The following is a 57,671-nucleotide window of genomic DNA, read 5'->3' on the forward strand; positions in this document are numbered from 1 at the left end:
GATCAAATGCAATTTAGAAAAACCGGTGCCAGTTAATGCCTTCTATTTAGATAAAAAGCCTATGTCTCCAGAAGTGCCACTTCTACTGGAGACTAAAACTTAAACCGGACAGTAGTGCGCATGCGCGGGCATGACAGGCTTTTTTTTATCAAGTCTAATGGGATTACCGCAGGGTTTCATAGAAAGATGAAGTTAATAACAAGAAGAGCTTATGGCTTTCATAACTTTGAAGATTAAAGAACTCGTGTTAGGGGGCTGTGCTGTTAGGTCTGAGTTCCCCAGTAATTGGGAAAGACCCGGTTAATGATTTGCTTAATAGATTGAATGCGTGATTGTATGGTGTCATTTTAACCATTAAAACACTTGGTTAAAATGGCGTCCCCAAGGGGATTCGAACCCCTGTTACCGCCGTGAAAGGGCAGTGTCCTAGGCCTCTAGACGATGGGGACCTGGAACTTATATTATAACTATACTACTAACAACTACACAACACCAAATAATGGCGTCCCCAAGGGGATTCGAACCCCTGTTACCGCCGTGAAAGGGCAGTGTCCTAGGCCTCTAGACGATGGGGACCCTGAACTATTTTACCATCAACATACCAGGATGTTGATGGTGGAGCTAGGCGGGATCGAACCGCCGACCTCTTGCATGCCATGCAAGCGCTCTCCCAGCTGAGCTATAGCCCCAAAATAAGGTTCGCAGTTTAAAGAGCTACCTCAAAACTGTCAAGCGTTTTTTAGTATTTCTGCATTTTTTAATAAGTACTGCAAATTTAAAACATTTATTTGTTCATTATAATGCATTCTTATCATAATGCATTCTTTTGAATTTAAAAGCGCAAAGAATCGATTAAGATTCACACAGTCAAAATTGAGCTGCTTTGAGACTGAGCTTTTTCTTCAATTTCTTGATGAATGAGTAACCGTTGCGCTAAATGATCCGGAGTAAAAATCTTGTTTCCCAAGTCAATTAGTTGCTCACTGCTAAATGCAACCTCAGTTTTGATTGTAGCTTTTTCATCCCGCATCAGATCCTGTCCAAAAAACTCGTTCCAGGAAACAGTATCTTCATAAACACAAAACATTGGCCCCCAGAAATCTATAACAAATTCAGGATCGGTATGAACTCTAATGTAGGTATGACTGCTATCAGAATATAATGTTTCTACTGACAACTCCAAATCAAATTCCAAAGCCATAAAATAAGCGCCAACTATAGAAAAAATCTCACATGTTCCTGTTCCATAAAGGTACCCTGTCTTCAATAATGCCTCATAATATTGCTCTGGGGATGTTGTCATGGATTGTGGCGGAGTCTCAAATATTGGATAATGCGACACGATCAAGGGGATAGCTTTTAACCCAGTATTTTCAGAATGGGATGTGAAAAAATGATTACGCGTTGCTAATTCCTTTTGTTCGAAATACCTGGTTCGTGCTCTTATGGCAACCTCACTATTACACGCACCAAAAATAAGTACTTCATCAACTTTCAACTTAATCCGTTCAAAAACCTCAGATATAAAATCAAGTTTTTCATTTTTGTTGGAACAAGTTTTTAATAGTGTATTAAGAGAAGGCATAATATATCGAATCAAGTCACTGATTTCATTTATTATTAATGATGTATTGTAGCACGTCATGCCGCTTCAAATGCAACCAGTTTATTAGAGCAACTCAGAATAAAATGTTAAATATTTGCCTGTTTTTTTTGAATGATACATCGCTTTATCGGCATAAGCGATGAGTTTATCAAATCGTGTTGCTTCAGTTGGAAACAAACTGACGCCAATGCTCAGTTTAGGAATAAAAAGCTCTTTCTTAATGATTATTCCACTCTCAAGTTCTTGTTGTACTCTCGTACAATATCCTTCTACATAATCATTTTTAGTGATATCGGACAAAATAACGACAAACTCATCACCACCAATACGTGCAACGGTATCATTACTTCGAGCACATTTTTTTAAGATCTGAGCAACAAAGATTAAAACCGAATCACCAATTAAGTGACCATGCGTATCATTGATCTCTTTAAAATAATCCAAATCAATAAACAACAATGCCACTTGTTTATTTTTAAAACGTACTTCGGTACTGCGACGTTTGTAGTCATTTTGAATAGTATGAAATCGGTCTTCTAATAAAGCACGATTGCATAATTTGGTTAATGGATCGTGCAGAGCAAGATTTATTTTCATTTCATTTTCTTGAACAAGAAATGAAATATCAGAAAAGATACCTATGTAAAAAATGTGTTTTTTTGAATTCACTATCTTAGTGATCGTTAAAAGTTCAGGAACTACGGTACCCGACTTACGCCGATTCCAGATCTCCCCCTGCCAACGACCGTATTTGTTTAAAGCGCCCCACATATCCTGATAAAACTGTTTATCATGCCGACCAGAGTGAAACATTCCGGGATTATTTCCTAGTACCTCATGAGCTTCATATCCAGTTATGGAGGTAAAAGCGCGATTAACATAAAGAATCTGCGAACGTTCATTAGTTACAGTTATTCCATTAGTGATTTCTTCAAAAACTCCTTTTAGGCCTTCTTCACCCAACTCTATTAATTCAGGTAAGGAAGAATATTGATGTAATGAAGCAGTCACACAAAATCCTTAGCGTGGAATATTTAGATTAAGTATAACGTACTCCATTTGAAACGAAATACAATTGAATAGAAAATTAACTTCGGCAATAACTTTTTCCTTAAAGTAGCACTATCATTAAAAATAATGAAAGAAGGATTTTCTTAAAAAGGAGTTGGTCCGCATGACTGAAGAAATCACAACTCGCTCCTGGTGGAGTCGAATTAAGGATGCTTTTGTAGGAATTTTGCTTGGAATAGGGCTAATTATTGGCGCTATCGTGCTTATTTTCTGGAATGAGCGACATAGTTTACACACAGCCCAATCCCTGGAACAAGCTAATAAAATCCTCATTTCAGTACCTGAAGCACCGATTAACAGTCAAAATAATATGAAAGTAGTCTATTTAAGTGGTTTAGCAACGACCCAGGATCAATTGAAGGATACATTACTGGATGTAACTGTTAACGCGATCAACCTCAATCGACAAGTAGAGATGTATCAATGGGAAGAAAAAACCGAAACTAAAACTGAATCCCAAATGGGTGGCTCAGAACAACAAACAAAAACCTATTCATATAATAAAATATGGTCAAGTAATCTAATTAACAGCGCGCAATTTAAAAACCCTCAAGGGCATCAAAATCCTGAATCCATGCCCTTCCAATCGTTCAAGAAGTATGCCAAATCTGTTACTTTGGGAGATTTCATCCTACCGGAAGAATTGGTCCACCAGATTAATATAAATGAACCGGTTGATTTAGCCAAGGTCAATAAAGAGTCCCTAAAATCACATTATAATAAACCTGTTCAGCAGCTCAATAACGAATTGTATTTAGGGGAAAATTCTGATAACCCTCAACCGGGTGATATCCGTATCAATCTGACTGCTGTATATCCACAAACGGTCAGTATTATAGCCCAACAAAGCGGAAATACGCTCCAGGCTTATCAAGCTCCTGCGGGTGAATCAGTATTTCTTCTTACAACAGGACAGCACTCATCCGATCAGATGATTGAAGAAGCCCAATCCCAAAATAAAATGATAGCCTGGATTTTGCGTCTGGTAAGTTTCATCATGCTAATCGGTGGCTTTTCCTTGATCCTCAACCCGCTGGTTGTTCTGGCGGATATTCTGCCATTCCTGGGCAGTATCGTTGGTTTTGGTATCGGCTTTATCGCTTTTATCTGTGGATTGAGTCTTTGGATCATCGCAACGGCTATAGCCTGGTTTGCTACCAGGCCATTGGTTTCGGTTGGATTAATTATCGCTCTGCTGGCGATAGGGTATCTGTTGATAAAAGTAAGAAAAAATAAAGTGCATCCACAGAACCTAAAGTAGGTCATCAATTATTTGATTTTTACTTGTTGTTCAGGTTGATCCTCTGGTTTTTCAGCATCCTTTACAGTGCTCTGATGTTTGGCTTTGAAATCCTGACTTTTCCCAGCAGTGCTTTGTACTGAACTGGCCAATGACTTTATCTCACTCGAAGCCGCACTCACAACGTTTGCTGAACGGGTTTTATTAAAGAAAAACCAATCACCTGTCTTAGCCAGATTAATAGTATTGGCAATCAAAAATAATCCGGTTACATGCAGTATTGTGTTCGCAATGATTTTCATTGCTTTACGCATAGTGCCTCTATCAATATTCAGAGCTTTATCAGCAAACTCTTTTTCTGCGTTATTAACACCCACCAGAAACGATTTTTTATCGTCATCGGTTGGTTTGGGGTTACTCAAATAATCGAAGCTTTTAGTAAAGAGTTCCTTTCTATAATCCTGTGAATGATGGTGTATCAATTGAGATTTTTCGGAGCGCTGATACCCCTCCCCTCTAGTAACATGGGATAAATACTCAATGACATCATGAGTCTTATTAACAATTTGAGTGAATTTTTTTCCTGCGTCACTATCCTGACGCACTAAATTGATCTGTTCTCTTTTTTGATCATCAGTCAACGTATCGACTTTATAAATAGCTACAACAGCACTTGCTTGCTCATCTGATAATTGTGCATCAGGTTCATTTAACAACCCCTTTGCGAATTGCTGAATCATTTCCAAATACACAGGATCTTTGGGAACAGTTGCCAAATCAAGACCAAAAACCTTTTGAGAAAACTCTTTGGGTGTAAAATAATTATCAGCTCGGCGATAATACTCTTTCAAATCTTCGAGTCTATAATGTCTGGATACGTTTGAATAGCCGGCTTTATGGAATTGATTGCATATGTGTGTATCAACAATTGAACTTGAGAACCACTCCAGATGAGATTGATGGGGTACTATAAAAGTAGTGGATTGGGTGGTTGCAGGAAATTTTGCCACCATTTGTTGGAAAAAAGTATTATGAACAACTCCATTTTCCAAATTATGGGAGGCCAAAAAAGTAGTAGCGGAGCGAATATTCTTACACTTGGTCAAATCATGATTTTTAGAATAAAGAGAGCCTGGCACAAATTCAGCAATTTGTCCTGGAACCGGCTGATTGGCAATAATGTCCATCGGTATATTCAGATCATCGAGTTTTTTTGCCGCAGCAAAGGTCGTGACAGCACCTCGACTAAATCCTTGTAAGCCAATATCGGTAATTTTAGGATTCCTATCGTAAGTTGGGCCTTCTATACGACAAATACCATCCCCAATCAAGGCATTCAATTTGTCGAGATCTATAGTTTGATTTTCTTTATCAAACGCTTGTCTTATTGAGTTCGAGACGATATCCAGATCAGGATTTAGAAACCCGTTACCTACATTCTCATGCTGGCAACCTCGCATGTAGACGCGTATAACATTGGGATCAAATGGAGTAGTCGATTCTACGCCACTCGCGTAGCCATCGCCTGGATCACCAGTTCCAGCAAAACAAAAAACTATTTTAGTCATGATTCATCCTCTGCCCATCAGCGCATGAAATGTTTAATATAACTTCATTTTAGATCATATTTGGTCACTCAAAATTAAGAAAAACTTAATCAATACGTTCTTTACGCATTATTTACACTGTCTAAAATTTAATTTTGCTCTGGTTTTCCTTGACTTAACTGACTGCTGGTGCAAATTCAGCACATAAACTGTCCTTTGTTGGTATCACATAGGACTAAGGTATTAACAAAAGTTACAGGAAGGATTACTATTCATAAAATGAGTTTGCATCAGGATTTCATCAGGTAAGTATGAATAATATTAAACGCGGTATCAGTAATTTGATTTTCATGGGAAGATGGTTGCAACTTCCCCTATATTTTGGCCTTATTCTTATATTAGCTGCTTATGTTTATCGGTTTATAGGCGAGCTATTTGAATTAATTATTCATCTAAATGGTTTTGATGACACTCAAATCATGCTGGGTGTCCTGGATTTGATAGATGTAGTAATGATAGCAAACCTCCTGATTATGGTGGTTATGGGAGGATATGAAACCTTTGTATCACATCTGCAACTCGACTCTCATCCTGATCAACCCGAATGGCTGGATCATCTCGATGCTGGAGCAATGAAAATTAAATTAGCCCTGTCTCTGATAGGTATCTCATCCATTCATTTATTACGGACATTTATTGATCCGACCAAACTTGGTAATTTTTCAGTAATGTGGCAAGTGCTAATCCATATTACCTTAATCATTTCTGCTTTAGCTATTGCCTATACCAATCGATTGTTAAACCAATCAAAAGTAACAGAGTCTTAAGCGACTTAATCCGGCTCCTTGAGTTCACAAGATGTTTTGATTCACGCAAAAAATCAATGAAATCAAGGAGTAATTAAAAAGAATCATTCGACTAAATAAAACAATGACTGCCTTAAATTTATCCGATAGAATCAAAAGTATTAACCAGTCCAGGATTTGACTGCGATTCCACGTGGTCACTATATAATATAAGGATAGCGAATATGACAGACACTCCGGTTAGTAATGATAAAAACGTTGATCTAGAATTGGATTCTACTCTTAATGCCGCCCCGTCCAATAATGAAGCCGAAATCATTAATTCATCTGATGACACGATACGCGATACCCAGGAATCTCATTCAAAAATAGAAGACATTTTTGAGCAATCATCTGCCATCATAGATGTTGAAAAAATAAACAAATCGCTAAAGGAGTTGGAAAAAAATCATACCAATGTTGCCGAAATTAAAAACCTGATTAATTCAATAATCGATAATATGGCAAAAAATCAAAGCATGCTGACACGAGCAGCGCTTATCTGGGGAAAAGTGCCTCTCTGGCAAAAAATTGGCTTGGGTACTGTTCTGATCGCTCCGACTCTGATTTTAGGTATTGCACTACAAATCTATATGCTTATCACTATCAGCGCCTTGACCCTTATTGCGTTTATACCAAGCAGTATTATTTTAGATAATCATTACCAGCGTGATGAACAAATTACCGATCTTTTGAAAGACAGCATGAAAGGTTTGGCTGACTCTTTGGTCAATGTCATCGAGACCATAGATCACCTGGGTCTTCAATTAGCCGGTGAAATAGGGAAATTGCAAAAGGAAAATGAACGACTAAGCCTGGCCATTACTGATTTATCAGCCAAGGTCGCAGATCTGAGGAGTCAAGCGGAGAAACTCAAGGTAACAGAACAAGAACTAAGAGCCATACAACAGAGCCTGGAGCAAACCGATCAGGAGCTCAAGCTCAGCCTAGAGGAAAAAACCAGGAGGCATGAGGAAATTAAAACAGAATTAGCAGAAGTGGCTCAGGCTTTTGAAAAGAATCAACAGGAGTTAAGTCAAAAAACATTGGAGTTAAAACAAGTACAGCTTGAAATGGGGCAACAATTGCAAAATATTAATACAGTTGCTTTATCCTTACAAAGAGTCGTTGAAACTTATGCCGATCAATCAATAAAAAGCGAAGAAGAAAGGCAGCTCTTTCAATCCAAATTAAATGAGTTTGTAACGAACAGAGAAAAAAGTTTTGAAGATGTAACGCAACGAATTGAGAACAGGAATCATGAATTACTTCTCGCCCAGGAACAATTTGCTCACATCCATCAACAATATCAAGATCTATTAAAAAGACAAGGGAATGAAATAAAACGTATAGAGCAAGCAATTCCAGCACAAAAATCTTCTCAACCAGCGTCATCAAAACCAAAACATGACGGGGCTGAAGAAACAGATATAAAACACGCTACTCATATTAGCAAATTTGGACTGCATGGAGGGCAGAGAAAGCATCGTCGATCTCATCACCAACATAAAGACCCCGCTTCAGTAGCAGACACAGCAGTAGGTAATGGGCGATAGTGCCTCCGCCATGGATCCCGAGGTCATAGCCGCGGGAATTTGGTTGAGATGGGAGATAATGCTGCACTTTGCTTTTCTGAGGCCTGGCTCCCAAAATCCAGGTTAACAATACGAGAACATTTGATGAACTCGGTCTCAACATCAATCAATTACCCTAGTTAAATAAACATGTACCGAATTCCCGCGGCAAAGACCGCGGGATCCATTTTTAGAGCAGCGACTCCTCGGTTAATGCCAAGGGAATTTGATTTGGGGGCTAATGGTACACTTCGGTTTTCGGTTGATTTGATCGCGGATTCCAGAGATTAAAACTGAGCTTATATTTCGAAGATGTCTATATGATTCAGAGACAAGCCAAGGCATGAAGGAGGGAGGACCAATTATCAATACAATCAAAATAATCGATAAAGACTATTCCAGAAAGGTTGACTCACACAGTAATTTTGCTTTGCATGCTCATGATGAATCTGATGTTCTTTTTTGTAATGATTTAAAATCACAGATCGATCGCTATCCACATGATGGATCATATGATGAATGGTAATATACCAAAAATAGCCAAAAGCTATTCCTCCTACAAATGCACAACCTAATTGATATCCTAATAAATACAAAAAGATTAAATGAAAAATGAATAACAAAATTGCAGTCACATAGGGAGGAGAAGAAACATAGGCTTGAGGAAATTTATGATGAATTAAATGCATCCTCTTAATGCTCTTAAGTCGTCCGTGGTATATGAATCGATGAAATCCATATTCAAGCACTCCCCCATAAACTAAAAATCCGATAAAAAAACTTAAGAATACAAAGAAATCAAATTGCGAATACTCATATATGTAAAAAGCATCAGCAAACCAAACTAATGGCAACAGAAAAAAATCCCCGTAGTAGTTAAACAGATCCTGCTTGCTAACTTCCATTTGCTCACTGTTTAAATTATTCATTTGAGTGATAACCTATGCAGTTACCTTTTAGACGTCATTAACCAAAGTATAGGCTGAATTGAAACACAAATCATTCATTTGAAAAGTTTTTTATATCAAAACCGAATTCAGCATATAGAGTTATCCAATTTTATTTAGAACATGTCGACTTGACTTCTCTTAATAAAAAGATAGGGGTTTTTCATTCAAGAAGGGAATGCTAGACTGAATTTATCAAGACATGAACCAACTAAGAAACAAGAACACTTATATGAACAAAAGACTCAGTCCTTTAGGTTTATTATGGATATCCTTTACCAGTATTATCGGTTCCGGATGGTTGTTCGGTACCTTATACTCCGCACAGTTTGCTGGGCCTGCTGCGATTTTTGCTTGGCCAATTGCAGGTTTTTTACTGCTAATTCTTTCTTTATCCTATGCTGAAATTGGTACCATGTTCCCTCAGTCTGATGCACTTGCGAGCCTTCCCCTTTATACTCACGGAAGATTAACCAGCGTCATGATAAGTGGTCTGGGATGGATTTCCCTTGCCATAATTCCTGTTATCGAAACACAAGGATTAGTCCAATATGCCAGCAATTACATACCTGGCCTGGTTATTCCCTTTGGCACTCATTACCACAATACACCCGTTGGATCCCTGATTAATATCGTGTTGTTACTGTGTTTCGTTTTCTTTAATTATTTTGGTCTTAACGTATTTGCCCGCATAAATGCAGGCTTTACATTCTGGAAACTATTCATCCCCTCTATTACTATAATAGCGTTGGTCTATACAAACTATCACGCTGAAAATTTTACTCAATATGGAGGGTTCATGCCCTATGGTTGGGAAGGTGTGATGGCAGCAATGTCAAGTGGTGGGGTTCTCTTCTCTCTTTTAGGGTTTCGACAAATCATTATTATGATGGGAGAAATAGATCAACCTGGAAAGTACGTTCCGCTGGTTATTTTCGCATCCATCGTGCTAACCACCTTACTTTATACTGGTTTACAGTGGGCATTTATTGGCAGTTTGGATGGACAGACTCTTACCCAGGGTTGGGGAAAGCTATCTTTTGTTGGCGATGCAGGACCTTTCGCAGCTTTGGTAACTCTTGCAGGATTAACATGGCTAAGTGTTTTACTTTATTTTGATGCGTTTTTATCACCATTTTCAACCGGGCTAGTATACAGCACCACCGCAGCACATATGCTAGCCAGCATGGGAACTACCGGGGCAGCGCCCTCGATTACTTCCAAAATCAATAAGTACCAGGTTCCCTGGGTAAGCCTGATTATCAATTTCCTCCTCGCAGCCGTCATGTCTTTTTTACTGCATGGCTGGCAGGAAATCTCTGCTTTTCTAGTAGCAGTACTCATGATTAGTTACGCTGTTGGTCCTATCAGTCTGGTTTGTTTACGTCAACAATTACCGTCTTACCCAAGGCCCTTTCGCCTTAGATTCAGTGGATTAATTGGAATAGCCGGTTTTTATATTTGTACTGTTGGAGTGTATTGGTCTGGTGTGGGCAGTATTCAAAAACTATTGGCACTAACCTCCCTTTGTTTGTTTTTTTATCTTTTTTATTCACGCGTTTTAAAAAAATCAACACATGAACTGGATTTTCGCCACGCAATCTGGCTTTTGCTTTATCTCGTGGGTTTAGGGCTGTTTTCACATTATGGAAATTATGGAGGCACGCATCAAATCCCCATATATTGGGATTTATTATATCTTCTGATTTTTAGTATGGGTGTTTTTTGCCTTTGTTTTATATCAAGAAAGCCCAATACTCATACATTGATGATGATTTCCACCAAAAACCAACCAGAACGCGTTGACAGTTTGGATGTCGACAGCACACCTCATCTGTAACTGAGTCTCGGCCTGGAGGCTTAGGATGCTGAATTGGAATATTCACTCTTGGCCTCCAGAATTTCTTTCTGCAAATCGGCAATTTTATCGAGATATAGGGTTATCCTGGTCTCCTTATCTCGTAAACATAGTGCTTTTTCTTCAGGCTTCAACCTAAGTAACAATTGAATGTACTCATCAGACACGGACTCTGTTTCAGGCGAATAAGTAGTATGCAACGTTCCTCTTATCACCAGATTGATCAATTGGGGATTGATATGGTTTTGTCCTGACAAAGAATGGTGTACTAATGCTGACCGTGCTTGCCGGGATGCAGACTGTTTCAGCTCCGTCAAAGCTCTTCTCATCATTTTAAGAAAAACAGTCAAACCAATAATTGGATTCAGCGAACCGAGCGAGGTTTTAGCTATCAGTTCCAACGATTTTTGCCTGCACATACTCTCGAGAACATCATCCAGTTTATTAACGAAAGGAGGTAATTCTACTGTTGAGTTCAGACTATCCATTAAATGTGTTCCTGAAAGCAAGCTTTTATTTTTTCCTCCAAGTGGATTAGTCTGGTAAATGGTTTCATCGACTAATGATGGTGTAAAACTACTATGGCAAGCCTGAGTTAAATTGAAATCTCTCCCCTCTTTGAGTACAGTCCGCCCTCTTCCATGCTGCAGACTGGTGTGACCAATTGTTGGGATGATACCTGTTCGATAATAGGCAATTAAAGTATAAAAAAAGAGATCAACCCGACGATTAGCGTGTTCGATAATGCTGTCTCGTGACAAGACCAACAAGGCATTTCGATCATTCTGCCTTTTTTCCAATTCAAAACTGGAATAAGGCAATGCAAGTGCGGCACTGTAATTGTCACTGTAACTGGAGCGCACTCGTTTTCTGTGATAAAACAGTTTATGTTCTTCAGATTTTAACTGGCTAAAACCTTTGGAACCAGGATTTTTAGTGTGATGATTATTTGCATCAAGGGTATTATCGCTCTCTATTTTAATCGTTTCTTTCGTCTTGGGTATGATCGTGGAGGGATGATTTGTCGGTGAGTAATTTAGAGATTTTGCAGGAATAGTTGAAGAATTATCAGGGTTTGTCCTTTTTAAAGCCATTCGACCAATCGTAAATCGTCCCATCATTGCTCTCTCCTTGAATCGCCATTATGTCTCATAAGAGTACTATGAGCATAAGAGTCCTGTATCCTTAAAAAGACTCAATTGCTTCAATCAGGAATTAGCATAAAAGACTTACCAATTCTTGATTATTTTTGGCAAAATGTCTTACTTTATTACAGTACCTATTTATCTTAAAAACTTCAATCATTAATTTTTCTCTATGGTTAAAACTACTGCAGATCCAATCAATGATTGGAAGCAAAGAAAGACAGGCGAATTCAAAAATAAATCAATACTTGTCTCTGGATAGAAGGGCTTTTGTTCATTATTGAAGTACGAAGTTTAATCAAAATGACTATAGCGAAGATCTTTTGAGCAATGCAGCATTGTGCTCAATGGATGTATGGATTCTCGCCCTGTCACAATTAACGTATCGGTTTACTTTAGAGTCTGGATGCAAATTGAGGTTCAACCTCGTCAGTATCTGATGCTTCTTCAGTATCTAAAACCTCTGGAGATTTTGCAGCTTCCCGAGTATGTTGATCCTTGAGTTCTGGATGCGTTTCACTTTTCAGTCGAGCCAGCTCTGACTTGAGCGCACTGACTGTACTCGATTGATTATCAGCAGTAACTTCAGCTGTCAGTGGCTCTAAAGTATCCGGATCGGCTTGCTCATTGAATTCTGAACTGTCATTTTCAGAATTAAGTTGAGCCAGCTCTGGCTCGTGCAAACTGACTGTACTTGATTGATTATCATCAGCAACTTCAGCCGTTAATGGATCTAAAGCATCCAGAGCGCCTTGCTCATTAAGTTCTGAAGTGTCATTTTCAGAATTAAGTTGAGCCAGCTCTGAATGATACAAATCGACTTTATTCGATTTCTTTTCGCCAACAAATTGCCCGGCAATGCCCACTGTAGCTTTTGCCAGGTTATCTATAGCAGTTACTGCTTTAGTTATCAGGAGCGCTGTTTTCGATAAAACGCCTGAATTAACAGCTTGCCCTATAACTCCACTCACTCCAGCCATAAGCATACTGGTGCCCAATAAAAGAGTGGTGATTATTTCAGCCGGAGTTGGAGCAGCCCCAAATCGAATCATATTATAAATCATTGTGCCGACCTTTTTCAGCGCCAATGGTAGGCCAATTGCCATTGATATAGCACTTGCCCCCAGAGCTATAGGGACCATCACCGGAGCCAAGGGTGGGATTAAAGAAAGCGCAGTTGCTCCAATTGCTATAAGTGATGCAGTTAAAGCGATTTTTGATCCAATACGCTCACAATTATTTACAAAGTTGGAATAACTTCTCGATGGTTTATTAGCATATTTAAAATTAAAATCATTCGCTTGATAATAAAAATCCTTGGTTTTTGCCAAATTATCCAGTAATTTCGCTTTACTCTCTTCCTGCAACGAGGACTCTTTGATGGTGCGTTTAAGCTCACTCAACTCATCATTAAATGCTTTCCTTCTTGTTAAAGCCTCCAGCTTCGATGACTCTGTCTGAATGCCTTCTTTTTGCACCAATTCTCTTAATCGTTCAATTTTAGGCGTAATAGAATCCTCCTCGTCGGAAGGAATTTCTACCGTTGATTGATTTAAAAAATGAAGACTGGCTGATTGAGAAAACAGAATTTGACCGAAAAGAATAATACTTTCAAGTTGTTGTTTTTTTAATTCTTTATTTTCAGGGCTTTCATCACTCGATTTAATTTCATCTTTGAGAATATCAATATACCCTTTATGCACTGGATCAAAATCAAAATGAGTTGATGGTGTAGAAATGCGCAAAGGCTCAGCCATGAATTCCGGGCCAAACAGTAGATATTCAGTTTGAGCAAACTCATTGTCTGGCATTAATTGCCTGAGTTGCTCTCTGACTATTTGTGAAATGGACTCATAATCGTCTCTGTATAAGGTAACTCTCATAGAATAGTTCAAAGGCTAAACATCCTTAACTAAAGCATAGCATATGCCTTATCAATATCTAGGATGCACAAGATTAGATGATAAGCGCATCCCCTCTCTCAACGACACTTACTCGGTTTAGAATACTCCATGAAAGTATAAATTTTAGTTAAGTTTTTAATTTTTTAGTCGATACAGTTATAGATAAACTAAACTATAACTAACCCTAGTGGACGATCATTTGAGAGAACTTATGGAATTGTTATTTGGTATATTAATATGTTTCATTATCTATATTTTTTATAAAAATCAGACTGCTACAGGTAAAAAAACATACTCTAAGGAGAATTTAACCGAATTTCAATTCGAAATATTACAAACTCGTCCGTCAGGAAAACCAGCTAAGTGGTATGGTTTTAAAGAAGATATAACCTTTAACAATATTAACATTAGAGATGGTTTAATTTATGTTGGAGAGGTGCTTCTTGATATAGATGAGTATGAGAATGATGCCAGCCTGATAAACCCAAAACTAGGCGTTTTTCCTGCAAAATCTTGGGAGCATGGAGAGTTATTAGGGTATTGGCCACGTTATTCTCAAATACCCGAACAGTGCCGGGGAGCATATCTTAACTGGCTTGTCACAAATCGTTCAGAACCAGAGGCCAATATAGGGTATGTATTTTTATTCTTCTATGGCCTTGAGCGCCGCATATTCATAGATGGTCAAAAATATAAACTTGATGATTTGGAGCGAAATCACATAATTGATGAAGTCAAACGTCTCTTAACAATTTATGGCAAGAATCGCTCTTTCAAAGGCTATGCTAATAATTTCCTAGCAACAGAGTGGATTCTCTATCATAGAGATAAGCCACCCCCAAGTTATATCGATTTCAACGATCGGTATTGCTTGCATGCTTTTCAATTTCTACTTGCGCAATATGTTGCTTCAGGAAAGCCAATTCCAGCAGAGATTGCACTTCAGTGGTTAATTTTACATCCAGATTTCAGTATTAAAACCCCTGCTCGACGTTGCCCCAAAGAATTTCTAACTTTATTTTGCTATAAATATCGAGAAAAATTTGGGGATGGATTAACAATAGCTCCCAACAAAACACGACTAATTTTGGAATATCGCGCAGCTAATCCTTCTTTACGATTGCTCAGATTTGAACAAATAAACCTTCCGAATCCTTTTATTCTAACCACGCCAGCGAAAAGCATATATGAATTAATTGAGGAATGTACAAATGAGTTAGAACAATATAGTAGATTTTTAAGTCGAAAAAACATCAATCCACTCTCGGTTAATGCTTTAGCATTGTTGCCCAATATTGTTATAAGCCAAATTCCCCCCTTAATGCAAATTCAAAACAAACTTATTGATATGAGCAAAGGAAAAATAGAGCTCATTTCTATAAATACAATTTATGAAATTTTTGGAGAAAAAAAACCTGACAAGATGAGCATGAAAGATACTGAGAGCCTAGCTATAGTTCTTGAAGGTTTAGGATTTGGCATAATACCTGATTCTCGATTTTACAATATTAGTTTTAATGAAAGTAGCAAAATCATTATTTTTGCAGGTGGGCACGGACAAGACTTCACTCCTTCGAGGGAATTTCACATAATTGGCACAATCATAAGACTTGGTTCTATTGTAGCCCAAGTTGGTGAAGGGATTTCTTCAAAAGAAGAAAATACCCTGCAAAAAATTATTCGTGAAAATAATCAATTAAGTAGCATTGAGAGAATATCTCTTATGATATTTCTATATTGGTGCCTTAGAACTCCTCAAAATACCGCAGGTCTTCAGAAAAAATTAGAATTTGCCAATACATATGAGAAGCAAGCAATTAGTGGTATTTTAATTTCTGTTGCACTTGCAGATGGCCATATAGAATCTGAAGAAATAAAACAACTTGAAAAATTATATACCACCCTAGGATTAGATAAAAAACTTGTATCTAACGACATACATCAACTAACTACTGCAATTGAGCCAGTTACAGTAGGATTTCGTGAAAAAGAAGTAAATTATCAAATACCCTCTGCTCAAATTAATGAAACACTCCATGATACTTTTTCTTTAAATGAAAATTTAGTCAAAATACGCGAGGAAGAAACAAAACAGGTTAAAGGAATTTTAGAAGAAATTTTTACTGAACGAGAAGATTTGTCTTTTTATCAAGGTCCACCCCCAACCGATGCCATTAAAAATACACCCTTACTATTACTGGATCACAATCATCAGTCACTTTTTAATCAATTAATAGTTAAAGAAAACTGGAATAAAATCGAAGTTCATGATGCCTGCCAAAAACTAGGATTAATGACAGATGGAGCCATGGAAGTTCTTAATGAATGGGCTTTTAACCTCACCAATGCCCCTCTACTTGAAGATGGTGAAGTCATCTATGTTGATATTAATCTTGCTGAGGAGATACTCAATGTACAAAGAAGATAGGCCTTCGCTTCGCCCAAGAGAACGTGATGCCATAATTCAATCCTTACGAGCAGGAGTAACACCTCGCACAGGATTACAGCATATTCAAGTTGGAAGAGCAAAAGAAGTTACTGCTTTAATACAAGATATTGAACGAATTACTCAAGGTGGATCGACTTTTCGTCTTATTATCGGAGAGTTCGGATCGGGTAAAACTTTTTTCCTGCAATTAATCCGCACGATAGCGCTTGAAAAAGGATTAGTTACAATTCACGCAGATCTTTCACCTGATCGAAGATTACACTCTACTGGAGGGCATGCAAGAAATCTATTTGCAGAGTTAATGAGAAATATATCTACACGAACAAAACCAGAAGGTAATGCTCTTAGTAGCGTGGTAGAAAAATTTATTACAGAAGCTCGTAAACAATCGGAACAAACTAATAAGAGTGTAGAACAAATAATAAAAGATCGTTTAGTTCATCTGACAGAGATGGTTGGTGGCTATGATTTCGCAAATGTAATTGCAGCCTACTGGCGTGGATATAACGAAGATAATGAGCAATTGAAATTAGATGCTATTCGCTGGCTACGAGGAGAGTTTACTACAAAGACAGATGCCCGCCTCGCTTTAGGAGTTAGGTCAATTGTAGATGATGCTAACGTTTATGATTATTTGAAACTTATGAGTCTATTTGTAAGACAATCTGGCTATACAGGACTTCTAATTAATATAGATGAAATGGTTAACCTCTATAAGCTAGCTAGTCAAAAAGCTCGACTTTCTAATTACGAACAAATATTACGCATATTGAATGATTGTCTGCAAGGAAGTGCTGAGTATATTGGTTTTTTATTAGGAGGAACACCCGACTTTCTTTATGATCCACGCAAGGGTCTATATAGCTACGAAGCACTACACTCCAGACTAGCTACCAATTCTTTTGCTAATCAAGCTGGTGTAATTGATTACTCAGCAACTTCATTAAACCTGACAAATCTTGCTCCAGAAGAATTGTATATATTATTGCGTAACTTGCGTCATATTTATGCTGGAGAAAACCCTCAAAAATATCTTGTTCCAGATGAAGCTTTATCGGCTTTTTTAGCCCATTGCTCCAAAACTATCGGCGATGCATATTTCAAAACACCACGTAACACAATTAAAGCATTCATAGAGTTATTATCTGTATTAGAACAAAATCCTGAAATTAAATGGGAACAGTTAATTACCCAAGTAACCATTACAAAAGAAAATAATTCAGATATGCCCCACATTGAAATTCAAGATGAAGATGATGGATTAGCTACATTTAATCTATAAGGATTATTATGAGTAATTCCCAAGGGTTTGCTCTATTAGATCAAAAGATACAACAATGGATCTGGAAACAAAATTGGACAGCCCTTCGAGATATTCAGGAACAAGCTATCCCTTTTGTATTAAATAGGAGTTGCGATATTGTCATTAGCGCCAGTACTGCGTCTGGTAAGACAGAAGCTGCTTTTCTCCCCGCATGTTCTCGATTAGTTGAAAACTTGTCACAAGGTATTGGGATCTTGTATATAAGTCCTTTAAAGGCCTTAATTAACGATCAACATCGCCGATTAGAATCACTCGGAGAACTACTTGGTATATCTATAACCTCATGGCATGGTGATGCCCTTGAATCAAAAAAAAATAATTTGCGGAAAAACCCCGAAGGTATTCTTTTAATTACTCCAGAATCACTAGAGTCCCTTGTGCTTCATCATTCTGGTTGGTGCGTAAAAGCATTTTCTAATTTAAATCATATTATTATTGATGAGTTTCATTCTTTCATTGGCACAGAAAGAGGCATACAACTTCTTTCACTGATGCATAGGCTAGAATTTTTATCTCAACGTTTAGTTCCAAGAATCGCACTCAGTGCTACACTCGGAGATATGCAACAAGTTGCAAAGTATTTACGCCCCCAACAAAATTTTCCTTGTAAAATTATTGAATCATCGACATCCAGAGCCGATTTAAAAATTCAATTAAGAGGTTACTTATATCCAGCTTATTTTAAAGAAAATAGCCGGTCTGCATTTGATTTACTTACTGAAGATCTTTATAAAATTCTTCGAGGCAAATCTAACCTGGTTTTTGCTAATAGTCGTGGCCTCACAGAAGAAATTACAGCTAATTTAACTGATCGTTGTAATAAAAATGGTGTTCCTAACGAATTTTTTCCACATCATGGAAATCTCTCCAAAGATATTCGAGAAAATTTGGAAAAAAGGCTGCAAGATGCCCAATTTCCTACCACTGCAATTTGTACTATGACCCTTGAGCTAGGAATTGATATTGGAACTGTAGACTCTATTGCCCAAATTACTGCTCCAAACTCCGTTGCTAGCTTACGTCAACGTCTAGGTAGATCAGGACGAAGAGAAGATCCAGCAGTACTTAGAGTGTTTCTATTAGAAAATGAAATATCAGCCAATACTCATCTAATTGATAAATTAAGGTTAGAAACAATTCAAACAATTTCTATGATTAATTTGTTACTTAAAAAATGGTATGAACCACCCGAGAAGCAACAATACCATTTATCTACTTTGATTCAGCAAACAATATCAGTGATTGGACAATATGGCGGTGTACGTGCAAATCAACTTTGGGCATTACTTTGTAAAAATGGACCATTTCATCTTGTTGACCCCACCACTTATGAAAAGTTACTAAAAGATTTAGGAAAGGAACAGCTTATTTCTCAAACTCAAGAAGGTGAAATTATTTTAGGCTCCAAAGGAGAGCAGCTTATTGAACACTATTCTTTTTATACTGCATTTAACACAACTCAAGAGTACCGATTGGAATGTGATGGAAGAGCGTTAGGGACAATACCACTAGATGATAAGTTGTTTGAGGGACAACTCATCATTTTTGCAGGTAAACGCTGGAAAATACTTGATATAAACGTTGAAAAGAAATTAATTACACTGAAACCATCTCTCGGTGGAAAATCTCCTCTCTTCCATGGAGGTGGACAAATGGTGCATGCCATTGTTAGAGAAGAAATGTATCGAATTTACACGACAAAAGAACTGCCAGTTTACTTGAATTCAAATGGAGTAAGACTATTTGAAGAAGGCGTAGATTTTTTTCACACTATGAAATTAGATGGGCAAGATGTTATACAGGATGGAAGCACAACCTTTTTATTTCCATGGAAAGGTGATCGAACAGTAAATACCATTTCAGTTCTACTTCGAAATCAAAATCTAACAGTTGGATTTTCTGGTGGTGTTATAGAAATAGCTAAGTGTCCAATAAGCGAATTAAAAGAAACTATTGCTAAAATACTAAAAGAAAAAAAACTATCCACGAGCGCACTAGCTAACACAGTAGCTAATACCAATATTGAAAAGCACGATCACTATTTGTCACAAGAATTACGTGCTCTTAATTATGGGGGCAGGGCATTTGATATTGATGAGGCGTGGAGTTGGTTAGAAACAATGTATACTAAGATTCTAAATAATTAACTCATTTCATTTCCTAGAACAAAAACAAATCAGAAAACTCTTTAAATTCAATCTATTATAGAGAAATCATAATATGCGAAATTTTGAAGTTCATTTAAAGGAGAAATAAACTCTCATACATTCACATTTTATGCAAATACGATCTGATTTAAATTTGGGGTGGAAATATTTTACTCGCCTCTCTCAGACCACCCCATAAAGGTACAATCCATACTATCTGCATTGACAATCCCCTCTTTTGAGAAGCTTTTGGCTTTTTCTAATTTATAGTTTCCCCACTTCATTATTTGATCGTGTAAAACCAACGGATGACATTAGTTTCTATAGGGAAGTGGTGGGGCACTCTGAAATAAAAAGAAGCGATATTAAACATTAGACAGGAGCAACTTTTCTAAGGTATCTTCTTGATTAATTATTTGTTACTTATTAAGTCTTATTGTCAAATGTTAATCAAATATAACTCTTAATCTCTTGGTCGTAGGTTCGATCCCTACACGACCCACCAAATGCATTAAATCGGGTCCTGTTATCTATCGAAAAGAATAGAAGCCAGGGCGTTTATCGCTGCTAATTAAACGATTCAAAAGATCTTGAGGTAAATTCAGCCCATCTTCTCCAAGCATTTCATACAGAGATGTTAATTCATCCTTGTCATAATCCTGTATCACCATTTGAAATAACTCTAACTGCCTTGGTTTGCGAGATGTTCCACGGCTTCTGTAAGGAATAAAAAATTCAGGATGCGCTTCCAATAAAAGTTGTACTTTATCCAGTTGTTTAATTTTCAGAGCATACAAAACAACATCCAAATCATGGTCTTCTATATAATCGTATAATTCGTTAAAGTGAGAGCCACTGCAACTCTTGATGGTATTCAATACTTTTTTAAAGTCTTTGGTTGAAAGTGTTTCAATAGCCTTATGTAAAAATGTTTTATCAGCCCGGTCATGCACCCATAAAATTGCGTTATTTTTGATTAATGAAATCATTATTTTTAAATGATTATTTTTGTTCGCATGTTCCGAACTATATCCTGACAAGGCAAAAAACAATGGGCAATTACCCGAATGATTCTGCTGTTGATCAACGTTTGCTCCATGGCGTATTAACCAGTTCACATTCTCTGACTGCCCCAAATAGCATGCCATCATTAAAGAAGTAAAGGTATCACTTTCTTTAAAATCGACAATTTGATGAGATGGATTCACTTTGAGTATTGGCAAATCGACTTCGTATCGATTCATCTCTTGAAGACGTCTGAGTGGCTGATTAGCCAATACGGCCGCAGCGATCTGGTTGATAGCAAACAGATCATCTTTTTTAAACTGGAATGCTTCGCAATCATCAGGTGCAGTCCATAAATCATAACATGCCTTATTTTGCTCATAGAATTCACAAGCAGAAAGCCACCCATCACCCGGATTAAGAAAATAATAGATTTTGGATGCATTTTCATTATAGGTATTATAATTTACTAATATTTGTTGCCCCTCACGAATGTCTTTTATTGCAACAACCTCAACTACTTTTACACCTTTACTCACGGTTTCCCTAAACTCAACGTTATCCTGACTATCAGAAAAATTAATATATCGAGTAAAATTACCTTTCCTTGCTGCATCAATAATTCGACGTCCTATATTCATGGCATAGCTGTTATCTGCATCGGGATGCGTATTTAAATAACGTTCAAATTCAGCGGTACTGGCATACTCTTCACCCATGTAGAAGCCAATACGAGTACCTTTATCAATATCGGTAGTGGCAAAAAGACCTCGCCCACCCATATCTTTAAGCAAATCAACAACCCTCACTGCAACGGAACCTGATAAATCCACTGAAGAAGGAATATATTCATCCACATCCATGTTATCAATTCCCACGGTATTCAAAATATGTTGTATTCTTGAGGATTTTATATCAGCCCTTGTACCTGATTTGATTTCGATAGCTTTTATTTTTTTAGGAGAAGAAAACAGCGTTACCCCCTCCAGTTGAGATGAGGCCTTCCTTTTCCCTGACTGTATCGCTTTAGTTTTGACCTCGTACTTGTCACTCTTTAACGAAAGCTGGAATTCAGCAAATTTTTTAGGGGTTTTTTGAGTTCTTTTGGATAATTTTGTATTTGAGCGTGGCATAACTAAACCGTAATAAAAAAACGAAAAGTAGCAAAGAATATCATATAGATGATATTTTGTCCATATTGAACTCGTCTAACCCACATAGCATCCCAATATGGGCATAAATGCAGGTCGGGATAAGACAAAGTCTCAGAGAAAAAAAACTGGACTACCTTCCAGGAACAGGATCAGCACTAGCTAAAAAATCCAATCGTTAAATTCAGTTCGTTCTAATGAATCAAATGTTTTAACATGCTACAAAGTTTAAATTTGATACACAACATGAGTAATTGAATAACCATTAACAGAATTTTTTTATCTCTTAGGGTTGTTTAACATTTTTAAATTTGCTTTAATTCGCGACGTGCGTTTTAACACCACTATGGAAAAAAAAGTAGGCTTGACGGGTTCAACTCACCCAATCAGGCTGGATGACTGCAAGTTAGAAACTATGGAAAACGGATTATGTCTAACGATCTGGCTATTTATTTAAGCAAACAATTACTTTGGCATACACTGCTTATAGCAGCACCCATCATTTTCGTTGCCCTGATTAGTGGTTTAATCATTTCAATTCTTCAAGTTGTCACACAAATCCAGGACTCTACTTTAAGCTTTATACCCAAAATATTAGCGGTAGTACTGATGCTCATGCTCTGCGGAGAATGGATGTTGCATACTCTGATTGAGTTTGCCCAGGGAATTTTTATCAGCATACCGGGAATAATCAAGTCATGACAATCTCTACAGCCTGGTTAATCCAACTCATGTTCATCACGATTCGTCTTGGCACCGTCTTATTGTTTGCCCCTGTTCAGGCAATACATCAACTTCCGTTAAAAGTCAGACTGCTCTTTGTATTTGCTTGCAGTGCCCTAGTAAGCTGTAGCCTGTCAGCACATGTACCGCTCGATAACCTGCACATTTTATTGGGTGGCATTGCTGAATTCGCCAATGGACTAATACTCGCAACGGGACTATTTGCAGCTTTTGCCGTATTTCAAATCGCGGGGCAATTAATAGATAACGAGACCGGTCTCAACTCGCTCGCGATATTTAATCCAGCTGAACACAGCCAGGAACCTTTATCCAGTCGATTATTAACCATGCTGGCAGTGTTATTCTTCTTCGGTCTCGATGGTCATCTATGGCTGTTTAAAGGATTGTCATACTCCTTTATTATCATTCCACCTGGAGCCATTGCTCTATTTGCAGGTTTCACCCCCATTATCAAACAATTTGGCTTTATGTTTACTGTGGGCTTTATGATAGCCAGCCCAATTATCCTGGCTTTATTGGCGCTGGATCTGTTTGGCGGACTGCTCACCCGAAACATACCCCAAATAAGCAGCTATTTCCTGATCCTGCCTCTTAAGATTTGTCTCGGTTTATTCTTGCTGTCCATGATGCTCGGCAGTATGTACCCTATTTCGAATATGGTGTTTGAACGATGTTTTCAAACCTGGCAGGACATCATGTCATGAGTGAAAAAACCGAAAAACCCACACCTTACAAATTACAAAAGGCCAAGGAAAAAGGACAGGCCAGCAAAAGTATTGAATTAACGACGTGTACTGCTCTGCTTGTCATGATTGGCATGATCAGTGCCTTATGGCCAAAGCAATTATATGAAATTAAATCCATGCTTCGACATATACTTCATTTTGCAACGCACCTGCAATTCAATTCTGACAACATCATGCATCTTCAGCAGTTCATATTGTCTCAACTGCTAAGCTTATGGTTGCCTTTTGCTTTGGCAAGCGGATTAACCATTATCCTGTGCACCCTGGCTCAGACAGGTATCATCTGGTCTACCGTCCCCTTAACCCCGGATTTTAAACGTCTCAATCTGATCCAAGGCTTCAAAAGGTTGTTCTCAATCAAAACAGCTGTTGACGCAATAAAGAACTCCATCAAATTAGGATTGGCCTTCCTTCTTCTTTTTTTAATTATCAAGGCTCAATTAACCAATATCCTCCACTTAATAATCAGCAAACCCTCTCAGGATCCTGAATTAATGATGGGATTTTTGTTAAAACTCAGTGTGCAATTACTCATACTGCTATTAATCATTGCTCTGTTTGACGCCTTTTTTACCCGTTGGAAATTCAAAAAAGACAATCGGATGAGCAAGCAAGAAATCAAAGATGAATACAAACAAAGGGAAGGCGATCCTAAAATCAAAAACAAGATACGACAGTTACAACAGCAACTGCGTCAAAAAACAGCCTCATTAAAAGAAGTAAAAAATGCTGATGTTGTGATAACCAATCCCACCCATATCGCTATTGCGCTTCAATATGAGCGAGGCTCCATGCCTGCGCCCAAAGTAGTTTGTAAGGCACAAGGAGAGATGGTCAGGGAAGTAAAAAAACTGGCAAAAAAGTACAACGTACCCACAATCGAAAACAAAGCCCTGGCTCGTCTGTTGTTCCAAACTGTAGAGCTGAATCAGTGGATTTCCAGAGATTTATATCCCTCAGTAGCCAATATCTTCAGAGAGATCTATGCGTTGGGAGGTACACATGACCAGTAAATCAAATTTTTTAAATAGCAGCAGTGAACTGATCATGATAGCTTTGGCTACAGGAATTTTATTCATCCTGTTCATCCCTATTCCTGCAGCATTATTGGATCTTCTCCTTATTGTCAATTTCAGTTGGGCACTAACCATTTTATTATTGACATTTTACACCGATAAACCATTAAGCTTTTCAACATTTCCAGCTCTTTTACTCATATCGACCCTATTTCGGTTGGCACTCAATATTTCAGCTACTCGCCTGATTTTATCAGATGGTGATGCCGGAAAAGTCATTCAAGCCATGGGTCATTATGTAATTCATGGCAATTACGTAATGGGTTTGGTTGTTTTCTTAATCCTCATCATCGTCCAATTTATCGTCGTCACAAATGGCGCTCAGCGTGTTGCAGAAGTAGCTGCGCGATTTACCTTAGACAGCATGCCTGGAAAACAAATGAGCATCGATGCTGATTTGAATATGGGCAGTATTTCGCAGAGCGAAGCAAAAAGCCGTCGATCACAAATCGAAAAGGAAGCTAACTTTTATGGTGCTATGGATGGAGCGAGTAAATTTGTCAAAGGCGATGCCATAGCAGGAATCCTGATTATTCTTGTAGACATCATTGGCGGATTTGCCATAGGTCTTATTCAGCGGGGATTGAGTTTTTCTGAATCAATTCAAACCTACACACTTCTGACTGTGGGTGATGGGCTTGTAACTCAAATTCCAGCGCTGATTATTTCAACAGCAACAGGAATTATCGTCACTCGTGCCGCTACAGATGCTCAATTAGGTAGTGAAGTTGCGAAACAAATCGGTTCCTATCCCAAAAGTTTAATTATGGTGTGTTTGAGTTTAACCGGCCTTTTGTTTGTAAAAGGAATACCAGCTGTTCCTGTGATGTTCATTTTAAGCCTGTTTGCCGGGAGCACCTGGTTTGCCCTTAAAGCAAAAAAAGAGGAGAACAATGTAGAGGCAGAAGAGAATCTCTATGAAAAAATTCGCATCCATCCTGTTGAAATCAATCTTAATAAAGAACTGTATAGCCAATTAATTCACTATGAGAACCACCTGCTCGAATCCATTCAAGTCATCAGAGAGCGAATTGCTTTTGATTTGGGTTTTGTTATTCCTGAAGTTAAAATCAAAACAGATAAAAAACTTGGATTTCCCTTATATTCCATTTGCATCCAGGGCAATAACGACGGAACAAATCCTCTGCATCTGGATAAAACCTTAGCCATTGTTTCAACACGCACCAAGACCGATCAATTACCTTCAGGAATTGAAGTACGCGATCCCAGCTATGGTCTCCCGGCCATTTGGATTGATCCTCGAAACAAGCAAGACGCCCTGGATAACGGATTCACCTTATGTGAACCGCTTATGGTATTGACAACCCATCTCAATGAAACCATCAATACTCACATTGCTGAACTATTAACTCGAGAAGAAACAGAGCAATTATTAGTTCAACCAGGAGTTAAAGCTCTTAGTGATGAACTCATCCCCTCTCTTTTACCCTTGGGCCATGTTCAACGCATCCTGCAAAACCTGCTTAAAGAAAAAGTATCTATTCGTTATTTAACTCAAATACTGGAACTTCTTTTAGAGCATGCCAAAAAAATACCTGATCCCGTTCAACTGACTGAATTGGTGCGCTCAGGTTTGGCCGTACCCATTTGTCAAAAGTTGCTTGTTAATCAAGAGAGTTTGCATGTGCTGACGCTGGAGTCCAGCCTGGAACAAAAACTCAATCAAAACATCCTCAATAAAGAATATTTTTCATTGGAACCCGGCTTAACTGAACGTCTGATTACCTCATTGGCAAATCAGGTAGAGCAGATGCTAGGTGAGCGTAAACGCCCCATCCTGCTTTGCTCATCGCAATTAAGACGGCATTTAAAACAATTAACTCAAAGAGTAATTCCTCATTTAACGGTACTGGCGATGAATGAAATTCCAGTCAATGTTCAAGTGGAATCCTTTGGGGTTGTAAAATAAGGAATTAAGATGTTGGATGCTATAACAGCAACACAATTCGCAATGGAATTTGATCAATTAAAACTGCAGTCAATCAGTCAAAATGTTGCGAATATGAATACCCCTGGATTTAAAAGACAGCTGGTAGAAAGTACTGGTTTTGATGAGCAGCTTGAACCTCAAATCACTAATGCACTACACAACATACAAAGAACGCAAATAAGCATCCAGGGTACCTTAAGTCAAACTCATAACCCTAATGATTTAGCCTTGACTGGGGACAGTTATTTCCAGGTTCAAAGCGATCAAGGGATCTTCTATACGCGGCGTGGCGATTTTCAAATCAATAATCAGGGTGAATTATGTACTGCTACGGGTGAAACGGTACAGGGAAAAGCAGGCACCATTAAGGTTGACGACAACAGTTTTACTGTTGATACCCAGGGCGCTCTGTATATTGATCATCATAAAGTAGATCAGCTCAATATAGTCCGCTTCAACCAACCCCAATTACTGGATTACGTTGGTAATGGACTCTATCAAACCAATGAGTCACCCAATCCATTTGATGGTTCTACACGTGTATTACAAGGCTTCATTGAGCAATCAAACATAAAATCCATTGACGAGATGATGGACATGATAAAAACCTCTCGTCACTTTGAAGCCAGTCAACGAGTGATGCGAACAGCAGATAATCTGCTATCAACTGCAATTAATCAGTTAGGAGAAGGAAATGTCTGACGCGCTTTCCATTGCCGCAAGTGGTCTTAAATCTGAAGAATTTTATATTGATAAAATTGCCAATGATTTGGCTAATCTCAATACCGCTAATTACAAAGCCACTAAAATAACGTTTGAAGACGTACTGTATCAGAATATCAATGGCGAACAATCACTATTCAGTAATCAAGCATCCATAAAACTGGGATTGGGAACTGCTGTTTATAAGTCAGGAAAAGATTTTTCTACCGGTCCATTAAAATCAACGAATAACTGGAACGATGTAGCAATTAATGGAGTTGGTTTTTATCAAATCCTTAATACTGATGGTACGATTGCTTATACACGTAATTCTACCCTGAGTATTGATTCTGACCGCTACCTGACAACACAGGATGGATTGCGATTGGCAGATAACATTCAGATTCCTGATGATTTCACCAAAATCACCATACAAGCCAATGGTGATGTCGAAGTCATGTTGAGTGACGAAACGGAACCTCAATTACTCGGCACCATTCAACTGGCCAAATTTATCAACCCAGAAACATTAAATCCTGTTGGAGCTGGAGTGTACTTGCCAACTGATGAGTCCGGAGATCCGCTGATAGACAATCCCGGCAGTAGCGGGCTTGGAGCCTTGACGCAAAACCAAATTGAAGGCTCTAATGTCGACATGGTGAACTCGCTGATGCAATTAACTATGGCGCAGCGAGTCTACCAATTAAATGCGAAAGCCGTACAAATTGCTGATGAACTGGAAAAATTGACTAATGAAATTCGTGATTAAGCTCATGCTTCCTTTTGTATTAATGGTACCAGCGCATGCTAAGACCCTGATAAGGTTTCAAAAGCAGATTACCACTCATGCTTGCTATTTGGGTGATCTGATTGATGTCAGTAGTGATAGAAGTGAGTTAATGAAACTACCATTGGACAGTCATCCAAAACCAGGGGAAACAATCAGCAGAAAACAAATCGTTGATTGGGTAATTCAAAAAACTGGTCCTTTAGACTATCAATGGAAAGGAAAAAGCACCACCCAGGTCCAACAAGTAGTTCGGACTACTGGAAATGAACTACGTCGTAAAGCTCAAACTGAATTAGAGCATCAATTAAGTAAAAGATACGATACCATTACACTAAATCCCAAGGGATTAGTTAAAGACAGTGAGTTTCCTTTATCTGAGTTTCATGTAGAACTACCTGAATCATACCCGCCAGCAAAACAAATCGCTGTTCGTCTGATTCATGGCAAATACTCTATCCCTGTCTGGTTCAAGATTAGTGCCTATCAATCAGTGCTGGTGGCCAAACACCCGCTCACTAATCGAACCCAATTACATCAAACGGATTTCATTTTAAAAAAACGCGATATCGCTGGTTTAAAAAATAAACCGCTAACCAAACTGCCCCAAGCGATTTGGCTAAAAAAATCAATTAATAAAAACCAGATTTTAACATTCAGTGATGTAGCTCCTACACCACAAATTATCAAAGGACAATGGGTTCAGGTCACCGTATTCAATCGAGGCATCTCCTTATTATCCAAAGCGATAGCAGAACAAGATGGATATACCGGTCAGTTGATTCGGATGAAAAATCCCCAGTCCAATAAATATTTTGTAGCGAGAGTTACCTCATCGCATCAAGCCGAGATTTCATCATGAACAAATTAATGACTCTATTACTCATTGTACTTTTTTCGCCTCAAATGAGCTGGGCTGTTAATTTATTCAATGAAGAAATCTACCGCCCTTTAATTGCTGATCGGGTCGCTTCATTACCCGGAGACATACTGACTGTCATTGTTTTGGAAACCTCGAATGCCCAAACCAGCGCCGACCTATCCTCTGGAAAAGAGATAAAATCAGCTCTGGAAGTCGGATACAACAAAAACAATCATGAAGTAGAGTTTGGTCTGAAAGGAAAAGGGAAAACAGCAGCCAAAACAGGACGTAATGGTAAAATTAAAGCCTCGTTAACGGTGCAAATCAAGCAAATATTCCCGAACAATACCTATCTTGTTGAGGGCATGCAAACCATTACCATTAATGGTGAACAACAGCACATCCTTCTAAGCGGCATAGTCAGGCCGGAAGATATCAGCCCGCAAAATACTCTATTATCAACCCGTTTGGCAGACGCTCATATCACCTATGCCGGCAATGGTTCCGTTTCAGACTCTCAGACTCGAAATTATTTCTATAAAGTTCTCTCATTTGTAGGGTTAGTCTAATGAATAAATTAATCTCCCTGCTCTTGCTCATTAGCTCAATAACCCTGCACCACAGTGTCTATTCCGCTGTTCAGTTGAAATCACTGGCTCGTCTTTCGGGATTACAGGAGAACCCAATTAGCGGTTATGGACTGGTTATAGGATTAGCCGGATCAGGCGATTCCAGACGAAACAAAGACACAACTCAGGCAATCTCCAATTTATTACGGACTTTTGGCGTCAATATCAATCCGAGTGAGATTAACAGCAGAAATACTGCCACGGTTATAATTACTGCCAATCTTCCATCTTTCGCTCATCAAGGCGATAAAATTGACATCAATGTCGCTTCACTGGGTGATGCAAAAAGTCTGCTGGGTGGCACCCTTTTGGTAACTCCGCTTAAAGGAGCGGATGATCGCGTTTATGCACTGGCTCAAGGCCCAATTTCTATAGGCGGATTTAAATACGATCTCTATGGCAATGTGATTCAAAAAAATCATCCGACTACTGGCTTGATTCCTGGCGGGGCTATAGTTGAAAAAACGCTGTACAATGACGTTGTCGATAAAACAGGAGACCTGCATTTAATTTTAAATCATCCTGACTTCACTACTGCAGATCATATCGAAGCAGCCATCAACAAAAAATTTGGTAAAAATACGGCCCTGGCACGTTCTGCTCAAGATATTGAAATTCATCCTCCCCTGCCCTACAGAAAGCGTTTTATTCGTTTTGTGAGTCAACTGGAACACATTGAGATCACTCCCGATCACTTACCTACTGTTGTAGTCAATGAACGAACAGGCGTAGTTGTAGCCGGAGCCGATGTAAAAATTGACGCCGTCACCATATCGCATGGCAATTTGCAAATAGCCATTGCCACTGATTTTAACGTTTCTCAACCCACTCTGATTCAAAACATGGGCAGACAGGTTCGCACAACGGTGACGCCATCAACCAACATCAATGTGAAGGAGGCTTCTGCAAATACTGTAGAACTGAATCAGGGGGCTACTGTAGCAGACTTGATTGCGGCATTAACCAAAGTTCAGACCTCAACCCGAGACATCATTGCAATCCTGGAAAGTCTGCAACGGGCTGGAGCATTGCATGCTGAACTGGTCATTCAATAAGGAAGATACTATGAACACAGACTCAACTATAGAACTGGTCAGCATGGCACTGGACGCATCTTTGATGCGGCAAACAGCCATAGCGAATAATATTGCCAATAGCAACAGCACGAATTATCAGACCATGGAAGTCAATTTTGAACAGCAATTAAAAGAAACCCACTTCATTGGCAGTTCAGAAGATCTGTCCACTATCAAGCCTTATTATCAATTGAGCGATCAACCATCCTCTATTGATGAACAAATGGCATTAAACGTCCAGAACATGACTCATTATCGTGCCTTAATCAAAGGCTTAAATCAAAAATTCTCAATTATGAAACTGGCATTACAAGGAACTAACTCATAATGAATTACGCTCAAATTTATGCGATTGCCACACAGGGTATGAATGCAGAAAAACTTCGTGTTGATGTAGTCGCCAACAATATTGCTAACCAGCACTCTTTAAAAACTACGGATGGCTCCTTGTTTCAAGCCAGTCAGGTTGTCACCACGGCAAAACCGTTCTCTGTCCTATTAGAAGGAGATGAAACCGGGATTGATTCTGTGGACATCATTTCAAAAGAAATACCTCCCAACAAGGTATATCAACCTTCTCACCCGGCGGCAGACAAACAAGGCTATGTCACCTACCCAGGCATAAGCACCATTGATGAAATGACCACGCTATTACGCGCTTCACGTGCTTATGAAGCAAACATCAAGATCATCAACACGGCTCACAGCCTTTATTTGCAGGCCCTAACTATTGGAGAAGAACGATGAACATTGCTTCGGTGAACAACCTGTTTTTGAACACAATGACTCCGTCAATAGAACGTACTGAACAGCCCAAAACAACGTTCTCCACCTTGATGGAGGAAAAAATTACTGAAACCAATAATCAGCTCAATGCAGCAGATGAAGCGTTGACTCAGTTAGCCAGTGGTCATGCAGAAAATCTGCATCAAACCATGATCACCCTGGAGCAAGCCAAATTATCCTTCCAGTATTTAGAACAGATTAGAAACCGCTTGATGACTGCCTATCAAGAATTATTAAGAGAGCAAATCTAAAGTGAATTATCTACAACAAATACAAGTTTGGTTCAATGATTTATCAATACAGCGCAAACTGAGTTTAACCTTTTCCCTGATGCTGATTCTTGTCGTTACATCCTGTGCAGGATGGTGGCTGTTATCGCCAAGTTATGAAGTGCTTTTTAATCACTTGGAGGAAGAGGATGCCAATAAAATTGTAAGCCACCTGGAACAAGCACATATCAATTACCAATTAAAAAATGACGGCAAAGACATTTTCATTGACAAAAATCTGGTTGCCAAAACCCGCCTTAAAATTATGGGAAGTGGGATGCAATTGGCTGGCAGTGTTGGTTTTGAGCTCTTTGATAAAAGTGACTTCGGAATGACCGATTTCTCGCAAAAAATCAATTATCAACGTGCCTTACAAGGAGAGCTGGAACGAACCATCTCCAGCCTGGAGGAGATTCGACAAGCCAGAGTTCATTTGGTTATTCCTGAACATCATCTTTTTGATAATACCCGCAATCAGCCTAAAGCCGCAGTGACTTTGCAATTAAAACACAATCTGACCACCAAACAAGTTCAAAGCATACAGCAATTGATTTCGGCGAGTATTGATCATTTGACAACTCAAAATGTAATCGTGGTCGATCAAAACGGCAATACACTCTCCCAAGTGGAGACAGAGGAATCAACCAGTCATTTCAAAACCAAGAAAACTATTGAACATTATCTAAACGATAAAGTATCGCAAATGCTTCATAAAATATTTGCCAACCGGCAGGTTATGGTGAAAATTGATGCGGCCATTAATTATGATGAGTTACAAAGGGAATTAATTAAGCCTCAAACTCAGGGATTAATTACTCATGAAAAAGAAATAACTCACTCCTCCCCTGGCAAAACTGATAAAGACAAACGCAATCAGGACGTCACTCGCGAAAAATCCTACCAATTAGGGAGCGAAAAGGAATTATTCAAGAAAGCCAGCGGAACAATAGAGCGCCTGACTGTCAGTGTGATTGTGCCCCACAATACGCCCTCCCACATTTTGGAGCAGATACGAAGACTTGTAAAAACCACTGTGGGTTTCAATGAACAACGTGGGGATGTGATTAACGTTGAAGCGTTAATCGAACCAACCGATACCCAAAGCATGGAACCACCAACACTGCCGCCCACAATCGCTCCCCCAGCTCTGGTGGAACAATCTCGTTTGCATGTCCCACTGTATTTTTGGGTGATTTGCCTGGTTGTGAGTAGCGCATCCATTTTGATGATTAGAAAAGCCCGGCACAAAAAGCGCGAACTTTTATTGCTCGAATTAACACAATGGTTGTCTCACCATGAATAATCAATTCAAAAAAATATTATTAAAAATAGCTGCCCTGTGTAAATCCGATCAACAATGGATCCTGAATCAACTCACAGAGAAGCAAAAACAGCAGTTTGAGTTAATGCAAGGAACGCCATTACTCACTCAAGCGCACAGATTCAGGAAGTTAACACATCAGGAATCAGTCCAGGTACCTCAGAAATCCAGACTTCCTGCATTGTGTCATGATCTGATGGAACAGGATTTACTATACATCGCCATCATCCTGGAACAGGGGCAGTTTGCCTGGAGTGATCAATTCATCGAATCACTTCAAGAGGGTGAGGCAATTCACCATTTACTCAATGACCAGGTCAAAACGCTAAAAGCCGACACTAAAGCACGTGTGTTCCAGCTCTGGCAAAACCAACTTGAGTTTGATGATCAACTGGTGATCCATTATGGCTAAAATAATACCCCAGGCATTAATCAGTCATGAAACAGTCACTATAGGCTTGAAACCTGAAATCATTCCTGATGAGAGTGACCAGCAGTCTGTAATGACACCCCAGACCAATGAAACTGATTTGGAAGAACTGCAAGCCCAAGCGTATCAAAGGGGTTTTATATCGGGACAAACCGAAGGACAGTTACATGCAGAACAACAAATGGCTCAATCAAAACAAGCCCTGGAGACACTGTTATCAACAATTCCTCAAGCCATAGAGCACAATCGACTGGAATTGCACAATGAAATTGCAGATATTATCTTATTAATTACCCAGGAATACTTCATCGAGCAACAACAAAAGCCAGAAGCGCTCCATCAGCGAATCAACCAAATATTAAGCCAGTTAAATAACAAACAAAGCATCGAATTACACCTGCATCCTGATGAAATAAAAACAATGCACCAGTTCAATATCAAATTGGAAACAGCCCATCTCAAGGGATTATTAATAAAAGCCGATCCCACTCTTGCCCCTGGAGGCTGTGTCATAAAAACGGAGCACGGAGTTTTTGATGCCAGTCTGGAAACACGTCTTGAACGATTAAAAGAAATGCTCACTCAAATGAAACATGGGAGGCACCATGCACTCCTGGATTAACCAACTCCAAGCTGTAGAGCGATTGGGCGAAATTGAACAATGTGTTGGCTTAAAGCTGGTAGCCAACGGGCCACCCCATGCCTTTATTGGCGAGGTCTGTGACCTGTTAGATCAGAATCAGAAACTGATTTCGAAAGCAGAAGTGGTTGGTTTTGCAGAAGGTAAAGTATACCTGATGCCCTTTGATACTGCCCCAATCCGAATGGGATATAAAGTGAGAGCAACAGGTAATTCAGTAACAATTAATGCATCCTCATCTCTACTTGGGCATGTGGTCGATGCGTTTGCTGCTCCCATCGACCAAGCGGTTTCATGTTCAATAACCAAAAACATGTCGACTCACAACAAAAAAATTAATCCCTTCATCCGTAAACCCATTACGGAACGTCTTTTTACAGGAGTTCATGCCATAGACAGTTTACTTCCTCTAGGAAAAGGACAACGAATCGGTGTGTTTTCCGGCAGTGGTGTTGGCAAAACAACCTTGATGGCTCAGATTGCACAACAGAGCACCAGCGACATCAACATTATTGCTTTAATTGGTGAACGCGGAAGAGAAGTGAATGAGTTTATCAACAACCATTTGAGCGAGGCCAACCTGAATAAAACAATTCTGGTTGTCGCCTGCAGTGATGAGCCCGCATTGGTAAGGCGTCAGGCAGCATATACCGCAACAGCCCTTGCTGAGTATTTTTGCCATCGGGGAAAAAACGTCTTGTTATTTATGGATTCAATTACTCGCTTTGCCATGGCACAAAGAGAAATTGGCTTAAGTTTGGGAGAACCTCCAACCGCTCGTGGTTATACACCAAGTGTATTTTCGATGTTGCCGGGATTAATAGAACGAACAGGCAACTTTCAGGATCAAGGAAGTATTAGTGCCCTATACACCGTGCTGGTCGAAGGTGATGATTTTAATGAACCATTGGCAGATCATATGCGCGCCTTATTGGATGGCCATATCGTTCTCAAACGGGAGTTAGCACAACGAGGACATTACCCGGCTATCTCGATACTGCACAGCATTTCACGTTTGGCCAATCAACTCTTGTCAGAGGAGGATCAAAAAGTAGTTAAACATGTGATCTCTACTCTGAGTCTTTATCAACAAAACAAGGATCTGATTGAGCTTGGCGCTTACAAACCAGGGACCAACCCTTTATTAGATCACGCAGTTAACCGCATCGACTCTATTAATAAGATATTAACCCAGGATGAAGATCATCATTTATCGTTCAGTGAACTCATCCAACGCTTTAAGGAGATTCTGCAATGAGTCAAACTCTAACGGCTCTAATGACCCGATTAACCTGGCAAAATAATGAGCTTAGCATCCATCTGCAGGCGGCTGAAAATGAATCGCGAATCGTGATGCAACAAATCCAGGAGTTGGAACACACCATAAATCAATCGTGCATTACATCCATGAGCATCAATCCAGAATTGGAAATCAATAAATTAAATTTTCTTACCCAGCAACAAGAAAAGAAAGACGAATTAGTAATGATTTTAAAAAATCATCAAGCCCTGGAGGCCAAGCTAAAGGATAAATTGCTCCGTATCAAAACAGAAATCAAAATGCTGGAGCAATACATGGAACGAGAACAACAGGCTAGCAGACAGCACCAAATAAAATCACAGGAAGACGCTCTTGAAGAATGGGTGCTCCAAAACAGGAAGTCGGTATGAAAATAAGTAATGACTCTCTATTAACATGGAATCAAAACGCTCAAAAAAATCAAACGAATCAGTCTGATTTTGGCGATTGGTTAAAAACTCCAACCAAACAAAACAGTGGAGATGAGTTTTATTGGCAACATCAAAGTCAATTGCAGCAGTCCTGTTTAAAGTTTGAAAATCATTCAAAGCAGGTGCAACAGGGGGAAACGAGTCTAAAAACCAGTGAAATAGACAATGTGATCACCGCTCCTTATTCCACCCCTGATAATGTTGATGTTCCAATGCAGTCAAACACGAATAATTCTAAAGCGCCCCCCCTTAATCGCCTTAAATTGCAATCAACAGAATTCATGAGAACCATCGCAGCTCTGGATCAGAATGGTTCACAAACGCCTGTTCCAGAACCTTATTCTTATTCAAGCAAGTCAGCACCAGATAAAAGTATATCGGAACAACCCAATTCAGTTGACTACACAACCCATAACACAGGTCAATTTAAAAATTATCACCTTTACATTCAAAACGATCAGGTTGAGTTATCTCTACATGCCGAAGATCTGAATAAAGAGGAGCAATTGGAACTGAAACAGATGATAAAGCTCAATTTAAAAAATAAAGGTCTTTCTTTAAAACAGTTACTGATTAATGGAGTACAACATGACTGAACCCGTGAGTGCCTCCGGAGTGAGCCAGGCAGATTACCTAAAACTCTTCATGCAGGAATTAACCTATCAGGATCCATTAAAGCCGGTTGATAACCGTGAGTTTATGGCTCAAATGGCGCAATTCTCAGCCTTACAGGAAGCCAGGACAACCAATGATTATTTAACAAAATTATTGGGCATGACCAGTGGAACCCAAAGTCTCAGTTTATTAGGAAAAAAAGTACGCGTAAAGGACATTGAAGGTGAAGGACAAGTCACCAAAATCGAATTTATTAAGGACTCACCTCCTCTGGTCACTATAGCCATGAGTAACGGGGACATTCCCAAAGTAGAGCTGGGTCAAATAACCGAAGTCAGGGAGTGATAATGAGCAACACGTACTATACAAGTTTATCCGGTATGATTGCCGCCAGCTATGGCTTACAAAATACTTCCAACAATGTGGCAAACATGCAAAGCCCGGGGTTTAAACGCAATGATGTTTTTTATTCCTCTTTAGGTAATGGCAATGGTGAAGAAGGACTGGGATCAGGAGTCTGTGTTGGCGGGCATGGAACCAATTTTAGTGCTGGAAATTACCTCGAAACAAGTAATCCTTCTGATTTAGCCATAGTTGGGCAAGGTTTTTTCGTCCTCAGGCTTAAAAGCGGCGAGCTGCGTTATACTCGTGATGGTGAATTTGAATTCAACAACGATGGCATCTTAATCGACAAACACAGTGGTGGTGAAGTCCAGGGATATAATAATGCCGGTAACCTGGTACCCATTCATGGTAAAGGACCAAAAAATTCTGAGGGCAAAGCCAGCCATGAAATTTTTTTAAAAGGACAATTCATCTTACTGAAAAAAACAGAGACCGAACAAAACAATGACCCCAGTCCACTTAAAAACAATTATAAAAATATTACCTTTTCTGTTGGAAAAATTTATGACAAACAGGGTAAGGCACATCAAGTACAACTCGAGTTCGAATCGACTCGTGTACCAACTACCTCAAGCACTGGCGCAATAGATGATAAGGGTACAAGCTGGGATTTAGTCAGAGTGACCTGCGATGATGTAGATATTGACCTTGGTTTAAGTAATCAAAAAATCATCTTCAATGGACTTAATGAAGGAGCCAACCTCGAAAACGGTTCCATTCATTTTAAAATCAATGGCGATCAAGAGATAAAACTGCAATTTGGCAGTTTTAAAGATGGCTCAGACAGCTCCGTTCAACTCAAGGAATCGCAATTAAATCCCGAAGGCACTCACATTGAGGCCTATCAAAACGATGGATACGGTGAAGGAAAACAAATCAGTTTTTCATTTGATGAAAACGGACAGATTTCCTATCACTACGATAATGGTCAAGCCATCCAGGGCATATTTGTTGGCCTGGCTCGTTTTGATGATTTGGAACACACACTGGTTCAGACCCATGACAACTTGTTTCAAGTAAAAAACGATCGAGGAACCCACATAGGCCGTGCGAATAATAACGGATTTGGCAGCATTAAAGCGAAACAACTGGAATCGTCCAATGTCGACTCCACAACTGAATTTGCCAATATCGTCATTTTACAACGCATGTTTCAAGCCTGTTCTCAAATCATGGATATCGATAAACAACTTTTAGAGGAGTTGGAGTCACGATGACGAAACCCTTTCGATTGATTAATTCATTTGAGCTTCAGGAACTTTCCCGACAGTTACTTGGCGAAATAAACGATTGGAACGCTCGGTACAGTCTGAATCCTATGACTATGGAGCTTCATTTACCGCCCAAAGAGTGCTCACCCTTTGAGGGCTATTTGATTCAAAACAATGCGAACACTTTGGCCTGTGTTGAGCCCCATTATTTGAGCACTTTAAATCAGGCTTTATTTGGTAAAGACAGCCCTTGTTTTAATTCAGTGAGTGACGAACTGTTTTCCGTTCTAATCCAGAAACTTCTGAGAGTAGATGCATGCACAGTGGATACTAAAAGCTGCTCGGTTAATAAGTGGTTTTACCGAGGTTCAACAAACCTGCTGCTCGAAATAACCTGTAATACAAACCAGTTCACCCTGGTTCTGCATCCTGACTGGGTTTATCAGATCCTGCCTAAATGGAACAGCAGGAGTGCCAAGCCTATTGCTCTCGAAGAAGCATTATCAGATCAACCAGTGAGGTTCACTCTTGAATTAGACCCCGTTACCCTGCCATTGCATCAACTCATAAGCTTATCGTTGGGAGATGTCATTGTAACAGATCATCCTACCTGCATACCGGTGTCGTTAACACACAATCATCAATTGATTGCCCGTGCAGAATTGGGCAAATCCGCAGAATATAAATCAATAAGTTTAAAAGGAGCATCATGAATACAACGGTTAAAAAAGTAGTACTGGCGGAACACCATCCTCAACCAGAAACTCAAGCAATAAATCACAATTATTTGGGGCTGATAGAACATGTTGAAGTTCAATGCACCATCCGAATCGGCACTCTCAAATTAACAATTGCCCAATTAAAAGAACTGAAATTCGGCCAGATAGTTCATTTAGAGCAAAAAACCAACGAGCCCGTCGAAGTGCTTGTTAATGATAAAGTCATTGCTAAAGGCGAGTTAATGAGCCATGAAGACAAGTTCGCTGTCCAGATTACCGAGGTGCTGTGTTGATGCAAAGAGTGTTCCTTTTTCTATTCATTTTCTGGACTCATCCAATATCAGCAAACCCTGCACTGAACTTTAAAAAGGAGCTGATAACGAATACCCATTGGTCTTCTTATGTGGTGGTGCTCTTTGTGCTGATCGCAGTACTGATAACACTGGTCCACTATTCAAAAAAATCAAAAAGTACGAGTTCCCAATGCAAAGTCATTGAACAATTATCGGTATTCAATAAAACCAAAGTTTTTATTATAGATTATCAAGGGAAACAGTTTTTATTGGCAGATAATCAAAACGCTTTGACTATTCTTCCCTTGCAGGACATTGAATGACATCATGAAAAATCACTCACATCCCAGTATTGGGAAAACATCCCCTTCCAGGCTAAACTTTCGTTCTGAGAGCATCCCAAAGTCAAATGCAACCAGAGGATTCGTTCTCATCGTTTCTCTTCTATTATTGTTCGTTCCAATAAATAGTGCTTTGGCAAATACTCAATTAGGTCCCATTCAATTCGATCATGATAATCTATCTCCAGCCTTGCAAGCATTCGCGCTTCTGACTGTCTTAAGCCTCGCACCCAGCATTCTCATTATGCTCTCTTCATTTACTCGAATCGTCGTTGTTTTATCGATGCTGCGCAACGCCCTTGGATTGCAACAAACTCCCCCCAACACGGTCATTATCAGCCTGTCTCTGTTTTTAACTCTGTTCACCATGATGCCCGTAGCCAAAACAATTTATACCGAGGCCTACCAACCCTATGAGGCAAAACAGATCGATACCAGAACGGCACTGAGCAGTGCAGCCAAACCTTTAAAACAATTTATGATTAAACAGACCAGAGAAAAAGACATGCAGGTTATTCTGCAACTGGCAAAAGAACCGTTACCCGTTTCTGCAGATGAAATCAAACTGTATCATCTGATTCCGGCCTTCATATTAAGTGAATTACAAACAGCTTTTCAAATAGGTTTTATGATTTTTCTGCCATTTTTACTTGTTGATTTAATTGTATCCGGTATTCTTATGACCATGGGCATGATGATGATGCCGCCTATGAGTATCTCCTTGCCAATAAAAATTTTACTATTCATTCTCATCGATGGTTGGGACTTAATCACACAGGCTTTAGTGGGTAGTTTTACAGGATATTACTAAGGATAATCACGATGAATAAAGAGAGGATACAGGCTCTAATTAATTCTGATTTAGACGAATCGGAAATAGCAAAGGAGTTGATAAATTGGTTTATCATCGAGCCTGATTTGATTCATTCACGTTATATATTGGATAGAACAGTTTTCCATCTATTAGTCATTAAAAATAAACCACTGGTTCTGAACGAGCTATTAGAAGATACTTCCTGGAAAATACTACAGACTAAGCCCTGGCTTGAAATTGCTGCCACCCCTGACAGAAATGGCTTTACTCTATTCCATTACACGGCACAAAGTGATGAAATTGCCAGTGCAACAATGGATGTTCTGTTTAAATTTTTACCCAAGCATGTTAATGTTCCAAATAATCTGGGTAACACCCCTCTGCATGAAGCAGTAATAGCGCAAAAGCTATGGGCAGTAAAAAAGCTGGTAGACAACAAATGCGACCGATCCGTAAAAAACAATCATAAAAAAACGGCCCTTGAACTGCCAGAAATCAACCCAAAATTAAGATTGGCTCTTTTGGCTATTGATCTGAGTAAATTAAAATCCCTGGATCTAAGGTTTCGATCACCAGCTTCAAGCCATGGAGAGGCAAGCCCGTCAAGCCTGGACAGCTTGCGTGAATCCTGTCCATTGCTTTCAACCGGACGTTCCTCTGATGCGTCGTCATCAACATCAAGGAGTATTGAACCCTTACATTCATCATTAAGATATTCAGACCAGGGAATATCAGAATCCGATACTTCTGATTTCGATCTTGATCACGAAGCACAAGTTGATGGAATTCAGGTTATTGGGAATAAAACAGCTTTTCAACTCTTAAAAAATCTGGTTATTAACTATCAAACCAATAAGCGTTCCGTCATCTCTGCATCATTACTCAATGAATTCAATGAACTCTGCACGAAGAGTTTATTATCCGATGACTTCGTGCTCAGTCGAGAACCATTTTTTCAAAATCCAGAAAACAGTGAACTAATTCATAACATAATCAGCGGGATGTATCTTCGCGTTGATGCACTGTACTCTCGTATTCAAAATAAAACATATGCATTAAACAACGATTTTCTTTACATGCTTGCCTCAGATATTTCAATTGCCGACTCGAAACCACGGATTCCGCCTGAATTTAACTCAGAGACAAAAAAAAGCCAGGCATTGGAAAACTTATGGCTACTTACTGCATGCCAAACATCTCACACCTCAACACGAAAATTTGATTTTACGATGATAACTCATCGTGCTATTGGGATCCTCAGTTCACTTTCTCTACGTCAGCTATTAATTCATTTAAGGTCGTTATATCCCTATTTTGATAAAGACCAGAAAATAGTAGCAAACTTCATAGTAACGCAATTGATTTATTACAAAGCAATTGACGCGGTGAAACCAAAAACAAAAACGGCGATACAACTTCGATTTTTAGCGAAATTAAATACTGATGAGGAGAAAGGCTTGGGGCAACTCGGAGTAGATATCAATAATCATCTCTTTAAAATCAACGACTTATGTTCCACTTACCTCAAACGACCTTTATTGCGTAATTATTATATTTTAAACCAGGGTATAAGTTCACCTGATATCATTAAATTTAATCCATCATTTGATACGATAGTAGATCAAGCGCTCTCAAAAACCCGTGCCAAAAGAGATGAAGAAGTACAAATCATCGCCCATGAACTGAGAATGTTCACCGTTTCTTTTTATCAACAGGTGTCTATAACAGAGTTTCATAATAAAAACTGGGAAAAAATGGATCTCTGTCCTAATAGCGAGAAGGAAGAACATCATTGTGACAGCAATTGTGTCACTGTAGGAAAAAGCACTCTAGCACCTAATATTATTGAATTTACTGAGAATTTCAACAAATTAAGTAATTACTTCGTCGTAAAAATATTAGATCAACCTATAAAAAATTTAAAAAACGCACTACAGCTTCTTATTGAAATAGGTCAAGCGTTATGCCCATTAAATGATGAACAATACCCTGACATCAATCATTTAATGGTAATTAGCAGTATCTTTAACAATACCAATATCTCTCGACTCGTCAATTTTGCTAGAGACTTATCTGCTGAAGATAATGCGTATCTCCAGGAAATTGATACCATAACCTCTGGAACTAAAAATTATTTGATGATGCGCAATGTGTATTCACAATTTAGAACGACACTACCGTTCCTGGGATTAATAAAAAGAGATATAACCTTTGCAAACGATGGCAATGCCCATTCAGAACCATTAGTGCGCGCTGAGGCATTTGGTGAACTATTAAAAAACCTGTTGTCTATTAAAATATTAATCAATTTTGAACGAACTCATTTCCGAACTGATTTTCCTGTATTTTTAAAAGCATACAAATGTCTTGATGAGGATAATGTCCTCAGAGCCTCTTTAAGAAAAAAACCAAGAAAAATTGATGTAATTCATTGGGAACATACCCCTGAAAATATGAGTTGTAATTTAAATACGTTGATTAAAGACTATTTATCCAATGATATTATTCCATCAGTTATCACCTCTAAAAAAACATACAAACCCAAACATTTACCCTCATTTTTAATAAATTCAATCAAATCACTAATTAAAACATTTAAAAGAGAATTTGACCCAAGTCACCCTGAGCACAATGACAATTTATTCATGTTGCTTAGCATCTTAAGCAAATTATCGATCGCCATTCCTGAGTTAATTAGAGTAAATCAATTTTATTACAAGGAAGATGAGTTAACTGTAATGAAAAGCGTTCAATTACTGCTGGTAAAATTGGATGAATTAAAAAAATCAATACAGCCATCTATGCCCTTATTACTGGAACAGAAAGACAAAAAAGATCCTGAAGATAACGATACAGAATTACGCAAAACCTCGAAAAAAAGAAGAAGCTCTCATTTTTTACCGGGATACAGCATATTTAAATCAGGAATCGAACGTCATGATGTTGCTGTAGCTGGATGCAGTTCTGATGCATGCTCGACAACAGAACAGATATTAAAGTGATCAAATTGCAGGCTTAGATTAAGCATGCCAGACAAAAGAATAAAAACACACCCACCAACCAGACGAATAGAAGCGTACTTTATCGTGTTACCAGGCGCAAAGGTTGGTGGAAAACCAATCATGTCGAAACAATCTATTCAAGCCTCAGCAGGATATATCACGGAATTTTCGTGATTCCCATACCATATTTCCTCCTCGCTTAAAGTCGTCTCGATAAATTCAATGGGTACACCTTGTTCTGCGATCATGGCAACTTTAAAACCAGAAAAGGGTTCATAAGGCTGCAAAATCACCTCTTTTCCTTGAATTGCCAACTCCAGATTATCCACTTTAAAGGCTATATGAGGCTTGGATTGAATCAAAGGATGCAAAGGGCAGCCCTCTTCAAAGCGGTGGTATTGAACCCTGAATTCACTGTCTTGACCGCCACTGGTATACATTTTAAACGTAGAGCTGTATTGTTCACCTTTCCTAATCTCTGAAGTTGGAATTCCGGTATGGTGGTATTCATATTTGATCGTACAAATGGTCATAGTGAGTTTCTGTGTTTATTAAATACAATCATTATATTATTTAACACCCCATGATTTAAATTAATAAAAAATTAATATATTATGAACTTAAAGTTCACAATTAAAAGCGTCATGCATTTTTATAATCCATTAAACTAAAAACACGCTTAAGAAGGACTGAAGGATGTTGGATTTTAAAAAAGAGATCATTGCAGCAGAACATCGTATCCGCAGCTCCATTCGTGAGACACCATTGGAACATTCATTATCCATTAGTAAACTCACCCAAACACAGTGTTATCTGAAATGTGAAAACCTGCAATACACCGGATCGTTCAAAGTAAGAGGCGCACTTAACACGTTGTTGTCTTTGTCCCCAGAGCAAAAGCGGCAAGGGGTGGTCACCGCATCATCCGGAAATCATGGCGCAGCAGTTGCTTTTGGAATCAAAAAATTAAACATCCCGGGCTTAATTTTTGTGCCGGAACATGTGTCCCCTACCAAAGCAGACAATATTCGCCAGTATGATGCACAACTCAAACTTTATGGAACAGATTGTGTACAAGCTGAATTTCACGCCATAGAATACGCCACACTTCATCAAAAAACATACATTTCACCATACAATAATGCGCAAGTTATTGCAGGCCAAGGCACTCTAGGGCTTGAACTGTTAAGACAATTAAATCAAATCGATGTGATTCTGGTGCCTGTTGGCGGAGGAGGATTGATTTCAGGAATTGCAGGTTTTATAAAAGCCGTATCCCCCCGGACAAAAGTGATTGGCTGCTTGCCGGAACATTCACCAGTAATGGCTGAATCCATAAAAGCTGGAACGATTATCGAAATGAACAGCTTACCCACCCTTTCGGACGCAACTGCTGGTGGTATAGAAACTGGCGCCATGACTTTTAATTTATGCCAGCGTTATGTTGATGACTGGATTCTGGTTTCTGAACAGGAGATAAGTAACGCCATCATAACTCTGCTGCAAACACATCATATGCTGGTGGAAGGTGCCTCAGGAGTCGCTCTGGCCGCACTGATTAAAAATGCAGAGCATTTTTCCAGCCAAAATGTGGTTGTTGTATTAAGCGGGGCTAATATCGGTCTTGATACTTTAAAAACAATTTTAATTTAATCCTAAAAGAGAAGATGACCTGACACCTAAGCAGGAATCCCTTTATTTATTTAATTCTATAGGTATACTATGTGTAAAGTTTAATCTAATTGGCCTATAAACAGAGCTTAATTTAGATTAGGGCTCAATATCTTTTTAATTTAAAACAGAAGATCCCCTGTACTGATTTTCTGTAACCTTATGATAATAAACGATGTATTTACAACTAAACGAAACATATTTCCGACGAAATCGCAGTCGAGACAGAGAATTTGGGGATATATTCAACAAAACCTCCAAAGGTCTAAACAGTTTAATGCCTCTGATTATCACCATGTTTTTTACCCCGGCATTAATTACCACAACTCTTTTTTCAAAAGAAATTATTCTTATCCTGGCCAATCTGTCTCTCAGTTTGGGCTATCTGACTAACTTTGCTTACAGAATTTATAAAAATCAGGTAAGTAAATCCGAACTATTTGTATCCTTTATTTCCTTGATAGCATTCCTGACTCTGGCTTATGTTCTTTGCCCCCCTATTGCGACCCTCACGTTTGTCTCTGCTCTTACAGCAATTAATATGATGGCTGTGGCAGTGAATCTGTTTTTCTTGATCAAACACGTGATTGTCCCCCCCTGTAAAAAACTCATCGAAAATGTTGCCCAATTTTTAGGTTTTGATATAACAGGACGATATTATTCCAAACCACCATTAACTCTTGAAAACGATCGTTTTATTATCGATCATTTACTCAGAACCACCTACAAACATGACAGTTACTCTCCTGAGTTTAAGCCTGAAGAGCTGGAACGCTTTAACAACATGCTCACTAAATTGAGCCAGTATATCGACAAATACGATGAATCCTTGCTGGGTTACATTAATAACCAGGCCGTTATTGCTGATCTGGAAGATCAAATAGCCAAATTAACTACTCAGGGCAATCCCGATGCAGGCTATACATTCCTTCGTAAAAAAATTGGATTTAAAACTACAAAAATACATCTTCTGGAAGAGGCCAGAGCAAAATTATTATCTGAACTGGAGTCGCCTAAAGACACTAGATTAATGTTCCGATTTTTTAAAGGTGTGGAGGAAACGGATTATGTATCGAACCCTCAACCTGTTCTAAGAGAAGGTTTAGAATCCCTGCAAAATGAAATTCAAAGGCAGCAGGATAAGATAGCGTCTCTAAACGCCTGTTTGCCTAGCCCAGGCATTCAATAAAATAAAACGTAACATAATCGACTGCCTTCCCCTTTATATTCCCTTCATCAAGTACGTTGCGATTCATGTTGTTCTGATAAAAATCACTAAAAGACACCAGGTTCTGTGAATAAAGATTCGATTTGGCTTGTTTCGCTAACGTTAATAATAGCGTTCTTTGATGCAATAAATACATTGTGTTCCTATAACCAGGTAAAATTGCGTAACGATTCAATTGGTTACTGCCTCATAATCCAACCTGAAGACCAAACATATGAATCAAATCAACCCAACAAGATTACCTGTGATATAATCAGATTAAAAATATGATTTATTATGTATTTAATCGTCAGTTAAGGTGGATTTGTTAAAATCCAAAAAATCTGTAACCGTTTCGAGTGGAATCATGCCGAAAAAGCGCAAATTAAAGAACTCATTATGTACCCTGAGCAAAACCGAGAATGGCTACGCCATCAATCCACCTGCCCATAAAGGTTTGGTCATTAGTGGTGGGGGAGCAAAAGGACTGGCTTACGCAGGTATGTTTCAGGCAATGCATGAACGAGGAATACTCAAACATCTGACTCATGTTGGCGGCGCTTCTGCCGGAGCAATGACTGCGAGTTTTCTGGCCGTTGGTATAAGCACTGAAGACATATTAAAAATATCTACTCAACTCGATCTGACCAAGTTATTAGACAGCAAAGGGATGTTTTCTCGAGCCGAAGGGACTCGCGTACGCAATATTCTTGAATTGTTTTATATCGTACAAATAAAACAACATTTGAATGCTATACCCGAGCCAGAATCGGAGGAAGAGCACATACAGTACAGAATATTAAAGGCCAAAATCAATCTGTACGAGCATGCTTTAAGCAGCCAAAACATTAAAATGGATACCATTGAGGACATCCTGCAATTCGCGAAATCAAAGACTAATCTCAAAAATCTGGATAAAGCGTTTACCCAGCTACCCAAATCACATAAAAATGATTCTGAACATGGAATTGAAAATCCAAGAATTACATTTAATGACGTGTCTCGTTTAAGAGCAATCATGCCAGAAGATCAAAAACATCTGATCAAGCATTTGTCCGTAGTCACAACCAATCAATCCCGAAAAGTCATTGAAACCTATAATGAAGACAGTGAGGCTGATGCATCGATTGCAGAAATTGTGCAACAATCAGGGGCTCATCCAGTTCTGTTCAGACCGGCTAAAAATGCAAAGGGAGAACTTATTGCTGATGGGGGTATAACAAACAACATGCCCACAAAAGCGCTGGAAAATTCCGGATTAAAAGCTGAAGAAATTTTATGTACTAAAGCAGAGGCGGGGCACAAATTTGCAGCACGGCTTAATCGAGTGAAACATCACGGATTAGAGGCTGTTTCTGATTTTTATAGTTTTATCGATTCAATAATCCTGGAACTATTGGGAGGTAAACTTTTTGCCGGACAGGTAAAAGTTCTTAATCGAGAAAAAATTTTCTACCATCTGGGTAATATGCTTTATCTCAATACAGGTAAAATTACGACAGTTACCACATCCCCCTCTCAGCAACAAAGAGAGCAGGCGATTGAAACTGCATACCAACAAACCCTTGAATTCATTGACAATCAAATTAAAACTTTCGACAACGCATTAATTGCCATGCTATATCTGGGTATTGATAATCTGGATCAGGCCTTAATTAATCAAGATACCGATGAAGAGCTCTTCAGGACCGCGGCTCTGGCCAAAGAAATATCCTTATTGCAGAATGAAGTAGTTAATGAATTAAATATAGGCCAACATCAGAGTGCCATTGAACTCATTACTCAAATTGAAGAATCCATACAACAAAAAGCGCAGTTGAATGAAATTCAACAGGACCATGCCTTGTCTCTTTGTCTAAAACAGATTAATTATTTCAGTGAAGGCAAACTTGAGCAATACATTATTAGTAAAGTAAGAAACGAAGAAGAAGGTCCTCAAGTACATTGGTTTATTCGCTTATTAAAGCTCTTATGGAAACCTGTAGAATGGGTGCTTTCTCTGTGTTCTCAAACACAGCCAAATAAAACCCAAACGGATGCTCAAGCTGTTGAGAAAGAACAACAACACAAGGTATCGACACCTCTTCGGATACTGAGTTTTCTATCCTACAAGGAACCCAGTCACTCCAATGCACTTCCGGATGAGTCGATAAATAACGATGATGAGGCATACTTTACCAGTCAACCTGATTAACCCAGGTGTCCAACCAGCCAAACCCGATGCTTTTCAACAATCCATGAACGCCTCATGGATTGTTGAAGAGTTAAACCTGCTTTAATTTGTTCATAGCAACTACGGGCTGTTGACATTTCATTATGTTCAAGCCTACTTTCCGCGACTTGTTCGCGGAATCGATAGATCTTGCTCAAAACGAGAATATATTGCACCTATAATGATTGAATTGGATCCCGCAAACAAGTCGCGGGACGTCGAAACTTGAATTGTCAACAGACCCTAAAGAATGTATCACGGCTGTCCCATTAAAAATATGACGTCTTTCCGAGCGTAGCGAGGAATCTCCTGCAAGGTTGCACGATCCCATTAAAATGCGGCCATTAAAATCATATCAAGAGTTGAGTCTCCCCAGCCAGCCTTTTTCTGCAGGCGCCTAATGCTCATATCCTTAAATTTCTTTTTGGTATTTTGTAACCTGTTCAAAATAATATGCCGAACCATCGCCCTATTTTCAGGAGCATGATCGTTGCGTACGCGAGAATCATCTTCACGTAATGTAACGTCCAATGATAATTAATGCATTAATTCAGATAGTGCCAATTTGCAGGAGATTCCTCGCTACGCTCGGAAAGACGTCACATTTTTAATCGGACAGCCTTGAAGAATGTATCTATAATTTCTAGCCCGTCATTTGCTCATAAAGAAGCTGAAAAAGACCTCATGACAAACATTTGACCTTAAATCGTACTAAAAAAAATCAAATGCGTAAAATAGTTGCGAATAGCCTAGAGTCAATGTTATGTTGAATGTAAGGGATTTAGAAGTGGAGTTGATAATGGAATCATGGATTGATTTAATTGGCTATATTGCTTCTTCTTTAGTATTTGCTACCTTTTATGTCAAAAGGATTTTGACGTTACGACTTATCGCGATCTGCAGCAATATTGCGTTCATACTGTATGCATTTGAGTGCCATTTATACCCTATTTTCATCCTGCATTCATTATTATTGCCGCTTAATCTCTATCGAATTTTAGAATTAATTCGCACTGAATACGGTTACTCTCTGTTTCGGCGAATTGATATGAAAGTACTTAGATAATATCGCTTTTTTCATTTCAATAATAACACGTCAGGTGTACAAAAATGATATATTGGAAACTTTTGATCAGTTTAACCTTAATTGGGTGTTCCGCTATGTTACAGGCTGAAATGTATCAGCCGCAATGCCCTCAGGAAATAAAAACAACTGAGCGGATTAATGACATTCCCAAGGGATGGGAAACCATCAAAGGTATAGAAAACAATTATTGGAGCAACATCTCCTTTTATTCAGATCATCCAGATAAAATGGCGAGCTTAAAACCGGATTTTGCCAATCAAAAAAAAGCAAAATGGGTGTTTTCACCTCAGGAATTGATTTACCTCGTGTGTCATTACAATAAAAGCAGCATTGAACTTACCCAGCCATTACCCCCAAAAACCACTCAATGCACTCTGACTTACAATCCCAATTTAATGGGAGACCGTGGTTTTCTTCCAGAAAAAATAGAGTGTATGAAGCAATCCTGAGGGTTTGTATCGGGACAAGTTGAAAAAATTCCCTGATAAGATACCCCCTAGTGGATAATATTTTTGCCTTTTTAGCCTGTTAGATTTATAGTATCCGACATTTTCTGACCAAGTATAGCCTCTCTTATAAAGGATTCGTCAATGGATACTCAAACAGTACATGATAAATTAAATCGACACCTGAATTTTTTAGCTCAAGATCAAGAAAACCTGGCTTTATTAATTGAAATCAGTGATATGTACATAGAGCTGGGCGATCTGGATTCCGCTCACCACTATCTGAAAAAAGCCAGTGCAATAAACCGCGAAGCCTGTTTGGGCCATCAGGGTTTGCTGCATTTAAATCAAGGGCAATTGTCAGAGGCTAAAGAATGCTTTATTGAAGCATTAACGCATATGGATACACCCGCTCTTCGCTATAACCTGGGCTTTACCCACTTTGTTACCTACGATCTGGATAATGCATGGGACATATTATCACCGATACTGGAAGGCGAACACTATCCTGAAGCAGAGTTACTAATGGCACGTATTCTTCACCGGCAAGACTCTCTGGAAGAATCCATCAGTCTTGTAGAGCATGTGCTGGAACATAATCCAGAAGATTCAGAAGCCTTGGGGCTGCTGTCACTCCTTAATTTTGACTTAAATCAGGAAGAGGCAGCGTTACAAGCCTGCACCCAGGCTCTGCAACTAAATCCTGATAATTATGATGCAAAACTGGTGCATCTGTTACTGCGGCTCATGACTCAAGAAACAAGTGTTGAAGAAATTGAAGAATTATTACAGATTAGCCCGCAGGACAGTCGATTATGGTTTGCCTTGGGTAATACCTACATGGTTCAGGGAGATATGGAAGCAGCAGAGCAGACATTAAAAAAAGCCATAGAAATTTATCCTGATTTCTACGATTGCCATATTGCCCTGGCTTGGTGCCAGCTTCTGAATGATCGCATCAAAGAGGCGCATGAAACCTATCAAAATGCGGCTCAACTTGTCGATGAACTGGCTGATGCCTGGGGTGGACTAGCTTTGATACACGCCCTGACAGAAGACTTGCAGCAAGCCGAGCTGTTGATCAATAAAGCCAATGAATTAAACCCCAACTGTTTTTTAACGGAGCTTGCAGAGTCCATTTACTTTAATCATAAAAACCCACAAAAAGCGAAGGAGCTTTTAGTACGCGCATTAAAAAACAGTGAATTACCCATCAGTAAAAAGCTTGCCTTAATTCTTGAGGAAACTCAAAGTACCCAACAAATCCATTAGAATCTGTTGACAATTCATGTTTCGACGTCCCGCGACTTGTTCGCGGGATCCAATTCAATCTTTATAGGCCAATATATTCTTGTTTTGCGCAAGATCTATCGATTCCGCGAACAAGTCGCGGAAAATAGGCTTGAAAATAATGAAAGGTCAACAGCCCCTAATCTGAACAGATTAACTTACTTCCAAACAAGAGCATCCTGCTCTTGTTTGGAGCCTTCAGTTATTCTCTTCTTTAGCACGACAATACGTCTCATCTATCATCAGCAAAGTAGCCAATGACAAAGCCAACGATAAGGGTAAAATAGCCAAAGCGGTATGATATCCATGCAAGCTAAAATGATGCATGCCGTTCACCATGGTACCATCCCAGTTCCAATCAAGAAGCAATCCGACCACGGGTTCAAATAATGCTTCAAACACTGAGTTAAAAGTATTCATAATACCCAAAACAGTAGCAACCAATATTAAGGGAAATAATTCCCGAATCATGGCAAAACTGGTAAAAAATCCACTGGCACAAAAGCCAAAGAAAAACAGAAGAATGCTTAAGGTTAATAGGTATAAATTGGGACTGTATAGAACAACCAAGAGGCTAATTAAAGCCAGTCCAGTGCCAATAAACAATATAGGCTTTCTGCGCTGAATCCAGTCAGATAACCACCCCCAGAATGGTGCGCCTGCTGCAAAACCGATAAAAATAAAGGAAATAGCAAGAGCTGCATCAGTTTTTGTAAGATGATACGCTTTTTCCAGGAAAGGGACGCCCCATAATCCCCCAAATACCGAAACTGGAGCAAATGCCAATCCGCTGTACAAAGAAAGTGCCCATGCCTGTCTGTTGGTAATGATTCGTCGCAAAAGGTGACTGACTTTTTCCTGTTGTTTTACTGTATCTTGCTGTTTGGATGGCTTATCCCGCAATACCAGAAAATAAATGATTCCAAGGAGAATACCCAAAATACTCACTACTTTAAGAGCAGCGCGCCATCCTATATTCTGGACCAGCAAGGACAATGGCATTTGACCACCAACAGCACCCAGCATGGCTGCGGTCATAAACATACCAGAAACCAAAGCAAATCGCTTGGGGGTAAACCATAAAGCGGCTATTTTAAAACAGGAAACAGCTGCAAAAGCAGCACCTGCACCCATTAGCGCTCTACTAACACAGGCTAACCAGAGTGAATCAGTCTGAGAGAAAATAAAAGTACTGATACTGCATAAAAATATTGCTGCTGTAGTCAATAATCGAGGACTGTAACGATCCAGCATCACCCCTACCGGAATCTGCATAACCAAATATGAGTAAAAATAAAAGGCCGAGAGATTACCAAGACCAGTCGCATTCACTTGAAAGGCATTCATTAGGTCACCAGTCATCACACTCGGTGATACCTGAAGTAAATACTTATAAAAGAAAAAACTTGCAGCTATGGTCCAGATAATCCAGGGATATGCTTTTGCAAGCCAATGATGTTTACTTTGAACAGTGTTCACTATAATAACTCCTGACTCTGATTGAACAGATTTGGGTAATTCCACCAGTTTTAATCGCTGCTGGCACAAAATTAAGCTCTGAACCAAAGAATAAATTCTGTTTAAAAGTGATTCAAATCTTTGATAAAGAGTTTTTTATCTGCCTGGATCTTCGCCCTGAGGCGGGGCAGATAGTTTAGGAGATAAGCCGACTCAGAGCTGAGAAATGGGTAAAGCTGACCACCACCACGACAACAAGTGATAAAAGATTAAAAGTATAAAACGACATCGCCGCAGTCAGACAAAAGTGTCTTTGACTTCTGGAACTAACATGTGTCGGGAGTCGATTATTGCTCATAGTTAAGAATACAGTTCGTTATAATCACGCCTATATGCTAACTTTTTAAGCAATATTTTGTCAATATATCCTTTAAAATTAATCATTGCGTCATGTTTTCAGGAAAAAAACTCTGAAAGACAAAGAGTGAAATAATCTGCTCCTGAACCAAGCTTCAATTAACTTGCGGAACGTTGGGAATAGATAGAAGATTTGTCATCAGACCTGAGTTATTAAAAGGGTAATGATTTTTATGTTCGCTATTCATTTAATATTTGACTTTTGTGAACTGAAATAATACAATGAGTCTCGCTTTTTTACTATGGTGATCCTGATGTTTGAATTATTTTATAATACTGCATTAAACGCTAAGAGTCCTGAAGAATTAAGCAATAACCTCTATTTAATAGGTCTGGATGCCATAGACCCCAATCCCCCATTCCTTTCCGTCGCTGGTAAACTGGCAGCAAAAAATAAAACTCGCGCAGTGGAACACATGCGTCAATCCGGGGCCAACGTCCATTCCATTGCAGCCGGATTTGCCATAGCAGGAAATGATCAATTCGTAGACTATTATTTCAATGAATTTAATGCGGATCAGAACCACATAGCTTACGGTTATGCCTTCGTTGGAAATCATAAAAAAGTAGATGAATATTTAACCCGTCATAACGCCAGTATTCACTTTGTACTTCAGGGTTTTGCCTTAGCCAATAATCATAAAAAAGTGAACGAATATTTAGCTAATTATCGTCCCAATCTCATGCAAAAAAATGTAGTATATGAAAGTGCTGAAGAAAAAAAGACTCAGCTCGAATACCGCAGATCATTCTACCAAGGCCTGTTAACCTGTATCGCAGAGTCCTATGCATTAACGGACAATCTGAGTAAAGTCGAGGAATATCAATCCAGAGGCGCATCAATTGATAATATTGCCAGAGCCTTTGCTCTTGCAGGCAATCATGCAAAAGTTGAAGAGTATAGAGTCAAATATGGTGCCGATGTTTTTAATATTGCTATCGGATATAAGGCAATGGGACGAAATACCCCTTCATTTTATCGTGCCTTACTTGCCCTGAATACTTATGGTGAAGCAGGAAAAATCGTCATCGATGCAATGATGCGCTTAAAACAAGGCCAGGATCAATTTTGGAATCCGTATTGGATGAATAGCGGTGAAAAATTAAAAGAGATCATTGATGCTGTAGAAACCCTGCCTCAGGATACAAGTCTGAGTGATGCCATAAAGGATGAACATTCCAGAATTTATAAAGCTCTGAACATGCATCGAATAACCCCACTTACCTTTTTAGGACGATTAGGTTTTTACCACACCAAATCAGTTCAGACTGCTGGTGAGGAAATAACCAAAACACTGCCCTCTGAGACCATGCAACAACCGTAAATTCACCCCAAGGTGTAATGACAGACGATAAAAGAGCATCACCACCCAACAAGACATTCATGCCTGTTGGGTGGTGAATAACCCAAACTACTGCTTATTTAAAAAGAAGTATATCTGTTTGTATAGGAAACTTCATCATCACTGGAGTCAATGTCCATAGCCTCAGTTTCACCAAAAAATCCCAAAGAAGATGCGGTTGGTGTCGACTCAGGAACACTTGAAGCGGCTTGAGAATGAGTGGGTTCATTATTCACAGCAGAAGGTCTATATCTCAAATAAGCTGGAGTTTGGGTAGCCTCAAACAGTTCAGGTCGTATCAGTCCGGTCTGATCAAATCCGTACTCATCCAATAATGTGAAGAGTTTATCAGCACTATCGGCTGGTAAATTATTGCTAAATGCAAGAGTTGCTTTTTGTACAAAAACAAGAGCCGCCTCTCTGATTTCGGGGCCAAATCGCCAATGGCCGTCCACAAAGCCCATTCGATGACTGAGATAGCGCCCTGTTTCTGCAACGTAATAAGATAAAGTAATCAATCCAGGCACAGAGCTTTCTCTTAGCAACCATACCGCTTTTGTTGGCAGGAGGTTAGCACCGCGTTGTTCCAGTTTAGCATATCCCGTATCTTCGTTTATCTCTCTGGAAAAAATAACTGATGGTTCTTCTGGTGATGAAATCACAATGTTCTCCTAAAAATGCTGTCTATGTTAATTCTATTGAATTTGCTAAAACACCGCGGGACATAAAACAGAATCTTCTAGACTGTGTTTATTAAGAATAAACCGGGAACAACAAATTCAACCTGATTAATTTTAACACACTTACTGTTCAAATAAAAACATTTAATGGATCACGATCAATGCCAATGATACTCTAAACATGTGCCATGCAAGAGGCAATGACTTTAATTTCCCAGTGGGAATTTCATTAAACCCTGAAGGCACCACGGCGTACATAACGAATGAAAATGGGAATACAGTTTCAGCCTGTCCGATAAAAAATAATGGCAGCTTTGATACCTGTATTGCGACAGGAAATAATTGGCTTAATCCAATTGGAGTAGCACTTTATTAAATCGATTAATGAAGACCTCTGCATCATTGCACAGAGCAATTAGAGGCACGAACTATGTTGTCAGATCCACTATAAAATACAGCCAAGGAACAAAGAAACATGGATTCAGTAATTGCAGAAGAAAATAAATCCAAAACACCTGTGTGGATTTTTTGCCTGGTGACAGTATCCGTTGGAATCGCGTCAGGATTGCTGGGAATGACTTTAGCTTTATTACTTCATTACATTCAACATATCGCTTATGGGTACAGTCCTTTACATATTATCAGTAATGAAAGTTTTTTGGAGGGTGTCCAAGCCTCTTCACCAGAACGGCGCATTACCGTTTTAGTCTTATGTGGACTAATCGCGGGTTTGGGATGGGCAGCAGTGTATCAATTGGGAAAACCCTTAGTCAGTATTGCCGAAGCGATAAAAACTAACAAAACCATGCCCATGCTCAGCACCACATTTCATGCGCTTCTCCAAATCGTCACCATCGCACTGGGTTCGCCCTTGGGCAGAGAGGTAGCGCCGAGAGAGGCGAGCGCCGTTTTTGCGACCTGGATATCCACTAAAGCGGGGTTAAGCATCAAAGAAACAAAAATTATGTTGGCTTGTGGCGCAGGGGCCGGTTTGGCTGCCGTGTATAATGTCCCTTTAGGTGGTGCTGTATTTGTTCTGGAAGTATTGCTGTGCACACTGAGCTGGTCTATCGTTCTTCCAGCTCTTGCCACTTCAGCAATAGCGGTAGTTGTATCCTGGTGGGGATTAGGCAATGAACCGCTTTACCACATCCCTGAGTTGACAATAAGTTACTCATTGGTGATTTGGTCTATTGGAGCAGGCCCGCTTTTGGGATTTGCTGCCTTCTGGTTTATCTACTTTGCAACAGTGCAACGGAGTAAATCTCAGCGTAACTGGATGATGATCATTACCTGTCTGATTAACTTTACACTGATTGGTGCTCTGTCCGTTTACTTTCCAGAATTGTTAGGAAATGGAAAGAGTCCGGCTGAACTGGAATTTTCCAGTCAGGTGAGTATTGGTTTAAGCGCAACATTACTCCTTTTACGCAGCCTCATCGTATGGTCAAGCCTGAGAGTTGGTGCCCAGGGAGGTCTGTTAACTCCATCACTTGCCAATGGAGCCATGCTTGGTGCGATACTGGGCGGGCTCTGGAATATGATTTGGCCGACCATTTCATTTGAAGCCTTCGCGCTTGTCGGTGCAGCGGCCTTTCTTGGAGCGGCTCAAAAAATGCCGGTTACTGCAATAATCCTGATTTTTGAATTAACACGTATGGATTTAAGCTTACTCATACCCATATTGTTTGCAGTATCAGGCTCTGTGGCTATGTTTCATTGGTGTAAAAACTATTTTCTTGATGAATCAGATTAACCGAGCGCTGAGTGCTCCTTACCTTTTATACGTCATCTTGCAAAACAAAGATGACAAGTAAAAAATAAGGAAAGTGCAGAATCACTTGGAGAGAGGTTGGCTATCATTTGAGGAACGCCCCCAACACCGAATTCAAATATTTAGTAAAACATTTAATTCGCTTTTATTGTGCATAATATCCGCTAGAGTATATTGATTTAATACTGACATAAAAGCATTCCGCGCCTCATAGAGAATATTTTTAAGCTTGCATACAGGCGCAATGCAACAATTTGCTTTGTCCTTGTTAAAACAAGGAACCAAGTCAAAATTGGATTCAAGGTGTACTACCAGAGAACCCAGATTAATTTCCTGAGGATTTGCTGCGAGAATGATTCCTCCATTTTTCCCTCGAATAGTTTTTATCAGTCCCATTTTGGATAAGTTATGAATTATCTTAATCATGTGATTTCCAGAGATAGAATAAGCCTCCGTAATGTCTTTAATAGTACATATGTCTTTTTTCAGAGCGATATAAATCAAAGCTCTTAAAGAGTAATCTGTGAATTGTGTTAATTGCATATCAATATTCCCATGATTATTTATTGACTCGCATGAGTTCTTTTTATAAGATGTATTTAAAATACATCTTTAATTTATGGAGTCTGAATTATGCCCTCTTCATTATACGAACGTCTAGGTGGTCAAGCTGCTGTTAATACCGCTGTGGATATTTTCTATCGAAAAGTACTCACCGATCAACGTGTCAATCATTTTTTTGACGGGGTTGATATGGAACAACAAATTAACAAGCAAAAAGGCTTTTTGACCATGGTCTTTGGAGGACCTAATTATTATACCGGAAAAAGCATGAGAGATGGTCACCGCCATTTGGTGCAAAAAGGATTAAACGACTCCCATGTTGACGTAATTATTGAGCTTTTAGGCGCTACTCTTACAGAGCTTGGCGTTGATGAACACGACATACAAGAAGTCGCAGCGATTGCAAACAGTGTTCGTTCGGACGTTCTGGATCGCTAACTATGAATACAGTAACTTATAAAAATCGTCTCTATTCCGTATCAGAGCAAGAAAACATTTTAAGCTGCCTTTTACGTCATGGGATCCCTTATCCGAACTCATGTCAGGCTGGAATTTGTCA

55 protein-coding genes, 3 tRNA genes and 1 pseudogene (1 of these 59 running past the window's edge) are annotated in these 57,671 nt (G+C 39.1%); 44 read left to right on the top strand and 15 right to left on the bottom strand.

Translation table 11 applies throughout. The annotated features are described in order from the left end of the window. Positions 1 to 144: 144 nt before the first annotated feature. Positions 145 to 237: pseudogene (locus ELY21_RS08230) on the top strand (transposase); the annotation flags it as partial. Positions 238 to 373: 136 nt separating this feature from the next. On the opposite strand, the gene ELY21_RS08235 reads toward ELY21_RS08230, so the two are convergent. The 5 genes from ELY21_RS08235 to ELY21_RS08255 form a co-directional block, all read right to left on the bottom strand. After that, positions 374 to 449 (bottom strand) — tRNA-Glu (locus ELY21_RS08235). Positions 450 to 500: 51 nt separating this feature from the next. Beyond that, positions 501 to 576: transfer RNA gene (locus tag ELY21_RS08240), tRNA-Glu, on the bottom strand. A 37-nt stretch (positions 577 to 613) separates the two neighbouring features. Beyond that, positions 614 to 689 (bottom strand) — tRNA-Ala (locus tag ELY21_RS08245). A gap of 170 nt (positions 690 to 859) precedes the next feature. Further along, positions 860 to 1,645 (bottom strand): hypothetical protein, encoded by a 786-nt coding sequence (locus tag ELY21_RS08250; protein ID WP_127108593.1) that lies wholly within the window; start codon positions 1,643 to 1,645, stop codon positions 860 to 862. 24 nt (positions 1,646 to 1,669) lie between these two features. Then, complete coding sequence (locus ELY21_RS08255; protein ID WP_127108595.1) at positions 1,670 to 2,617, bottom strand: diguanylate cyclase domain-containing protein; 948 nt, start codon at positions 2,615 to 2,617, stop codon at positions 1,670 to 1,672. 163 nt (positions 2,618 to 2,780) lie between these two features. On the opposite strand from ELY21_RS08255, the gene ELY21_RS08260 reads away from it, so the two are divergent. Then, the gene (locus ELY21_RS08260; protein WP_127108597.1) at positions 2,781 to 3,938 is read left to right on the top strand and encodes a TMEM43 family protein; all 1,158 of its coding nucleotides are present in this window, start codon (positions 2,781 to 2,783) and stop codon (positions 3,936 to 3,938) included. An 8-nt stretch (positions 3,939 to 3,946) separates the two neighbouring features. Here ELY21_RS08260 and ELY21_RS08265 read toward each other — a convergent pair whose 3' ends face one another. Beyond that, positions 3,947 to 5,485: a hypothetical protein gene (locus tag ELY21_RS08265; protein WP_127108599.1), complete on the bottom strand. Its 1,539-nt coding sequence runs from the start codon at positions 5,483 to 5,485 to the stop codon at positions 3,947 to 3,949. A gap of 290 nt (positions 5,486 to 5,775) precedes the next feature. Here ELY21_RS08265 and ELY21_RS08270 point away from each other — a divergent pair, with 290 nt between their 5' ends. After that, the gene (locus tag ELY21_RS08270) at positions 5,776 to 6,291 is read left to right on the top strand and encodes a TIGR00645 family protein (protein ID WP_028383859.1); all 516 of its coding nucleotides are present in this window, start codon (positions 5,776 to 5,778) and stop codon (positions 6,289 to 6,291) included. Between the two features lie 203 nt (positions 6,292 to 6,494). Then, positions 6,495 to 7,865, top strand: coding sequence for a LegC2/C7 family Dot/Icm T4SS effector (locus ELY21_RS08275; RefSeq protein ID WP_127108601.1), 1,371 nt, complete (start codon positions 6,495 to 6,497; stop codon positions 7,863 to 7,865). A 392-nt stretch (positions 7,866 to 8,257) separates the two neighbouring features. Here ELY21_RS08275 and ELY21_RS08280 read toward each other — a convergent pair whose 3' ends face one another. Continuing rightward, complete coding sequence (locus tag ELY21_RS08280; RefSeq protein ID WP_127108603.1) at positions 8,258 to 8,812, bottom strand: sterol desaturase family protein; 555 nt, start codon at positions 8,810 to 8,812, stop codon at positions 8,258 to 8,260. A gap of 250 nt (positions 8,813 to 9,062) precedes the next feature. On the opposite strand from ELY21_RS08280, the gene ELY21_RS08285 reads away from it, so the two are divergent. Beyond that, the gene (locus ELY21_RS08285) at positions 9,063 to 10,670 is read left to right on the top strand and encodes an APC family permease (RefSeq protein ID WP_127108605.1); all 1,608 of its coding nucleotides are present in this window, start codon (positions 9,063 to 9,065) and stop codon (positions 10,668 to 10,670) included. Positions 10,671 to 10,690: 20 nt separating this feature from the next. Here ELY21_RS08285 and ELY21_RS08290 read toward each other — a convergent pair whose 3' ends face one another. Together ELY21_RS08290 and ELY21_RS08295 are read right to left on the bottom strand one after the other, a co-directional pair. Beyond that, complete coding sequence (locus tag ELY21_RS08290; RefSeq protein ID WP_127108607.1) at positions 10,691 to 11,809, bottom strand: hypothetical protein; 1,119 nt, start codon at positions 11,807 to 11,809, stop codon at positions 10,691 to 10,693. A 419-nt stretch (positions 11,810 to 12,228) separates the two neighbouring features. Then, complete coding sequence (locus tag ELY21_RS08295; protein ID WP_158618531.1) at positions 12,229 to 13,728, bottom strand: hypothetical protein; 1,500 nt, start codon at positions 13,726 to 13,728, stop codon at positions 12,229 to 12,231. 220 nt (positions 13,729 to 13,948) lie between these two features. Here ELY21_RS08295 and ELY21_RS08300 point away from each other — a divergent pair, with 220 nt between their 5' ends. The 3 genes from ELY21_RS08300 to ELY21_RS08310 are packed head-to-tail and all read left to right on the top strand — an operon-like array spanning position 13,949 to position 19,657. Continuing rightward, positions 13,949 to 16,165: a TerB N-terminal domain-containing protein gene (locus tag ELY21_RS08300; protein WP_127108611.1), complete on the top strand. Its 2,217-nt coding sequence runs from the start codon at positions 13,949 to 13,951 to the stop codon at positions 16,163 to 16,165. Further along, on the top strand, positions 16,149 to 17,468 hold the full coding sequence (locus ELY21_RS08305; RefSeq protein ID WP_127108613.1) for an ATP-binding protein: 1,320 nt from the start codon (positions 16,149 to 16,151) through the stop codon (positions 17,466 to 17,468). Before ELY21_RS08300 ends, ELY21_RS08305 begins: the two co-directional genes overlap by 17 nt. Positions 17,469 to 17,476: 8 nt before the next feature. Further along, entirely contained in the window at positions 17,477 to 19,657 is a 2,181-nt protein-coding gene (locus ELY21_RS08310) for a DEAD/DEAH box helicase (protein ID WP_127108615.1), read from the top strand. A gap of 530 nt (positions 19,658 to 20,187) precedes the next feature. Here the strand turns inward: ELY21_RS08310 and ankI are convergent. Then, positions 20,188 to 21,795, bottom strand: a complete 1,608-nt coding sequence (ankI, locus tag ELY21_RS08315) for a Dot/Icm T4SS effector AnkI/LegAS4 (RefSeq protein WP_127108617.1) — start codon at positions 21,793 to 21,795, stop codon at positions 20,188 to 20,190. A gap of 447 nt (positions 21,796 to 22,242) precedes the next feature. Here ankI and fliQ point away from each other — a divergent pair, with 447 nt between their 5' ends. From fliQ to ELY21_RS08440, 25 genes are read left to right on the top strand one after another with little or no spacing between them, the layout of a single operon-like run. Then, positions 22,243 to 22,515, top strand: coding sequence for a flagellar biosynthesis protein FliQ (gene fliQ / locus ELY21_RS08320; RefSeq protein WP_028383862.1), 273 nt, complete (start codon positions 22,243 to 22,245; stop codon positions 22,513 to 22,515). Continuing rightward, positions 22,512 to 23,261, top strand: a complete 750-nt coding sequence (locus ELY21_RS08325; protein ID WP_127108619.1) for a flagellar biosynthetic protein FliR — start codon at positions 22,512 to 22,514, stop codon at positions 23,259 to 23,261. Before fliQ ends, ELY21_RS08325 begins: the two co-directional genes overlap by 4 nt. Next, positions 23,258 to 24,316, top strand: coding sequence for a flagellar biosynthesis protein FlhB (locus ELY21_RS08330; RefSeq protein ID WP_158618532.1), 1,059 nt, complete (start codon positions 23,258 to 23,260; stop codon positions 24,314 to 24,316). The genes ELY21_RS08325 and ELY21_RS08330 overlap by 4 nt, the downstream gene beginning before the upstream one ends. After that, positions 24,306 to 26,309, top strand: a complete 2,004-nt coding sequence (locus ELY21_RS08335; RefSeq protein WP_127108623.1) for a flagellar biosynthesis protein FlhA — start codon at positions 24,306 to 24,308, stop codon at positions 26,307 to 26,309. The genes ELY21_RS08330 and ELY21_RS08335 overlap by 11 nt, the downstream gene beginning before the upstream one ends. 9 nt (positions 26,310 to 26,318) lie before the next feature. Further along, entirely contained in the window at positions 26,319 to 27,032 is a 714-nt protein-coding gene (locus ELY21_RS08340) for a flagellar hook-basal body protein (protein WP_127108625.1), read from the top strand. Then, positions 27,025 to 27,801: a flagellar hook-basal body protein gene (locus ELY21_RS08345; protein WP_127108627.1), complete on the top strand. Its 777-nt coding sequence runs from the start codon at positions 27,025 to 27,027 to the stop codon at positions 27,799 to 27,801. The genes ELY21_RS08340 and ELY21_RS08345 overlap by 8 nt, the downstream gene beginning before the upstream one ends. Continuing rightward, positions 27,785 to 28,681, top strand: coding sequence for a flagellar basal body P-ring formation chaperone FlgA (gene flgA, locus ELY21_RS08350; protein WP_127108628.1), 897 nt, complete (start codon positions 27,785 to 27,787; stop codon positions 28,679 to 28,681). Before ELY21_RS08345 ends, flgA begins: the two co-directional genes overlap by 17 nt. Then, the gene (locus ELY21_RS08355; RefSeq protein WP_127108630.1) at positions 28,678 to 29,250 is read left to right on the top strand and encodes a flagellar basal body L-ring protein FlgH; all 573 of its coding nucleotides are present in this window, start codon (positions 28,678 to 28,680) and stop codon (positions 29,248 to 29,250) included. The genes flgA and ELY21_RS08355 overlap by 4 nt, the downstream gene beginning before the upstream one ends. Beyond that, a complete protein-coding gene (locus tag ELY21_RS08360) occupies positions 29,250 to 30,365 on the top strand; it encodes a flagellar basal body P-ring protein FlgI (protein ID WP_127108632.1) in 1,116 nt (371 codons plus the stop codon). Before ELY21_RS08355 ends, ELY21_RS08360 begins: the two co-directional genes overlap by 1 nt. Before the next feature lie 10 nt (positions 30,366 to 30,375). Then, positions 30,376 to 30,714 carry a hypothetical protein gene (locus tag ELY21_RS08365; RefSeq protein ID WP_127108634.1) on the top strand — a complete coding sequence of 113 codons (339 nt, stop codon included), beginning with the start codon at positions 30,376 to 30,378 and terminating at the stop codon, positions 30,712 to 30,714. Next, positions 30,714 to 31,133: a flagellar basal body rod protein FlgC gene (gene flgC, locus ELY21_RS08370; protein WP_127108636.1), complete on the top strand. Its 420-nt coding sequence runs from the start codon at positions 30,714 to 30,716 to the stop codon at positions 31,131 to 31,133. The genes ELY21_RS08365 and flgC overlap by 1 nt, the downstream gene beginning before the upstream one ends. After that, positions 31,130 to 31,423, top strand: coding sequence for a flagellar hook-basal body complex protein FliE (gene fliE, locus ELY21_RS08375; RefSeq protein WP_051190625.1), 294 nt, complete (start codon positions 31,130 to 31,132; stop codon positions 31,421 to 31,423). Before flgC ends, fliE begins: the two co-directional genes overlap by 4 nt. A gap of 1 nt (position 31,424) precedes the next feature. Next, positions 31,425 to 32,744 carry a flagellar basal-body MS-ring/collar protein FliF gene (fliF, locus tag ELY21_RS08380; RefSeq protein ID WP_127108638.1) on the top strand — a complete coding sequence of 440 codons (1,320 nt, stop codon included), beginning with the start codon at positions 31,425 to 31,427 and terminating at the stop codon, positions 32,742 to 32,744. Continuing rightward, positions 32,737 to 33,174, top strand: coding sequence for a hypothetical protein (locus tag ELY21_RS08385; protein WP_127108640.1), 438 nt, complete (start codon positions 32,737 to 32,739; stop codon positions 33,172 to 33,174). The genes fliF and ELY21_RS08385 overlap by 8 nt, the downstream gene beginning before the upstream one ends. Further along, positions 33,167 to 33,814: a FliH/SctL family protein gene (locus tag ELY21_RS08390; protein ID WP_127108642.1), complete on the top strand. Its 648-nt coding sequence runs from the start codon at positions 33,167 to 33,169 to the stop codon at positions 33,812 to 33,814. Before ELY21_RS08385 ends, ELY21_RS08390 begins: the two co-directional genes overlap by 8 nt. After that, complete coding sequence (locus ELY21_RS08395; protein ID WP_127108644.1) at positions 33,798 to 35,090, top strand: FliI/YscN family ATPase; 1,293 nt, start codon at positions 33,798 to 33,800, stop codon at positions 35,088 to 35,090. Before ELY21_RS08390 ends, ELY21_RS08395 begins: the two co-directional genes overlap by 17 nt. Then, entirely contained in the window at positions 35,087 to 35,503 is a 417-nt protein-coding gene (locus ELY21_RS08400; protein WP_127108646.1) for a hypothetical protein, read from the top strand. Before ELY21_RS08395 ends, ELY21_RS08400 begins: the two co-directional genes overlap by 4 nt. Continuing rightward, the gene (locus tag ELY21_RS08405; RefSeq protein ID WP_127108648.1) at positions 35,500 to 36,159 is read left to right on the top strand and encodes a hypothetical protein; all 660 of its coding nucleotides are present in this window, start codon (positions 35,500 to 35,502) and stop codon (positions 36,157 to 36,159) included. The genes ELY21_RS08400 and ELY21_RS08405 overlap by 4 nt, the downstream gene beginning before the upstream one ends. Continuing rightward, positions 36,152 to 36,523 (top strand): flagellar hook assembly protein FlgD, encoded by a 372-nt coding sequence (locus tag ELY21_RS08410; protein ID WP_158618533.1) that lies wholly within the window; start codon positions 36,152 to 36,154, stop codon positions 36,521 to 36,523. Before ELY21_RS08405 ends, ELY21_RS08410 begins: the two co-directional genes overlap by 8 nt. 2 nt (positions 36,524 to 36,525) lie before the next feature. After that, a complete protein-coding gene (locus tag ELY21_RS08415; protein ID WP_127108652.1) occupies positions 36,526 to 37,800 on the top strand; it encodes a flagellar hook-basal body complex protein in 1,275 nt (424 codons plus the stop codon). Next, the gene (locus ELY21_RS08420; RefSeq protein ID WP_127108654.1) at positions 37,797 to 38,507 is read left to right on the top strand and encodes a FliM/FliN family flagellar motor C-terminal domain-containing protein; all 711 of its coding nucleotides are present in this window, start codon (positions 37,797 to 37,799) and stop codon (positions 38,505 to 38,507) included. The genes ELY21_RS08415 and ELY21_RS08420 overlap by 4 nt, the downstream gene beginning before the upstream one ends. Continuing rightward, complete coding sequence (locus ELY21_RS08425; RefSeq protein WP_127108656.1) at positions 38,504 to 38,806, top strand: FliM/FliN family flagellar motor switch protein; 303 nt, start codon at positions 38,504 to 38,506, stop codon at positions 38,804 to 38,806. The genes ELY21_RS08420 and ELY21_RS08425 overlap by 4 nt, the downstream gene beginning before the upstream one ends. Continuing rightward, entirely contained in the window at positions 38,806 to 39,129 is a 324-nt protein-coding gene (locus ELY21_RS08430) for a flagellar biosynthetic protein FliO (protein WP_127108658.1), read from the top strand. The genes ELY21_RS08425 and ELY21_RS08430 overlap by 1 nt, the downstream gene beginning before the upstream one ends. A 4-nt stretch (positions 39,130 to 39,133) precedes the next feature. Beyond that, the gene (gene fliP / locus ELY21_RS08435) at positions 39,134 to 39,958 is read left to right on the top strand and encodes a flagellar type III secretion system pore protein FliP (protein ID WP_127108660.1); all 825 of its coding nucleotides are present in this window, start codon (positions 39,134 to 39,136) and stop codon (positions 39,956 to 39,958) included. Positions 39,959 to 39,969: 11 nt separating this feature from the next. Continuing rightward, positions 39,970 to 42,963, top strand: coding sequence for a RasGEF domain-containing protein (locus tag ELY21_RS08440; RefSeq protein ID WP_127108662.1), 2,994 nt, complete (start codon positions 39,970 to 39,972; stop codon positions 42,961 to 42,963). Positions 42,964 to 43,100: 137 nt separating this feature from the next. On the opposite strand, the gene ELY21_RS08445 is transcribed toward ELY21_RS08440, so the two are convergent. Next, positions 43,101 to 43,496, bottom strand: a complete 396-nt coding sequence (locus ELY21_RS08445; RefSeq protein ID WP_127108664.1) for a hypothetical protein — start codon at positions 43,494 to 43,496, stop codon at positions 43,101 to 43,103. Between the two features lie 163 nt (positions 43,497 to 43,659). Here ELY21_RS08445 and ELY21_RS08450 point away from each other — a divergent pair, with 163 nt between their 5' ends. Together ELY21_RS08450 and ELY21_RS08455 are read left to right on the top strand one after the other, a co-directional pair. Beyond that, entirely contained in the window at positions 43,660 to 44,616 is a 957-nt protein-coding gene (locus ELY21_RS08450) for a threonine/serine dehydratase (protein WP_127108666.1), read from the top strand. A gap of 295 nt (positions 44,617 to 44,911) precedes the next feature. Continuing rightward, entirely contained in the window at positions 44,912 to 45,823 is a 912-nt protein-coding gene (locus ELY21_RS08455; protein WP_127108668.1) for a hypothetical protein, read from the top strand. Here the strand turns inward: ELY21_RS08455 and ELY21_RS08460 are convergent. Next, complete coding sequence (locus tag ELY21_RS08460) at positions 45,804 to 45,998, bottom strand: hypothetical protein (protein ID WP_127108670.1); 195 nt, start codon at positions 45,996 to 45,998, stop codon at positions 45,804 to 45,806. The genes ELY21_RS08455 and ELY21_RS08460 overlap by 20 nt on opposite strands. 210 nt (positions 45,999 to 46,208) lie before the next feature. Between ELY21_RS08460 and ELY21_RS08465 the strand changes: the two genes are divergently transcribed. The 4 genes from ELY21_RS08465 (at position 46,209) to ELY21_RS08485 (ending at position 50,858) form a co-directional block, all read left to right on the top strand. After that, entirely contained in the window at positions 46,209 to 48,035 is a 1,827-nt protein-coding gene (locus ELY21_RS08465) for a patatin-like phospholipase family protein (protein WP_127108672.1), read from the top strand. An 817-nt stretch (positions 48,036 to 48,852) separates the two neighbouring features. Beyond that, positions 48,853 to 49,119: a hypothetical protein gene (locus ELY21_RS08475; RefSeq protein ID WP_028383887.1), complete on the top strand. Its 267-nt coding sequence runs from the start codon at positions 48,853 to 48,855 to the stop codon at positions 49,117 to 49,119. A 44-nt stretch (positions 49,120 to 49,163) separates the two neighbouring features. After that, on the top strand, positions 49,164 to 49,589 hold the full coding sequence (locus tag ELY21_RS08480; RefSeq protein ID WP_127108676.1) for an STY0301 family protein: 426 nt from the start codon (positions 49,164 to 49,166) through the stop codon (positions 49,587 to 49,589). 141 nt (positions 49,590 to 49,730) lie between these two features. Continuing rightward, positions 49,731 to 50,858: a tetratricopeptide repeat protein gene (locus ELY21_RS08485; RefSeq protein WP_127108678.1), complete on the top strand. Its 1,128-nt coding sequence runs from the start codon at positions 49,731 to 49,733 to the stop codon at positions 50,856 to 50,858. 216 nt (positions 50,859 to 51,074) lie between these two features. Here ELY21_RS08485 and ELY21_RS08490 read toward each other — a convergent pair whose 3' ends face one another. Then, positions 51,075 to 52,355: an MFS transporter gene (locus ELY21_RS08490; protein ID WP_127108680.1), complete on the bottom strand. Its 1,281-nt coding sequence runs from the start codon at positions 52,353 to 52,355 to the stop codon at positions 51,075 to 51,077. A 650-nt stretch (positions 52,356 to 53,005) separates the two neighbouring features. Here ELY21_RS08490 and ELY21_RS08495 point away from each other — a divergent pair. Further along, complete coding sequence (locus ELY21_RS08495) at positions 53,006 to 54,076, top strand: hypothetical protein (RefSeq protein WP_127108682.1); 1,071 nt, start codon at positions 53,006 to 53,008, stop codon at positions 54,074 to 54,076. 98 nt (positions 54,077 to 54,174) lie between these two features. Here the strand turns inward: ELY21_RS08495 and ELY21_RS08500 are convergent, their stop codons facing one another. Then, complete coding sequence (locus ELY21_RS08500; RefSeq protein WP_127108684.1) at positions 54,175 to 54,756, bottom strand: hypothetical protein; 582 nt, start codon at positions 54,754 to 54,756, stop codon at positions 54,175 to 54,177. A gap of 199 nt (positions 54,757 to 54,955) precedes the next feature. Here ELY21_RS08500 and ELY21_RS08505 point away from each other — a divergent pair, with 199 nt between their 5' ends. Both ELY21_RS08505 and ELY21_RS08510 read left to right on the top strand, forming a co-directional pair. Beyond that, the gene (locus ELY21_RS08505; protein WP_127108686.1) at positions 54,956 to 55,150 is read left to right on the top strand and encodes a hypothetical protein; all 195 of its coding nucleotides are present in this window, start codon (positions 54,956 to 54,958) and stop codon (positions 55,148 to 55,150) included. 99 nt (positions 55,151 to 55,249) lie between these two features. Then, positions 55,250 to 56,530 (top strand): chloride channel protein, encoded by a 1,281-nt coding sequence (locus tag ELY21_RS08510; RefSeq protein ID WP_127108688.1) that lies wholly within the window; start codon positions 55,250 to 55,252, stop codon positions 56,528 to 56,530. 132 nt (positions 56,531 to 56,662) lie between these two features. On the opposite strand, the gene ELY21_RS08515 is transcribed toward ELY21_RS08510, so the two are convergent. Next, entirely contained in the window at positions 56,663 to 57,091 is a 429-nt protein-coding gene (locus tag ELY21_RS08515) for an Rrf2 family transcriptional regulator (RefSeq protein WP_127108690.1), read from the bottom strand. Between the two features lie 90 nt (positions 57,092 to 57,181). Between ELY21_RS08515 and ELY21_RS08520 the strand changes: the two genes are divergently transcribed. Together ELY21_RS08520 and ELY21_RS08525 are read left to right on the top strand one after the other, a co-directional pair. Then, positions 57,182 to 57,550, top strand: a complete 369-nt coding sequence (locus tag ELY21_RS08520; protein WP_127108692.1) for a group 1 truncated hemoglobin — start codon at positions 57,182 to 57,184, stop codon at positions 57,548 to 57,550. A 2-nt stretch (positions 57,551 to 57,552) separates the two neighbouring features. Further along, a protein-coding gene (locus ELY21_RS08525) for an FAD-binding oxidoreductase (protein WP_127108694.1) crosses the window boundary here: on the top strand, positions 57,553 to 57,671 show its beginning. It continues 838 nt past the right edge of the window; 119 of the gene's 957 nt are visible here — the first part of the coding sequence; it begins with the start codon at positions 57,553 to 57,555; its stop codon lies off the right edge, out of view.

Origin of the sequence: Legionella sp. km535, assembly GCF_003990085.1 — a bacterium.
GTDB lineage: Bacteria > Pseudomonadota > Gammaproteobacteria > Legionellales > Legionellaceae > Legionella > Legionella moravica.

Coding starts and splice junctions, on each gene's coding strand:
- ELY21_RS08505 (WP_127108686.1), top strand. CDS start 54,956: ATGTGCCATGCAAGAGGCAATGACTTTAATTTCCCAGTGGGAATTTCA.
- ELY21_RS08345 (WP_127108627.1), top strand. CDS start 27,025: ATGTCTGACGCGCTTTCCATTGCCGCAAGTGGTCTTAAATCTGAAGAA.
- flgC (WP_127108636.1), top strand. CDS start 30,714: ATGAATTACGCTCAAATTTATGCGATTGCCACACAGGGTATGAATGCA.
- ELY21_RS08415 (WP_127108652.1), top strand. CDS start 36,526: ATGAGCAACACGTACTATACAAGTTTATCCGGTATGATTGCCGCCAGC.
- ELY21_RS08405 (WP_127108648.1), top strand. CDS start 35,500: ATGAAAATAAGTAATGACTCTCTATTAACATGGAATCAAAACGCTCAA.
- ELY21_RS08475 (WP_028383887.1), top strand. CDS start 48,853: ATGGAATCATGGATTGATTTAATTGGCTATATTGCTTCTTCTTTAGTA.
- fliE (WP_051190625.1), top strand. CDS start 31,130: ATGAACATTGCTTCGGTGAACAACCTGTTTTTGAACACAATGACTCCG.
- ELY21_RS08410 (WP_158618533.1), top strand. CDS start 36,152: ATGACTGAACCCGTGAGTGCCTCCGGAGTGAGCCAGGCAGATTACCTA.
- ankI (WP_127108617.1), bottom strand. CDS start 21,795: ATGCCACGCTCAAATACAAAATTATCCAAAAGAACTCAAAAAACCCCT.
- ELY21_RS08335 (WP_127108623.1), top strand. CDS start 24,306: ATGACCAGTAAATCAAATTTTTTAAATAGCAGCAGTGAACTGATCATG.
- ELY21_RS08465 (WP_127108672.1), top strand. CDS start 46,209: ATGCCGAAAAAGCGCAAATTAAAGAACTCATTATGTACCCTGAGCAAA.
- ELY21_RS08455 (WP_127108668.1), top strand. CDS start 44,912: ATGCCTCTGATTATCACCATGTTTTTTACCCCGGCATTAATTACCACA.
- ELY21_RS08440 (WP_127108662.1), top strand. CDS start 39,970: ATGAATAAAGAGAGGATACAGGCTCTAATTAATTCTGATTTAGACGAA.
- ELY21_RS08510 (WP_127108688.1), top strand. CDS start 55,250: ATGGATTCAGTAATTGCAGAAGAAAATAAATCCAAAACACCTGTGTGG.
- ELY21_RS08265 (WP_127108599.1), bottom strand. CDS start 5,485: ATGACTAAAATAGTTTTTTGTTTTGCTGGAACTGGTGATCCAGGCGAT.
- ELY21_RS08445 (WP_127108664.1), bottom strand. CDS start 43,496: ATGACCATTTGTACGATCAAATATGAATACCACCATACCGGAATTCCA.
- ELY21_RS08290 (WP_127108607.1), bottom strand. CDS start 11,809: ATGATGGGACGATTTACGATTGGTCGAATGGCTTTAAAAAGGACAAAC.
- ELY21_RS08300 (WP_127108611.1), top strand. CDS start 13,949: ATGGAATTGTTATTTGGTATATTAATATGTTTCATTATCTATATTTTT.
- ELY21_RS08330 (WP_158618532.1), top strand. CDS start 23,258: ATGAGTGAAAAAACCGAAAAACCCACACCTTACAAATTACAAAAGGCC.
- ELY21_RS08285 (WP_127108605.1), top strand. CDS start 9,063: ATGAACAAAAGACTCAGTCCTTTAGGTTTATTATGGATATCCTTTACC.
- ELY21_RS08450 (WP_127108666.1), top strand. CDS start 43,660: ATGTTGGATTTTAAAAAAGAGATCATTGCAGCAGAACATCGTATCCGC.
- ELY21_RS08425 (WP_127108656.1), top strand. CDS start 38,504: ATGAATACAACGGTTAAAAAAGTAGTACTGGCGGAACACCATCCTCAA.
- ELY21_RS08275 (WP_127108601.1), top strand. CDS start 6,495: ATGACAGACACTCCGGTTAGTAATGATAAAAACGTTGATCTAGAATTG.
- ELY21_RS08385 (WP_127108640.1), top strand. CDS start 32,737: ATGAATAATCAATTCAAAAAAATATTATTAAAAATAGCTGCCCTGTGT.
- ELY21_RS08260 (WP_127108597.1), top strand. CDS start 2,781: ATGACTGAAGAAATCACAACTCGCTCCTGGTGGAGTCGAATTAAGGAT.
- ELY21_RS08520 (WP_127108692.1), top strand. CDS start 57,182: ATGCCCTCTTCATTATACGAACGTCTAGGTGGTCAAGCTGCTGTTAAT.
- ELY21_RS08365 (WP_127108634.1), top strand. CDS start 30,376: ATGAACACAGACTCAACTATAGAACTGGTCAGCATGGCACTGGACGCA.
- ELY21_RS08270 (WP_028383859.1), top strand. CDS start 5,776: ATGAATAATATTAAACGCGGTATCAGTAATTTGATTTTCATGGGAAGA.
- ELY21_RS08430 (WP_127108658.1), top strand. CDS start 38,806: ATGCAAAGAGTGTTCCTTTTTCTATTCATTTTCTGGACTCATCCAATA.
- ELY21_RS08395 (WP_127108644.1), top strand. CDS start 33,798: ATGCACTCCTGGATTAACCAACTCCAAGCTGTAGAGCGATTGGGCGAA.
- ELY21_RS08325 (WP_127108619.1), top strand. CDS start 22,512: ATGACAATCTCTACAGCCTGGTTAATCCAACTCATGTTCATCACGATT.
- ELY21_RS08340 (WP_127108625.1), top strand. CDS start 26,319: ATGTTGGATGCTATAACAGCAACACAATTCGCAATGGAATTTGATCAA.
- ELY21_RS08310 (WP_127108615.1), top strand. CDS start 17,477: ATGAGTAATTCCCAAGGGTTTGCTCTATTAGATCAAAAGATACAACAA.
- ELY21_RS08420 (WP_127108654.1), top strand. CDS start 37,797: ATGACGAAACCCTTTCGATTGATTAATTCATTTGAGCTTCAGGAACTT.
- ELY21_RS08515 (WP_127108690.1), bottom strand. CDS start 57,091: ATGCAATTAACACAATTCACAGATTACTCTTTAAGAGCTTTGATTTAT.
- fliP (WP_127108660.1), top strand. CDS start 39,134: ATGAAAAATCACTCACATCCCAGTATTGGGAAAACATCCCCTTCCAGG.
- ELY21_RS08485 (WP_127108678.1), top strand. CDS start 49,731: ATGGATACTCAAACAGTACATGATAAATTAAATCGACACCTGAATTTT.
- ELY21_RS08400 (WP_127108646.1), top strand. CDS start 35,087: ATGAGTCAAACTCTAACGGCTCTAATGACCCGATTAACCTGGCAAAAT.
- ELY21_RS08495 (WP_127108682.1), top strand. CDS start 53,006: ATGTTTGAATTATTTTATAATACTGCATTAAACGCTAAGAGTCCTGAA.
- ELY21_RS08360 (WP_127108632.1), top strand. CDS start 29,250: ATGAATAAATTAATCTCCCTGCTCTTGCTCATTAGCTCAATAACCCTG.
- ELY21_RS08250 (WP_127108593.1), bottom strand. CDS start 1,645: ATGACGTGCTACAATACATCATTAATAATAAATGAAATCAGTGACTTG.
- fliQ (WP_028383862.1), top strand. CDS start 22,243: ATGTCTAACGATCTGGCTATTTATTTAAGCAAACAATTACTTTGGCAT.
- ELY21_RS08280 (WP_127108603.1), bottom strand. CDS start 8,812: ATGAATAATTTAAACAGTGAGCAAATGGAAGTTAGCAAGCAGGATCTG.
- ELY21_RS08390 (WP_127108642.1), top strand. CDS start 33,167: ATGGCTAAAATAATACCCCAGGCATTAATCAGTCATGAAACAGTCACT.
- ELY21_RS08305 (WP_127108613.1), top strand. CDS start 16,149: ATGTACAAAGAAGATAGGCCTTCGCTTCGCCCAAGAGAACGTGATGCC.
- ELY21_RS08355 (WP_127108630.1), top strand. CDS start 28,678: ATGAACAAATTAATGACTCTATTACTCATTGTACTTTTTTCGCCTCAA.
- flgA (WP_127108628.1), top strand. CDS start 27,785: ATGAAATTCGTGATTAAGCTCATGCTTCCTTTTGTATTAATGGTACCA.
- ELY21_RS08460 (WP_127108670.1), bottom strand. CDS start 45,998: ATGTATTTATTGCATCAAAGAACGCTATTATTAACGTTAGCGAAACAA.
- ELY21_RS08480 (WP_127108676.1), top strand. CDS start 49,164: ATGATATATTGGAAACTTTTGATCAGTTTAACCTTAATTGGGTGTTCC.